We start from the raw sequence: 56,238 nt of genomic DNA, 5'->3' as shown, positions 1-56,238 counted from the left end.
CCTCGCCCAGCGTCAGCAGCTGTTCCCGATCGCCGACACGCACCGGAATCGGACGGTGCGCGTTGGGCCCGAAGGCGCGCGCGGTGATCACCAAATCAAAGCGCGCGGGCAGCGGATCGACATATTCAATCTTCACCTCTGGCGCCAGGTTGGCGTTGGACCAGCGGCCCCAGTTTTCCCAGCGTGAGATGCCGCTGAAGCGCTTCACGCTGGCGGGCGCGCCCGGCACCGCGAACAGAAAGCGGTCGGCGTCGTAGCGGATGTCATTGTCCTCGACGCGCAGCAGGTTTTCGTTACGCTGGTAGGTGGCCGCACTCAGGGTCTGCTGCGGGAACCGCGCCTGACCTTTCCACTGTGCCTTGTCGATGCGCGCAACGCTCGGCTGGCCGCCGAGCTGCCCCATCGCCACGCAGAAATCGGTGGAGAGCGCCAGCTCCGGCTGCCACAGCCGCGCCATACGGAAGCAGCGATCGACCCAGACGAACTTCTCGCTGGTGGTAAAGTCCGCCAGCTGGTAGCGCAGCGGCGCGGCATATTCCCCTTCCGGCAGCGGTTCGACGTGGTTCTCGGCGACGCGGAACAGGATCGGCAGCCGGAACGTCGCGCCGGAAAAGCTAAAGCTGTTTTTCGCCGTATCGACAACGAAGCGATCGAGCTTTTTCGGGAAGTTCCACAGCTGAATAATATCCGCCTTCCAGCGGCTGATATGGCTCTGAAAATCGGTGAACTGCCCGGCCAGCGTCGCGCCCGCAAGGCTGCTGCGGCCGAGGCCGATCGCCTTATCGCCGCCGAGGATATCGAGCACCGTCGCGCCGTTATCCAGCGTGCTGCGCGGCTGGTCGATCACCTCCGCCTGCGGCCGATCGCCGCGGATCACCATAAAAAGATCGCGGCGCGGCTGCTTGATCAAATAGTGATGGGCGGTGTTGTTCATCGCCAGATGATCCGACGTCACCACAATTACGGTGTTTTTAAAGTAAGGCGACGCCTTGATGCGGGCGATCAGCCGCGCCACGTGCTCCTGCGAGCAGGTCACCGCGCTGAACGACTGGTTGGGCTTGCCCTCGTAGCTGTAGCTTTTGCGCTGGCAGCTGCGCGACACGAAACCGTCGGGATGGTGCGTATCCACGGTCAGCGCAAACAGGGCGAAGCGTTTCTGCTGGCGCGACAGCGCCTCATACTTCTCAAACACCTCATCCATCACCGTGTCGTCGTAGTAGCCCCAGTTATTGCGGTAGGCGGGATCGGCGACGCGATCTTTCAGCTCCTGCGATCCCACCATGTTAGCGGCATCGAAACCGTGCGATTTCAGAAAGATATCTTTGCCCGCAAAGCGCAGGTCCGCGCCCTGAATAAACCAGTTCTCATAGCCGGAATTTTTCAGAATATCGCCGAGGCAGACGTTTTGCGGGTAGAAGCTGGAGAGCGCGGCGGAGGCGTTGCCGTCGAAGGGCGCGAACAGCGGAATGCCGCACTGCGAGGCGACCATGCCCGCGATGGTGTAGTCGGTGCCGGGCAGCTGCACGGTTTCGCTGAAATCCAGGCTCTGCGCCTTTTGCTGGCCCAGCTCTGGCGTCAGGCCAGGGAAAACCTGCTCGTTGAAGTAGGTGCGTTCTAAACTTTCGCCGTAGATATAGACCAGATTGAGCTGCGGGTTGTTGATGACCTTCTGCGGCACCTTGTAGTAGCTGTCGAAGTCGGAGTCCGCCAGCCGGGTGTGCGAGGCGACCAGACTGGCGACCTGGCGAAACGCGGGCGTGGTCTGTACCGATCCGGCGGCGCAGGCCACCGCCAGCAGGCTCCAGCCGAGATGGTGCGGCCGCTCGTGGCGGCGCAGCAGCCAGCTCAGCAGGCAGATCAGCAGAAAGAGCAGCAGCAGCAGCCCGATGGCGGGCACCACATATTTACTGACGCCCGCGCCGGTCAGGCTGTTGGTCAGGGTATAGAGCACCGCATCGTTGATGCCGTCGCCGGTGAAGTAGTTGCTGGCGAAGAGCGTGGCGTTGAGCAGGACGAACAGCACCAGCAGAAGCAGCACAAAGGAAAACCAGAGCTTATGGCGGCCAGCTTTCCACGAGTAAACGACAATGGCCGCCAGAAAGAGCGCCACTGAAACAGATTCGGACAACGTCAAATCCTCTCTTGAAGTGAATGAGCGCTTCCTGCGCAGCCCGCGATGAGCATAGACAAACTGGCGTCAATCTATAATGGCTGTCATAGCGCTGCAACCTGTGCCGTCCGAATTGTGCAGTGGATAATCTTTCAGAGAGAAAAGCAGGCGACGGCCGCGCAGGCCGTCGCTGATAGCGGAGAAAAATGGCGGGAAATCAAAGCCGACCGGTAAGGTACTGCGCTTCGCCGTCGGCGAAGCTCCAGTCGCCTTTGTCGTTGGTAATAAAGCTAATCATCAGATCCTGGCCCTGCACGCCGCTGCTTTCGCGCAGCTCGCGCGCCAGCTCCGCCATAAAGCGCTGTTTCTGTTCGGCGCTGCGCGGGCTGGTGTAGACCCGCACCATCACCAGGTTATCGCTGCGGCTAAAGCCGAGGCCGGTATCCTGGAAGATCATCTGGTATGCCTTGTTTTCGTGAACAATCTGGTAGCGGTCGCGCTCCGGCACCTGAAAGGCGGTCAGCACCGCGCGGTGCGCCGCGTCCAGCAGCGTGCGCAGTTCAGATTCGGAACGTCCCTGGATTACATCGAATTGCAGTAGCGGCATCTCTTTCTCCTGTTAAGGGCGTCAATTAGATAGGCTGTAGGCTGGCTGACAGGGTGCTGATGCGGGTAAGATGGCCCCCATACTGGCGCTGTCAGCGCGCTGCTGTGACCCTTATCCTGACCTGGTGAGCGGGAAAGAAAAAGCGCCCCTGCTGAATTGATTATTCAATATAGTGAACAATACGTGATGACAGAGATAAAAACAGGTGCGCTCTGGATCCATTTGCACTGGCTGCTGGTGCTGGCGGAGCAGGGCAGCTTTACCCGCGCGGCGGAGCGGCTCGAGGTGAGCAAGGCGGCGATGAGCCAAAAGATTAAAGAGCTGGAAAAGGCGGCGGGCACCCCGCTGGTGCAGCGCACCACGCGCAGCGTCCGGCTGACAGCGGCGGGCGAAAAGCTGGTAGAGGAGCTGCGCGACCCCTTCGCCCGTATTGAGCAGAGCTTCTTCGGCGTGCGCGACGCCGCCGGGCCGGTGCGCGGGCTGGTGAGGGTCACTGCGCCGGTGGCGTTCGCGCGCCAGCAGCTGGTGCCGATCGTTGGGGATTTCCTGCGCGCCTGGCCGCATATCCGGCTACAGCTCGACGTCACGGATCGCCTCGTTTCGCTCAGCAGCGAAGGGTTCGATCTGGCGATACGCCACAGCAGCGCGCTGCCGGACACCCACGTCGCGCTGCCGCTGTGCCAGACGCGCACGCTGCTGGTGGCCTCGCCGGACTATCTGGCGGCGCACGGCGCGCCGCAGACGCCGCACCAGCTGGCGCAGCACAACTGCTTATACTATCCGCGCGGCGTGGAAACCCCGCGCTGGACCTTTGTCGACGCGGCGCAGGAGCGGGTGCAGGTGAGCGTGCAGGGCAGTTTCGCCACCAACAACAGCGAGTCGATACGCGATGCGGCGCTACAGGGGCTGGGCATCGCCATGCTGCCGGACTTTAGCGCCCGCGAGGCGCTCGCCTGCGGCGCCCTGCGGCAGGTGCTGCCGCATTGGCAAGCCGTGGAGGCCTTTGCGGAGAGGCTCTGGATCGTCAGGCCATACGCCGCGCAGGTGCCGCGTGCGGTCACCACCTTTACCCACTGGCTACGCGCGCGCTTTGTCGACGCCTGACGGCAGCGCCAGCGTCGGGCGCGCCGGCGCCTGCATCATCTCGCCCAGCAGGCTGGCGCGGTTGTAGAGACCGATGCGCAGGTTAAAGTCGAGGTGCAGCCGCTCGTCGCCGCTCAGGCAAATGACCGGCGGCGGGGTTTGCGGCCGCTGACGGAACAGCACCGAACAGGCGAAGGCGTCGCTGTTGCCGGCGTGCAGCTGCTGATAAAGCCAGGCGTTGGCGTCCGCTTTGCGTAAGTGGAAATTGACGCGGCGATACTCTTTTACCGCCACCTGCTGCGCCAGCGACAGCACCGCCTGCGCCGGGTGATGAATTTTCTGCACGATAAGCGGATAGTCGTCGCGCTTCTTTAAATCGTTAATATAGTTCTGCACGCCGAGATTTTTAATCGGCGCCAGCTGCTTCAGCCATTCGCGAATAAAGGCGTTGCCCGGGGCGGCGGCGATAAACCAGCCTTCGATAACCGGCGACAGGAAATTAAGCGTGCTGTTCTCGCGGTAATAGCCAATAACGTCCATCGGCTTATCCTGCTGAACCTGGTGCACCCAGTCGAGTTTCTCAAATAACAGCGTGCCGCCGTCGATGCCGATGCCGCCGAAGCGGTGCAGCAGCTCCAGCCGGATAATTTCGCTTTTATGCGCAGGGGTCAGATCGGCGGAGATAAACGTCATCTCCGGCAGCCACTGCGCCAGCGTGCGCTGCGTCACCAGATGCAGCGTATGGTCGGGATTATCCTGGCGCAGCTGATTGATATTCAGGCGCAGTGACGGCGGCAGCTGGTCGTCGAGCCAGACCATCCAGATGGTCTTCGGGATCGCCTCAGGCGCTTTCTCGGCGGAGAGGATCACCAGATTCTCCTCCTGGCTGGCGTCATATTCCGGCGCGGAAAGGGCGCCGTGTTTTTTTTTCTGCCACAGCATTTGACTGCTGAAAGAGACGCGTTTCCAGCTGCGCCAGAGGGCGTGGGCAGGATGTTGACGGTATGGATTCATGAGGCACCTGTTATTGTGATTATTGCGGCGGAAGTTTCCCCTGTGAGGCGTAGCGCAGCGCGCGCATTTATCTCCTCACGACTCTGTATAAAATCGCTTCATCAGTTTAATAAAGCATTATTTATATGCGCGCTACGACTTTTGCTGAATTTCAGATAATCCGGAAAGCGGCGGGCTAAATTGTCAGTTATCGCCTTACCGTCTGCCTTATATTTAAAAGAGATGATTTGTCTCTTTATTTATCGCCGCGCCTGAAGATAATCCTGGTTTTTATCTCCCCACTCCAGAAATAACAGGGGATAGTTGACGATTTCACTGCGCCTGGGGATTGGGGCGCGTGTTTAGCCGCGCTGATGTATCCATCCGGGGAGGGTGGCATAACCGCCGTTGTCTACGCTTAAGGAAGGCTTACTGAGAAAAGGAGTCGCTATGTCTGAACCTACCCGTGGACTACTGGCGGTCGATAAACAGGGCAATCGCGTGCTGTTTCTCGATCCTGAGACCTTTGCCGTCGAGCGCGAGCTCAACGCTTTTCCGCAGCGTCCGCATGAGCTGCTGATGCTGCCCGCGTGGCAAAAAGCCTATGTGCCGATCTACGGCGACGGCGCGCACGGTGATAATCCCCATCCGGGCCACAAGGTGGCGGTGATCGATCTGGCGCAGCGCGAAATCAGCGGCTTTATCGATCTTTCGCCGCTGCGCGCGCCGCACAGCGGCCAGCTGGGGCGCGACGGCAAGGTCTATCTCTGCTGTGAAAGCAGCGCAGCGGTGGCGGTGATCGATCCGGCAACCGACCGCGTGGAAAAAACCATTCCCGTTCCTTCGCACAATGCTCACCGCCTGACGCTCTCGCCCAGCGGCCGCAAGCTGTTTACTGAAAATGAAGAGGACGCCAGCATTACCGTGGTGGATCTGTGCGAAGCGGAAGGGCGGGTGATCGATACGATCCTGCTGCCAGGGCCTGTCGCCGGCATCGCGGCGTCACCGAAGCATCCCTATCTGGTGGCCAGCGCGGCGGATGCGCCTTATCTCTACGTTATCGACCGCCAGAGCCACCGCGTGCGCCAGCGGCTGGCGCTGCCGGGGCACCAGCAACCCTGTCAGGTGGTGCGGTTCAGCGCCAACGGCGAGCGGCTGGTGACAATTGGCGATGGCGAGCCTGTCATCACGCTGTTCGACGATCTGCTTAATCCGCTGGGCGATATCCCGGTAGGAAACAAACCCATGGATGGCTGTTTTAGCCCCGATAACCAGCAGCTACTGATCGCCAACGAAGGCGACGGCACGTTAAGCGTGGTCGATCTGGCGCAGCGTCGCGTTATCGCCACGCCGCGCGTTGGCACCGGCTGCGAGGTGCTGAGCTTCTTCGAGCGGGTCAGATAAAAGGACGGTGATAGATCGCAGAACTCCAGTGGCGGCTGCTGGCGTGCTTTTCCGCCTGCCAGCCGCGCCTGCGCAGCTCGCGCGCGATCATTTTATTCATCAGGCCATGGCCGAGCAGCAGTACCGTCCCCTGCTCCGACAGCGTAATAAGCCGATCGGCGGCGCGCGCGGCGCGCTCGCGCGCCCGCAGCAGCGACTCGCTTTCGCCTGCATAGCCGCACAGCCACAGCATGCGCAGCAGCGCCAGCCAGAGCACGGCTGGCATTTCAAGGCGACGCGAGGCGATCAGCGGAACCGAGATTTCACTGAACAGCGCATCAACGTGGAGCGGCTGCAAACCGAGACGCATCAGCGAAGAGCGCGCGCGCGGCAGCGGGCTGCAGACGATCACCGACGCCTGACGTGCGATGGTCAGGCTGCGATCGGGCGGCATATCGCACACCGGCGCCCTGTCATACGCCTCGCACCAGTCAGCCAGCCCCTGGGCGCTGAGCCGACCGGCGGCGCGATGGTCGGGTTTGCCGTGTCGCATCAAGATAATGGTCATAGGGCTCCTGCTTCGTTCTGCTCTAAGCCTAATGCAAAGCGGCGTAATGTTAAAACCTCACTTAACCTGGCGAAACGGGAAGGGTGTCATCCTCTCGTCATCTTTCCAGGCGATAACCCTATCCGCTGTGCTGCAACAGGTTGCGGCCAGGTATTATTAAGGGAAAATGTTAAGTGTCAAATGGCACTGTTTAAGTTATGCCCTTCTTTTTTTTATTAACTAATTGTATTCTCAAGTTAAATTGGTATTCATCCCTTGCTTGTCTGTATGATTTTTAACAGTTATGGCTAAATTTACTTGATTTATCTACGCGCGTAGATAAACTGGCCCGCAGTGATTACTCGCGGCGGACGATGCGAGAAAGGCCCAGTAGCTTTAGTGCTTCGCCTGTTTTAAACGACCGGTGCTTAACATCGGCAGAGCAGGCAAAGTCAGAGATTCCAACACCAGGGAATCCTTAACTGAACGCAACAAGGGTTAGCCAACCAGTACATCGCCACCCGGGGAGTTCTGATTGCTATCAAAGAACCGTCCCACGGAAGGGCGTTCACGATCACTAACACAGGGAAATGGTATGACGGCACCACACTCCGTTGAGCGCGATCCCACGCGCTTGCACTCCGCCGCCGATGAGCGGCTGAACACCTCTTCCGGGCGCAAAGATTTCTGGCGCGCCACCTTATCCTGCTGGCTCGGCACGGCGATGGAGTATGCGGATTTCGCACTCTATGGCCTGGCGGCGGGCATTATCTTCGGCGATGTTTTTTTCCCTCAGGCGACGCCTGCGATGGCGCTGCTCTCCAGCTTCGCCACCTGGTCGGTCGGCTTTATCGCGCGCCCTGTCGGCGCGGTGCTGTTCGGCTGGATCGGCGATCGCAAAGGGCGAAAAACGGTCATGGTCATCACCATTATTCTGATGGGGGCCTCCACGACCTTGATCGGCCTGATCCCCAGCTACGCCACTATCGGCGTCTGGGCGCCCGCCTGTCTGGTGCTGCTGCGTTTTACTCAGGGGCTGGGCGCTGGCGCAGAGCTTTCCGGCGGCACGGTGATGCTGGGCGAATATGCGCCGGTCGAGCGGCGCGGGCTGGTCTCGTCGGTGATTGCTTTAGGCTCCAACAGCGGCACGCTGCTCGCCGCGCTGGTGTGGCTCGCGGTGGTGCAGATGGATCAGGAAAGCCTGCTGGCCTGGGGATGGCGTATTCCGTTCCTCAGCAGCGTGCTGATCGCGCTGGTGGCGCTCTGGATCCGTCGCCATCTGCGCGAAACCCCGGTGTTCGAGCGCAGAAAGCAGGAGCTGGAAGCGGAACGCGCCGCGGCACGCGACGCACAGCCGGTGGCGGACACGCGCGGATTCTGGACGCGCACGCGCGCTTTCTGGACGCTGGTCGGTCTGCGTATCGGCGAGAACGGTCCTTCCTATCTGGCGCAGGGCTTTATGGTCGGCTATGTGGCGAAGGTGCTGATGGTTGATAAATCCGTGCCGACCACGGCGGTCTTTATCGCCTCGGTGCTGGGCTTTGCGGTGATCCCGCTGGCGGGCTGGCTTTCGGATCGCTTCGGCCGCCGCATCACCTATCGCGGCTTTTGCCTGCTGCTGATGTGCTACGCCTGGCCCGCCTTTTATCTGCTCGACAGCCGCGAACCGGCCATCGTGATTTCGGTGATTGTGGTCGGCATGGCGCTGGCGTCGCTCGGCATCTATGGAGTACAGGCCGCGTGGGGCGTAGAGCTGTTCGGCGTCAAACATCGCTACACTAAAATGGCGGTAGCCAAAGAGCTGGGCTCAATTCTGTCGGGCGGCACCGCGCCGCTGCTGGCGGCGGCGATGCTCTCCTGGAGCGGTCACTGGTGGCCGATAGCGGTCTACTTCTCCGCCATGGCGGCCATCGGTTTCTTCACCACCTTTGTGGCGCCAGAGACGCGAGGGCGCGATCTCAATCTGCCGGAAGATGCCATCTAGTGCGGCGCCGCTTCCCGCGCACCAACGAGCAGGCCGTGATGATTCACGGCCTTTTGTGTTTACATCGGGAGCTAAAAGCTTGAAACAGCCGTCAGGCAAAGTGACACGCAGCGACGTGGCGAAAATGGCCGGCACCTCGGTTGCGGTGGTCAGCTACGTGATCAACAACGGGCCGCGTCCGGTGGCGGAAAGCACGCGTCAGCGCGTGCTGGAGGCGATCCGGCTGACCGGCTATCGCCCCAACGGCGTGGCGCGTGCGCTGGCGTCGGGCAGCACCAAAACCTATGGGCTGATCGTGCCAAATATCGGCAACACCTTTGTCGCCTCTATGGCGCACGTTTTGCTGCAGGCCTCGCTGGACCATGGTCACGTGATGCTGCTCGGCGACGCGGGCGACGACCGCCAGCGCGAGCTGGAGCTGATCCACAGCCTGCTGAATCGGCAGGTTGACGGCCTGTTTTACAACAGCGTCGATCGCCATCCCTATATCGACGTGATTCAGGCCAGCGGCACGCCGTTTGTCATGCTGGATCGCGTTGAGCCGCAGCCCGGCGTCAGCATGCTGCGCGTCGATGAGCGTCAGGCGGCGTTTCAGGTCACCTCTCATCTGCTCAGCCACGGCTATCGACAGGTGGGCATCATCAGCGGCCCGCTGGAGATGCTCAACGCACAGGATCGTATTCAGGGCTGGCGTGATGCGATGGCGGCGCACGGAACGCCGGTCGATGAGGGGCTGATTTTTCCCGCCAGCTATACGCGGCAGGGCGGCTACGAGGCGGCACAGCGCATGCTGGCCGGTCCCGGCGTGCCGCGCGCGCTGTTTGCCAGCAACGAAGGGCAGGCGATCGGGGCGATCCGCGCTTTTTCCGAGCGCAATATTCGCGTGCCGCAGGATGTGGCGCTGGTCTGTTTCAACGGCACCGATCAGTCCGCCTTCCATGTGCCGACCTTAACCACCGTGCGCCAGCCGCTGCGGGATATGGCGCGCTGCGCCATCGCCATGCTGCAAAACTGGGACGGCGAGGCGAAGCTGCACGAGTTTCCGCACTACCTTGAAATTGGCGAATCCTGCGGCTGTAGGACGCACATTAAAACCAATACGACGACAACATGAAAAGAGTGATTATTGACTGCGATCCGGGCAACGGCATCCCCGGCGCCAACACCGATGATGGCCTGGCGCTTGCGCTGGCCCTTGCTTCACCTGCGCTGTCGGTGGAGCTGATCACCACCGTCGCAGGCAATACGCCGAGCAAGATCGGCGCACAGGTAACAAAAGATCTGCTGATGCGCCTCGGCTCGGCCATTCCGGTGGTGCAGGGCGCCGCTCAGGCGCTGAAAGAGGATCATGCGCCCTGGCGCGCGGCGCTCGATAACCGCGTGGAGCAGCTCGATATGGTCAGGCTATGGCAGGGCGTGCGCGCGCCAGAGCCGATGGCGGCGGACGGCTACGACGCGGCCGACGCTATCGGCAGGCTGGTTTGCGACAGCCCCGGCGAAATTACCCTGGTGGCGATTGGGCCGCTGACCAACGTGGCCCTGGCGCTGCAGCGCTATCCGGCGATGGCGGAAGCGGTCGCGGAGATTGTGGTGATGGGCGGCGTATTCGCGCTGGACGACTACATCAAAGATACCAATTTCGGTCTCGATCCCGAGGCGGCGCATCAGGTGCTGCACAGCGGCGCGGCTATCACGCTGGTGCCGATGGACGTCACCACGCAGACGCTGCTGACCCATCAGGATCTGGCGCGCATCACCGCCAGCGATCATCCGCTGTCACACTTTGTGCGCGACACGCTGCGTCCGTGGATTGATTACTCTATCCGCACCCGCCGTCTTGCTGGCAGCTGGATCCACGACGCGCTGGTGGTCGCCTGGCTGCTGAATCAGCGCGTGGCGAACGGCACCGACTACCGTGTGGATATTGAACTGCGTCCGGGCGCGACGCGCGGCAAAAGCTGGCGCTATCGCGAGCCGCTGCGCGTCGACGTCGGCATCCCCGCCAACAGCGGCGCGCTGGTTCATGTGCTGCACCACGTCGATAACGCGCTGCTGCTGACGATCCTCGAACAGGCTCTGACGCAGTTTAAACGCTAGTCTGCCAGGCGACCGCAGGGCGATTCCTCCTGCGTGACATGCGCCGTCACCCTTAGTTACATCCTGACGTCAGGGATGCCAGCATTTGAACGCGCTCGCGTTTGGCAAAGTGCTATAAACAAAACGTTAACAATATCGTAACCGCTTCGGCGGTTGCGCCTCTCTCTTTCGGACCTTTATCTGAATAGCCCTGACAGGATACGTGTATGTTTAACTGGACCCCGACCCAGCGGAATGTGGCGTTTGCCAGCTTCGCCAGCTGGACGCTGGACGCGTTTGACTTTTTTATACTGGTGTTTGTCTTAAGCGACCTCGCGCAATACTTTCACGCCTCGGTCTCAGAGGTGTCGGTGGCGATTATGCTGACGCTGGCGGTGCGCCCCATCGGCGCGCTGCTGTTTGGACGACTGGCAGAGAAATATGGCCGTCGGCCGATTCTGATGCTCAATATTGCGCTGTTTTCGCTGTTTGAGCTGCTCTCCGCCTGGTCGCCGAGCTTCAGCGCCTTTCTCGGCTTTCGTATTATTTACGGCGTGGCGATGGGCGGCATCTGGGGCGTCGCCTCGTCGCTGGCGATGGAGACCATTCCTGACCGCTCGCGCGGGCTGATGTCCGGCATCTTCCAGGCGGGCTATCCGTGCGGCTATCTGCTGGCCTCGGTGATCTTTGGGCTCTTTTTCGACGCGGTGGGCTGGCGCGGCATGTTCCTGATCGGCGCGCTGCCGATTTTGCTGCTGCCGTTTATCTACTTCAAGGTGCCGGAGTCGCCGGTCTGGCTGGCGGCGCGCGAGCGCCAGGAGAGCAGCGCGCTGCTGCCGATCATCCGCCAGAACGGGAAAATGTGTCTCTATCTGGTATTGCTGATGGCCTGCTTCAACTTCTTCAGCCACGGCACCCAGGATCTCTATCCCACCTTCCTGAAGGTGCAGCATCAGTTCGATGCGCACACCGTCAGCCTGATCGCTATCAGCTACAACATCGCGGCAATGCTGGGCGGCGTCTTCTTCGGCGCGCTGTCGGAGCGTATCGGGCGTAAAAAGGCGATTATGCTGGCATCGCTGCTGGCGCTGCCGGTGCTGCCGCTCTGGGCCTTCTCCAGCGGCTCCTGGGCGATTGGGCTGGGCGCGTTTCTGATGCAGTTTATGGTGCAGGGCGCGTGGGGCGTGGTGCCGACTTATCTTACCGAGCTGGTGCCCGCCAACGCGCGCGCAGTGCTGCCGGGCTTCGTCTATCAGCTGGGTAACCTGATCGCCTCGGTCAACGCCACGCTGCAGTCGCGCATCGCCGAGGCGCATAACGGCAACTACGGTCTGGGGATGGCCATCGTCGCCGGTACGGTGGCGGTGCTAATCTGCCTGTTTGTCGCCTTTGGCCGCGAAACGCGCGGCATCGAAATATCAGGCGCGGTGTCGAAGCCAACGCGCTAGCGCGCTTCGCACACGTCTACCCACTGCGCCTGCGTCAGCTCGGCAAGGCGCTGTGGCGAAATACGCACGGCGCTATGGACGGCGCCTGCGGCGGGAAGCACTTCGTCGAAGTGGCGCAGCGACGCGTCGCAGTACACCTTCAGGGGATTCTCCAGCCCGAACGGGCAGACGCCGCCGACCGGATGGCCGGTCCAGTTCACCACCTCATCGACGCTCAGCATGCGCGCCTTGGCGCCCAGCGCCGCTTTCAGCTTGCGGTTATCGAGCCGCGCATCGCCACGCGTAACGATCAGCACCACCTCGTCTTTGACTTTCAGCGACAGGGTTTTGGCGATCTGACCCGGCGCAACGCCGTGTACGCGCGCCGCCATCTCCACGGTAGCGGTGCTTTGCGACATCTCGATAATCTCGATATCAGGGGCGTGTTCAGCAAAAAACTGCCGTACCGACTCCAGGCTCATCTCTTTCTCCATGCAGGTCGAAGGCGTAAAAACTGCCACAAGGCGGAAAAAGTGTAAACGAGAGAAAAGGAGAAAGTGTGTCGGGAGACGGTTTTATACGCTGAGCGTGCAGTTGCCGCAGCGTTCGACGTCGGGAATGCGGTAGCGCTGGCAGCAGCTGCGTCTGACCATCTCGCCGCCGCGCGACAGCATAGTGCGGTAGAGCGGGTTGTCGCTGCCATCCTGCAGGCAGCTGGTGAAGAAGAGCGTCTGCTCAAGCTGCAGAATCGTCGCCTCATCCAGCAGGGTTTTCAGCTCGCCGAGGAACCAGTGAAAAGAGAAGCCCATATTGTTCCAGATCAGCCTGGCGTTGATGCCGCCATGCTGGGCGATAGCGTTCACCGCCGGGATCAGATGCTGCTGGATCAGGCGCTCAATGCGCTGCGCCGCGGTAAGGTAGCGCGCCTCTTCATCTTCGTGCGTCGCGATCCAGAAGGCGCAAGGGTGGCCATGCTCGTGGAACTCAACGTGGATATGCTGCGGCGAGCAGTCGAGCGCGCGCGATTCCGCCAGCAGCGCCAGCATCAGCGGCGGCAGCAGCAGGCCAAAATACCACTGCGCCCAGAGCGACTGAACCGGCTTCGCCTCCTGAACGGCGTCGGGATGCTGACGATAGAGATAGTCGCTGTAGCGCTGCGCCAGCGCAGGAAAATGTTCCGGGCGCGCCCATTCCGCCAGCGTGAGAGCCTCTGCGGGCGCGGCTTCATCAAGGTGGATGCTCTCCAGCATCCAGGCGTGCTGCTCGCGCATCAGATCGCGCAGGGCGCGCGCCAGCGGGCGATCGCCATGCATAAAAACAGGCTGAGCGTACTGAAAGCGTTGAGGTTGCTGCCTGATGTTCGCCATGCTGAATACACGCCCTGGAAACAGAGAAGAAAGAATGATAATCGTTCTTAGTTCTATTCACAAGTCGGCGAGATAAGGGGCGCGGCCGGGCGCTTGCCGCGCCGCGCTGACGGGCGCAGAATTAGAGTGCTTCGCCGCTGACGGTCAGGTTTTTGGGCAGGTCTTCCCAAGCGAGGAGGGTATTGCGGCCCTGATTCTTGGCGACGTAGAGCGCGCGGTCAGCATTGGCGACTGCCTGATCGAACTCGTCGTCGAAGATTGGCGCAATGCCGGCGCTGACGGTCACGTGGGTAGAAACCTTTTCATTGAAGCGGTGAGGGATCTCCAGGTCGAGCACATACTGGCGAATACGCTCCGCCAGCTTCATGGCGATCGACGCGTTGACGTTGGTCATCAGCACCAGAAACTCTTCGCCGCCGTAGCGCACCACCACATCGCGCGAGCGCACGGCGTCGCGGATGGCCACTGAGACGCGCGCCAGCGCCTGGTCGCCCATGGCGTGGCCATAATTGTCGTTGTACGCTTTGAAGTGGTCGATATCGAGCAGCAGCACGAAGTGGCTGCCCGCGTGATTTTCCAGAATATTATCCAGCCGGTTTTTAAGTCCGCGGCGGTTATAGAGGCCGGTGAGCGGATCCAGCATGCTGAGATCGCTGAAGGTCTCTTTTTCTTCATAGAGCTGGTGCATCAGACGGCGGGTGAAGCGATCGACGCGGCGGCGCATCAGGTGCTGCAGAGAGAAGCCGATCAGCGGCAGCGAGATGGTCAGCAGCAGCATCGCCAGATGCTCGCCCCTGTCCAGCAGCAGCACCGTCACCACCGGCGGGGTGATATGCAGACAAAAGGCCGGCAGGTAATCGCTCAGGGCGATAGCGCTAATAAAAAAGACGCTCAGCAGGCTAATCATCAGGAAATTGTCGTCAAAAAAGAAGACCTGCTGATATTTGAGTTCAATATGCCAGGCCCAAAACACGCCAAGCAGCAACGCTACAGGATTTAACAGCGGTAATTTCAGTTTGGGCCTGATTAAACACCCAATTAATGTCGAGGCGCTAAATAGTGCGACGGTAATAACCGGCACGGGCAGCTCTGCATCGGGGCTGCCGGCAAAAGGCAGCAGGCAAAAAAGCGATACGGCGACATTTAAAAACAGAAAGAGCATCAGCGACAGCCGATATTTGCTCTGTTTCAATTCATCGTAAGATTGTAATTTCATTATTAATACTCGAAACGGCCCTGAAATATCAAAGCGCATTCCGGCAAAAATAAATTTATTTGCCGGACAATGAGCAAATTTGCTGTGTTATGAAAGGTGTTATCGGCAGGAATCTAGCATTTTCCAACTGGTCTGTCATCTTTCGGCCAGGGGCGAAAAAAACAGGCTGCAAGATGAGATTTATTATCATATGATAATGGGAATTCTTATCATTTGAGGTCGACGCCATGTTAATGGCCGTGTTCGCCGCCTGCGGCTTGTGGGGATTCAGCTGGGTGATGGGGAAGAAACTGGACAGCGCCTGGGGCGTGCTCTTGCCCTGCGCGGCGATGCCGTGCTTTGCGCTATGGGAGCCGAGCTTTAGCCAGTGGCGTCTCATGATGATTGTCGCGCTGCTGTTAACGGTGGTGATGCTGTTCCATCGCCGGTTGCGTCACTATCTGCTGCTGCCTTCATGCCTGGCGTTAGCGGGCGGATTAGCGGCCGTGGCGGTAAATTTTCATGGGGCCTAAAACAGAGAGAGTAAAACAGGGAGATAAAGCAGGGGAGGACAACTCTGGTGCGAAGAGAGGGACTTGAACCCTCACGTCCGTTAAGACACTAACACCTGAAGCTAGCGCGTCTACCAATTCCGCCACCTTCGCATTTGAGTCATCTTGCTTTTCATATCGCCGCATTGGTGCGAAGAGAGGGACTTGAACCCTCACGTCCGTTAAGACACTAACACCTGAAGCTAGCGCGTCTACCAATTCCGCCACCTTCGCGCAGTGCGATGCGAGATGAAAATCGTGGTTGTTGGTGCGAAGAGAGGGACTTGAACCCTCACGTCCGTTAAGACACTAACACCTGAAGCTAGCGCGTCTACCAATTCCGCCACCTTCGCGTACCAGCAATACATGACAGTATTGCAACCACGGAGGCGCATTCTAGAGATTTTACACCCGGCGTCAACAGATATTTCGCGACGGCGAAGCGACTGCTGTAAAAAGCAACGTTTTCACCGTCGCCGCTGCTTAGCGGGCTTTCGCGCCGCGGCCGTAAACGGCGCGGTAGACCTTGAAGCGCCCGTTTTGCGCCAGCACTTCATGGCTGCCGAAGGTTTCGTCCAGCACCTGCGGATAGGGCAGGAAGGCGTTAGCCACAATGCGCAGTTCGCCGCCGGTGTTGAGGTGCTTCACCGCGCCGCGGATTAGAGTCTGCGCCGCGTCCAGGCTGGTTTCGCGCCCTTCGTGGAACGGCGGATTCGAGAGGATCAGATCGAAGCGGCCGGTGACGTCGGAGAAGACGTTGCTCGGGAAGACCTCGCCCTCAAAGCCGTTGATCGCCAGCGTCGCCTTACTCGCCTCAATCGCCGCGGCGTGCACGTCGCACAGGGTCAGACGCACCTTCGGCGAGTGGTTGGCCAGCACCGCCGACAGCACGCCTGTGCCGCAGCCGATATCCAGCACTTTGCCTTTGGTGTGCGGCGCCAGGGTGGTGAGCAGCAGCGCGCTGCCGATATCGAGGTCGTCGCGGCTGAAGACGCCCGGCAGGGTGCAGATGGTCAGCGGATCGAGATCGTAGCTGTCGCGGAAGCTTTCGGCGTCGAACGTCGGCTTGCCTTCCAGGCGGCCGTGATAGAGTCCGCAGCGGCGCGCGCTGTCGATTTTGTCGAGCGTCGCCCACTCTTCGACCATGCCTTCGGCGCTGCGCACGCCGCTGCGGTTTTCGCCCACGACGAAAATGTCGCAGCCCAGCGGCAGCAGGGAGAGCAGGTTCATCAGCTGGAACAGGGCTTCCGGCTTGTTTTTCGGCCAGAAGTAGATCAGCGTGTCGCAGCCTTCAACGTCTTCCTGCGTTGCCACCAGGCCGTAACGCGCCCGTTCGCCCAGACGGCGACTCAGGTTTTGCCAGTGATGATACTGCTGGGTATGCGCGCGCGACGAGGCGGTCTCCAGCTGAGCGGGCAGGTCATCCTGCATATCGCCAGCGAATAAGACGTGGCGGGCGGTAAATTCATCACTGTGGCGCAGTATGACTTCGCTGGCCGGGGTAAAAGCAGACATGAAAGGCTCCTGTTAGATCAGAGCGGCGATTATAGTGGTTTGTTGGCGCATGTTCGATGGGTTTGCTAGCATAGCGTCGCATTCCGGCAGCACATCAAGGGTAAATCATGACGTCCAGGCGCGACTGGCTGTTACAGCAAATGGGAATAACGCAGTATCAACTGCGACGCCCGCGCGTGCTTCAGGGCGAAATCGCGGTACGGCTGACGCCAGGCACAAAGCTGATTATCGTCGCCGAGGTCGCGCCCGGCCTGCACGAGCCGCTGGTGCGCGATGTGCTGCACGTGCTTGGCCTGCAGCCCGCCCAGGTGATGGCGCTGACGCCCGATCAGCTGCAGATGCTGCCCGAATCGCTCGACTGCGCGGGCTGGCTGATCGGCCTCGACGGGCCGCACCCCTTTAGCGGCGTCGCGCTTCACTCAGCCTCTTTAAATGAACTCTCCAGCAGCGGCGCGGCGAAGCGCGCGCTCTGGCAACAGATGTGTAACCATGACAGCGATCTCTTTCCTCACCCCTGAGGATACCGCCCAGGCTTTCGCCATCGAGTGCCGCAGCCACGCTTTTCCGTGGCGCGAACAGACCTTTGCCAGCAACCAGGGCGAGCGTTTTCTTAACTATCGCCTCGACGTTGATGGCGTGATGGCCGCCTTCGCCATTACGCAGGTGGTGCTGGACGAAGCGTCGCTGTTTAATATCGCCGTCGATCCCGCTTTCCAGCGGCGCGGCTACGGGCGTCAGCTGCTGCAGCATCTTATCGCCGAGCTGGAGAAGCGCGACGTGATGACGCTGTGGCTGGAGGTGCGCGCCTCTAATCATCCCGCAATCGCCCTGTACGAGCAGCTCGACTTCCACCAGGTGAGCCGCCGCCCCAACTACTATCCCACCGCCAGCGGACGTGAAGACGCCATCATCATGGCGCTGACGCTGTAGGCTTTTAAGGAGCTGTAATGTTAAAAGACTGGGATTGCATCCTGTTCGATGCCGATGACACCCTGTTCCACTTTGACGCGTTTGCCGGGTTGCAGCGTCTTTTCGCCAGTTACGACGTTCAGTTCACCGCGCAGGACTACGCCGACTATCAGGCGATCAACAAGCCGCTGTGGGTCGATTACCAGAACGGCGCCATCTCTGCACTGCAGCTGCAGACGCGGCGTTTTACCGGCTGGGCGGAGAAGCTGAGCGTAGCGCCGGACGTGCTTAACAGCGGCTTTCTGAGCGCCATGTCGGAGATCTGCATGCCGCTGGAGGGCACGGTCAGCCTGATGCACGCGCTGCACAACAAGGTGCCGATGGGCATCATCACCAACGGCTTTACCGCGCTGCAGCAGGCGCGTCTGGAGCGCACCGGCTTCCGCGACTATTTCTCAGCGCTGGTGATCTCCGAGCAGGTCGGCGTGCCGAAGCCGGACGCGGCGATTTTCGACTATGCGCTGGAGAAGATGGGCAACCCGGATCGCAGCCGCGTGCTGATGGTGGGCGATACGCCGGAGTCCGATATTCTCGGCGGCATGAACGCCGGTTTAAAAACCTGCTGGATCGACCACGGCACGCGACCGCTGCCAGAGGCGATTCGCCCGACCTGGACGGTGACCTCGCTGGGCGAGCTAAAAGCGCTGCTGATCGCCTGAGTATCTATTCACCGTAGCCACTGATTCAAAGCTAAGAAGCCCGCAAAGCGGGCTTCTTTTCATTTAAAATCTATTCACGAAGCTATTCATTCGACGTGAATGGAGTTGCACTTTTGCTTGAATACGCTCTGGTTGGCCCCATATGAAATGGCGAAAACCGATAAAGAGGGCGTGCCTGTGGCTTAAGGCGTCTGCTCTTTCTTCTCGCCGTCGTCGTCGCCATCCTCTTTCACCGGCGTGCTGGCGGTTAACAGAAACGGCGACTGCTGCCAGCGGGTGCGGCGATCGCGCAGCAGCGTGCGCGACAGAATAATGCCGATGGCCAGCGCCAGCAGCATCATCAGGCGCAGAATATTGGTGGTGTTGTCGACCTGACGCGACTCGGTGACCAGCACATGGGTATCCAGCGTCACGCGCAGGAAGCCGAGCGGGCCGTCGCTATTGCCGAGCGGCTCTACCAGCTGATGGTTGAAGTAGCTGCCGGCGCGCTTGCCGTCGAGCGCCAGGCGATCGCGCACGTTAATGTTTTCGCCGCTGTGCGCCACCAGGCTGCCGTCGTCGGCGTAAACCGAGGCGTCGAGAATGCGGCTGTTGGTGGTCATCTGATTGAGGATGGCTTCGATCTGGCTGCGGTTATCGTCGCTGTTGTCCATCAGCGGCGACAGGCTAAAGGCGACCTGCTTCGTCAGGGTCTGCGCCAGCTCCTCGACCTGCTCGGATCGCGCCATCTGATGGCCGAGGCTAAACCAGGAGGCGCCCTGCATCAGCACGACCAACAGCGCCAGCGAGATCAGCACAATCACCGTGCGGTGTAAGCGAAATTTCAGTGCCCTTTTAGCCATCGATAACCTGTGTCACGTCACAACAGAAACCAGGAGATTATGTTGCCAGAAGCGGCGCAGACAAGGTAGCCTCTTGCGTGGTTTTGTTGTCCCCCCTACAGGAGCTCTGATGCCGAACCGTCTTACCTGGTGCGATCTGCCCGCCGAACTCTCCGAATGGCCGGGTTTACCCCTTTCCCTGAGCGGCGACGAAGTGATGCCGCTGGACTACCGTGCCGGTCGGACCGGCTGGCTGCTGTATGGCCGTGACCTGACTAAACAACAGCTTACCCATTATCAACATCAGTTGGGCGCGGCGATGGTGATCGTCAGCGCCTGGCGTGTTGACGATTATCAGGTGGTGCGCCTGGCCGGTTCGCTGACGCCGCGCGCCACGAAGCTGGCCCACGAGAACGGCCTCGACGTCGCGCCGCTCGGCAAGATCCCGCATCTGAAAACGCCGGGCCTGCTGGTAATGGACATGGACTCCACCGCGATTCAGATTGAGTGCATCGACGAGATCGCCAAACTGGCCGGCAGCGGCGAGCTGGTCGCAGAAGTGACCGAGCGCGCGATGCGCGGCGAGCTGGACTTCGCCGCCAGCCTGCGCCAGCGCGTGGCGACGCTGAAAGGCGCCGACGCCACTATTCTGAAGCAGGTGTGCGACGCGCTGCCGCTGATGCCGGGGCTGACCGAGCTGGTGCAGAAGCTGCAGGCGCTGGGCTGGCAGGTGGCGATCGCCTCCGGCGGCTTTACCTTTTTCGCCGAATACCTGCGCGATACCCTGCACCTGGCGCACATCGCCGCCAACGAACTGGAGATACGCGACGGCAGGCTGACCGGCGAAGTGCTGGGACAGATTGTCGACGCGCAATACAAAGCGGATACCCTGAAGAAGCTGGCGCAGCGTTTTGACATGGCGCCGGAGCAAACCGTCGCCATCGGCGACGGCGCCAACGACCTGCCGATGATTAAGGCGGCGGCGCTGGGTATCGCTTATCATGCTAAACCCAAAGTGAATGAGCAGACGCAGGTGACTATCCGTCACGCCGATCTGATGGGCGTATTTTGCATCCTCAGCGGCAGTTTGATTCACGAAGAGCGTTAGAGGTACTGATTTGGCCAAAGCGGCAAAACGCGCCTTTGTTTGTAACGAATGCGGCGCAGACTATCCGCGCTGGCAGGGGCAATGCAGCGCCTGCCACGCCTGGAACACCATCACCGAAGTGCGTATTGCGGCATCGCCGGCGGCGGCGCGCAATGAGCGCCTGAGCGGCTACGCCGGCAGCGCGGGCGTCAGCCGGGTGCAGAAGCTGTCGGAAATCAGCCTGGAGGCGCTGCCGCGCTTCTCGACCGGCTTCAAAGAGTTCGACCGCGTGCTGGGCGGCGGCGTGGTGCCGGGCAGCGCCATCCTGATCGGCGGTAATCCCGGCGCGGGGAAATCGACGCTGCTGCTGCAGGTGATGTGCCGCCTGGCGCAGGAGATGAAAACCCTCTACGTCACCGGCGAAGAGTCGCTGCAGCAGGTGGCGATGCGCGCGCACCGTCTCGGCCTGCCGAGCGAAAACCTCAACATGCTGTCGGAAACCAGCATCGAGCAGATCTGCCAGATCGCCGAGCAGGAAGAGCCGAAGCTGATGGTGATCGACTCCATCCAGGTGATGCACATGGCGGATATCCAGTCGTCGCCGGGCAGCGTGGCGCAGGTGCGCGAAACCGCCGCCTATCTGACGCGCTTCGCCAAAACGCGCGGCGTGGCGATCGTGATGGTCGGTCACGTCACCAAAGATGGCTCGCTGGCGGGGCCGAAAGTGCTGGAGCACTGCATTGACTGTTCGGTGCTGCTGGACGGCGACGCCGACTCGCGCTTCCGCACGCTGCGCAGCCATAAAAACCGCTTCGGCGCGGTGAACGAGCTGGGCGTGTTCGCCATGACTGAGCAGGGGATGCGCGAAGTCAGCAATCCCTCAGCGATCTTCCTGTCGCGCGGCGACGAGATCACCTCCGGCAGCTCCGTGATGGTGGTCTGGGAAGGCACCCGTCCGCTGCTGGTGGAGATCCAGGCGCTGGTGGATCACTCGATGATGGGCAATCCGCGCCGCGTCGCGGTGGGGCTGGAGCAGAACCGTCTGGCGATTCTGCTGGCGGTGCTGCATCGCCACGGTGGCCTGCAGATGGCCGATCAGGATGTCTTTGTCAACGTGGTCGGCGGCGTGAAGGTCACCGAGACCAGCGCCGATCTGGCGCTGCTGCTGGCGATGGTGTCGAGCCTGCGCGACCGCCCGCTGCCGCAGGACCTGGTGATCTTCGGCGAAGTCGGGCTGGCGGGCGAAATCCGTCCGGTGCCGAGCGGCCAGGAGCGTATCTCCGAAGCGGCCAAGCACGGCTTTAAGCGCGCCATCGTGCCGGCCGGCAACGCGCCGAAGAAAGCGATCGACGGCATGAAGGTTTACAGCGCGAAAAAACTGGCGGACGCGCTGGCGATACTGGATGAGCTTTAAAGGCTGAGCGGGTACACTCGCAGGCAACTTCAATCCATGCAGGAGGCAGCATGACGTCGTTCGACTATCTGAAAACCGCCATTCGCCAGCAGGGGCATACCCTGCAGCAGGTGGCCGACGCCAGCGGGATGACCAAGGGCTATCTGAGCCAGCTGCTCAACGCCAAAATCAAAAGCCCGAGCGCGCAAAAGCTGGAAGCGCTGCATCGCTTTTTGGGTCTGGAGTTTCCGCGCCGCGATAAAACCGTCGGCGTGGTGTTCGGCAAGTTCTATCCGCTGCACACCGGCCATATTTACCTTATCCAGCGCGCCTGCAGCCAGGTCGACGAGCTGCATATTATTATGGGGCACGACGATCCGCGCGATCGCGAGCTGTTCGAGAACAGCGCCATGTCGCAGCAGCCGACCGTCAGCGATCGGCTGCGCTGGCTGCTGCAAACCTTCAAGTATCAAAAAAATATCCGCATTCACTCGTTCAACGAAGAGGGCATCGAGCCCTATCCGCACGGCTGGGATGTCTGGAGCGAAGGGGTAAAAACCTTTCTTAGCGATCAGGGCATCGCGCCCGACTGCATCTACACCAGCGAAACCGCGGATGCGGAGATGTATCAGCAGCATCTGGGCGTGCGCACCGTGCTGGTCGATCCGGCGCGATCCTTTATGAATATCAGCGGCGCGCAGATCCGTCAGGATCCCTTTCGCTACTGGGAATATATTCCTACCGAGGTGAAGCCCTTTTTCGTGCGTACCGTCGCCGTGCTCGGCGGGGAATCCAGCGGCAAATCGACGCTGGTCAACAAGCTGGCCAACATTTTCAACACTACCAGCGCCTGGGAGTACGGCCGCGACTATGTCTTCTCGCATCTCGGCGGCGACGAGATGGCGCTGCAATATTCCGACTACGACAAGATCGCCCTTGGCCAGGCGCAGTACATCGACTTTGCGGTGAAGTACGCCAATAAAGTCGCCTTTATCGACACCGATTTCATCACCACCCAGGCGTTCTGCCTGAAGTATGAAGGGCGGGAGCATCCCTTCGTGCAGGCGCTGATCGACGAGTATCGCTTCGACCTGGTGATCCTGCTGGAGAATAACGTGCCCTGGGTGGCGGACGGCCTGCGCAGCCTGGGCAGCTCGGTGGACCGCCGCGAGTTCCAGTCAATGCTGGTGACCATGCTGCGGGAGAACAACGTCGATTTTGTGCACGTGCGCGAAGACGATTACGATACGCGTTTCCTGCGCTGTATTGAGCTGGTGAAAGGGATGATGGACGGCAAAAGCCCAAAACCTGCCTGAAAGCGGGGGCCTCGCCCCCGCACGCTTCAGTTCGCCGCCAGCGCACGCAGCGTATTAACCCCTTTTTGCCGCACCAGCAGCGCCAGCAGCAGCATGCCCGCCACCGCCAGCGCGCTCGCCAGCAGAAACGCCGTATGGTATCCGCCGCCATACTGGATCAGAAAGCCGGTAATGCCCGGCGACAGAATCCCCGCCAGATTCGCCAGCAGATGGACAAAGCCGCCCGCGGTGCCGATGCGGCCCGCTGGCACGATATCCTGCAGCAGCGACCAGCACGCCTGCGGCGTCATATAGGCGAACACGCTGGCCAGGGTGATCAGCGTTACCGCGCTCACCACATCCCGGCTCCACGCGGTTAACAGCACACACAGCGCCGCCACCGCCAGCCCGACAAAGATCACCAGCTTGCGCGACAGCAAAAAGTTCTGCGTGCGGCGGAACAGCATATCGGAGACGATGCCGCCGCCGAGGAAGCCCACCGTCGCGCCCAGCCAGGGCAAGATACCGATAATGCTCATGCTTTTGATATCCAGATGCTGGAAATCGGTGAGATAGCTCGGCAGCCAGGAGAGAAAGAAATACTGGATATAGTTAAAGCAGAAAAAGGCGCTCGCCACGCCCAGCACCGGCAGCGAAAAGACGTAGCGCCACAGGGAGTGGCGATCCTGCTGCGGCGCGGTCGCCGCCTGGGTTGCCGGGCGCTGGCGGCTGATAAGCTCGCGTTCGGCCGGGCCGACGCGCGGGTGATCTTCCGGCTTGTCGCGGAACAGCCATAGCCAGCAGGCGACCCAGACAAAGCCAAGCAGGGCGATCACGACAAAGGCGATGCGCCAGCCGTAGTGCAGACCCACCAGCCCGACCACCGGCGCCGCGATTGCCGCGCCGAGCGGCTGACCGGCGTTAGTAAAGCCGACAGCGCGTCCCGTCTCTTTTTTTGGAAACCAGTTGGCGATCGATTTATTGGTGGTGGTGCCCATCGGTCCTTCGCCGATGCCGAACAGCATGCGCACAATCAGCAGATGGGCGAAGCCCGTGACCAGCGCGGTGGCGCCGCAAAACAGCGACCAGACGCCCGCCGCCCAGGCGTAGACGCGGCGCGGGCCGAAGCGGTCCGCCGCCCAGCCGCCGAGAAAACAGAAGGCGCAGTAGCCGATAAAAAAGCAGCTAAACAGGATGCCCATCTCCGCGTCGTTGATATGGAGATCGCTTTTAATCAGCGGCGCCATCACCGAGAGCGCAGCGCGGTCGAGATAGTTCAGCATGCCAGCGAAGAAGAGCAGCAGCGCGATCACCACGCGATAGTTTTTACGCATAGCGGCGAACTCCTTTATCGGTAATCTGGCTCAGCGAGAGACGGTAGTGGCGCAGCACCTCTTCATCCGGCGCGTAGCCCAGGCCGGGACGCGAGGAGAGGGTAAAGGTGACATCGCGCGGCAGATCGGGGTAGAGGCGCGCTTCGAAATCGATCCAGGGCGTCTCCAGCTTGATATCATCAGGCAGCAGCGCGACCAGATGCGCGGTCGCCAGCAGGCCAGCGCCGTAATAGAAACAGTGGGGCACCACGCGCACGCGATACTGCTGCGCGGCGGAGAAGACGCGCAGCGCCGCGCTGATACCGCCCACTTTCGCCACGCTGGGCTGCGCCACATCCACCGCGCCGTTTTCCAGCAGGTGCATAAAGCCCCAGTCGCCGTCGACGTTTTCACCCGCCGCCAGCGGCACGCCGACGCGCTTGAGCCGTGCCAGCCCCTGATAGTCGTCGGGCGGCCAGATCGGCTCTTCCAGCCAGCCGAGCTGGAGCGAACGCAGCTCGTGCGCCTGCCGGGCGGCCTCTTCCCGCGTCCAGGGGCAGTTGACGTCGACCAGCAGTTCCGCCTGCGCTGGCAGCGCGGCGCGCGCGGCCTGAATGGCCTCGAAGGTGGTTTCGTGCAGTTTGAGGGTGGTAAAGCCCTCATCCCAGGCGCGTCTGACCTGCGCGGCGACGGCGTCGGGCTGGTTATCGTAGCTCACCAGGCTGGCGTAGCGCGCAATGCGCTGCCGTGTGGCGCCAAGCAGTTGCCAGAGCGGCTGATGCAGCCGCTGCCCGAGCGCGTCCCAGAGCGCGATATCCACGGCGGAGAGCGCGTAGCGCACCGGGCCGCTGCGGCCAAAGGCGTGCAGCGCTTTTTCCGCCTGCTGCATCAGGGCGGCGATGGCGTCTGGTGAATCCGGCAGCGGTTTGCCGATAAAGGCAGGCGCCACCAGCGTGCAAATCGCCTGTTCTGTGACGGGATTGGCCAGGTGACCGAAGGCTTCACCCCAGCCGCACAGGCCGTTGTCGCAGGTGACTTTAACCAGTAGCGTTTCCATGCGGCACAGCGACGAGGAGGCGGCATTAAAGGTGGTTTCCTGGTATGCGGGCGCGCGCCGCTGCGCGTCAAACGGAATGGCGATACGCGTGACGTCGATTGAAACTATTTTCATGCCATAGACCTCGTAAGATGACATCCGGCGCGAATTATTATCAGAGCCTGCCGGAACGGTAAGGTGGATCGGGTCAGATCATCAGCGAGTATAAAAAGCGGGCGTTAACGCAGCATCGGGCAGCAGCCCAGGGTTAAAGGTGCAATAGCGGGAAGAATTGGGCGAAGCCACAGGAAAAGGCGCAGGCAGTCACAAAAAGAGAAAAGGCGGCATCGCTGCCGCCTTTTGCATTACTTGCTGATACGCTTGTACTTAATACGCTTCGGCTCCAGCGCGTCCGCGCCGAGGGTGCGTTTCTTGTACTCTTCGTACTCGCTGAAGTTACCTTCGAAGAACTCCACCTTGCCCTCATCCTGATAGTCGAGGATATGGGTCGCGATGCGGTCGAGGAACCAGCGGTCGTGCGAGATCACCATGGCGCAGCCCGGGAACTCCAGCAGGGCGTTTTCCAGCGCGCGCAGGGTTTCGATATCCAGGTCGTTGGTCGGTTCGTCAAGCAGCAGCAGGTTGCCGCCAACCTGCAGCAGCTTCGCCAGATGCAGACGGCCGCGCTCACCACCCGACAGCTCACCAACGCGTTTACCCTGGTCGGTGCCTTTAAAGTTGAAGCGGCCGACGTAGGCGCGGCTCGGCATCTCGAAGGTGCCGATACGCATGGTGTCCAGTCCGCCAGAAACCTCTTCCCATACGGTTTTTGAGTTATCCATCGCGTCGCGGAACTGATCGACCGACGCCAGCTTGACGGTTTCGCCCAGCTCAATGCTGCCGGAATCGGGCTGCTCCTGACCGGTCATCATGCGGAACAGGGTCGATTTACCCGCGCCGTTCGGGCCGATAATGCCGACAATAGCGCCTTTCGGCACCGAGAAAGAGAGATCGTCGATCAGCACGCGGTCGCCGTAGGATTTGGTCAGGTTTTTCACCTCAACCACTTTGTCGCCCAAACGTGGACCCGGCGGAATAAAGAGTTCGCTGGTCTCGTTACGCTTCTGGTATTCGGTGCTGTTCAGCTCTTCAAAGCGGGCCAGACGCGCCTTGCCTTTCGACTGGCGGCCCTTCGTGCCCTGACGCACCCACTCCAGCTCTTTCTCAATCGATTTGCGGCGGGCGGCTTCAGCTGACGCTTCCTGCGCCAGACGCTGATCTTTCTGCTCCAGCCAGGAGGAGTAGTTGCCTTCCCACGGAATGCCTTCGCCGCGGTCCAGCTCAAGGATCCAGCCTGCAACGTTGTCGAGGAAGTAACGGTCGTGGGTAATCGCCACGACGGTGCCTTCGAACTCGTGCAGGAAGCGCTCCAGCCAGGCCACGGACTCGGCGTCCAGGTGGTTGGTCGGTTCGTCCAGCAGCAGCATGTCTGGTTTTTCCAGCAGCAGGCGGCACATCGCCACGCGGCGACGCTCACCGCCGGAGAGGTTGCCGATTTTGGCGTCCCAGTCCGGCAGGCGCATCGCATCGGCGGCGCGCTCCAGCTGCGTTTCCAGGTTATGGCCGTCGTGCGCCTGAATAACCTCTTCCAGACGACCCTGTTCGGCCGCCAGCTTGTCGAAGTCGGCGTCCGGCTCGGCGTAGAGCGCGTAAACCTCATCCAGACGCTTCAGCGCGCCGACCACTTCGGAGACCGCTTCTTCGATAGATTCGCGCACCGTCTGTTCCGGGTTAAGCTGCGGCTCCTGCGGCAGATAACCCACTTTGATGCCTGGCTGCGGACGCGCTTCCCCTTCGATATCTTTATCAATGCCCGCCATGATGCGCAGCAGCGTGGATTTACCCGCGCCGTTCAGGCCGAGCACGCCGATTTTCGCGCCCGGGAAAAAGCTGAGGGAGATGTTCTTTAGAATATGACGCTTCGGCGGAACCACTTTGCCGACGCGATGCATGCTATAGACGAATTGAGCCACGTTGTAATGAGCCTCTGATTCTGGTGGGTGAATTAGTGACGAAGTTTAGCCTTTTTGCCTGGCTAATCCCAGCCGCGCGCCGGGATAATTCCGGGCGTGCGGCGTTGTTACGCGTAAAGAGAAAAGGCGGGGTCAGACCGGCTCGGGCAGACGCAGCGGCAGCGGCTGCTGCGCCAGCCACTCCGCCAGCGCGCTGTCCGGCGCGCTGTCGCTGACCAGCAGGTCAAAGCGGTGCAGCTCGCCGATGCGTGCGGGCAGCACCTTGCCAAATTTGCTGCTGTCCGCCACCAGGATACGCTGGCGCGCACGCAGCATGGCGTGATGTTTCATCGCCAGCTCGTTGAGGTTGTAGCAGGTCGCGCCCTGCGCTATATCGATGCCGGCCGCCGAGATAAACGCCAGCGTCGGGCAGAGGTCGTCAAGCACCGAGTGCGCGCCGATCGGCGTGAACAGGGCGTTGTCGGCGTGAAACTCGCCGCCGCTCAGGATCACGTTGCAGGCCGGTTTCTCTTTGAGCGCCAGGAAGGTGTTCATGGCGCAGCAGACAGCGGTAAAGGGCAGATCCTCGGGCAGGGCGTCGACGATATAGGGAATAGTGGTGCCGCAGTCGAAAAACACCGTATCGTTCTCGCCGATCAGGCTGGCGGCAGCCTGCGCCAGGCGCTGCTTTTTCGCCGCGTTCTGACCGTGCTGATCCGAAACAAAATAGTGGCCGCCATGGCTTTTCGGATCGCTGACGATATAGCCGCCCAGCAGCACCACGGTCGAGGCCGGTTCGCTCAGATCGCGTCGAATGGTCATCTCCGAGACGCCTAAAAGCTGCGCGGCATCTTTCAGATGCAGCTTGTCGGTGCGTTTTAGCGCCAGGGTCAGTTTCTGAATGCGTTCGTCGCGCCGGGTTTCCATAGAGGTCTCTGTTGGGGTTGATAGCCGAAAGTGATGCGCCGTGGAAGAGAGGGCGTATCCGGTTAACCGCGATAATTGCCGCCATTTTAATGTGTTGCGCGCCCAGGCCGGCAGGGGATCAATCTTACCTGTAATCAGATCGCCCCGCAAACGCCGCCATGCGCGCCTTCTACACGGATTTTTAACAGAATCACATTGCCGCGCGCCAGCCAGCAACTCGCTTTTAGCCGACCTGTGCGTCGCCTTGCGTAAATTTTGTGAAGAACATGGCAAGAGCCGGCTCCCCTGGTTAGCATGAAGAATGCCTGGCACGCAGCCGGAGAGCAGCAACAGAGGAGATTTTCGTGGAGAAGTGGCGTAACTGGATGACAGGGATCTGTCTGGCCGCAATGGCCAGCAGCGCATGGGCAGACTCGCTGGATCAGCAGCGAGAACGTTATCAACAGATTAAACAGGCGTGGGACAGCAATCAGATGGCGACGGTGGAGCAGCTGCTGCCGACGCTACAGGATTATCCGTTATACCCTTACCTGCAGTACCGCCTGCTGGCGCAGGATCTCGATCAGGAAACGCCGCTCGCCGTCAACAACTTTATCCAGCAATATCCGACGCTGCCGCCGGCGCGCTCGCTGAAAACCCGCTTCGTCAACGTGCTGGCGCACCGCCAGGACTGGCAGGGCATTCTGAGCTTTAGCCCGGAAGCGCCCACGCCGGTACAGGCGCGCTGCAACTGGCTCTATGCCAAATGGGCGACGGGCGCGCAGCAGCAGGCGTTTGAGGGGGCGAAGGCGATCTGGCTGCGCGGCACCGCGCTGCCCAACGACTGCGACCGCCTCTTCTCCGTCTGGCAATCTTCCGGCCAGATGTCGCCGATTACCGTGCTGGAACGCATTCGCCTCGCGATGAAGGCGGGCAACGACAGCCTGGTGAGTTACCTGGCGAAAAGCCTGCCGGAAGATTACCAGACCATCGCCTCGGGCGTGCTCGCCTTGCAGAACGATCCGCAGACGGTGGTGAACTTCGCGCAGACGGTCGGGCCGACCGATTTTACCCGTCAGGCGACGATTTACGCCTTTACCCGCGTCGCGCGCGCCGATATGGAGAATGCGCGCAGCATGATTCCGCTGCTGGTACGCGGCCAGAAGATGGAAGCGGACGACGAGCAGGCGCTGAAGGAGATCGTGGTCTGGCGCATGATGGGCAGCGATCTAACCTCAGAGCAGGCGCGCTGGCGCGATGCCGTGGTGATGAACAGCCAGTCTACGGCGCTGATTGAACGCCGGGTGCGTCTGGCGCTGTCGCAGAACGATCGCCGGGGTCTGAATACCTGGATCGCGCGGCTGCCGCTCGAGGCGAAAGAGAAAGATGAATGGCAGTACTGGCAGGCCGATCTGCTCTATTCCCAGGGGCGCAAAGAGGAGGCGGACGAAATCCTGCATAAGCTGATGCAGGCGCGCGGCTTCTACCCGATGGTGGCGGCGCAGCGGCTGGGCGTGAAATATCCGCTGCAGATTGATGAAGCGCCGAAGCCCGACAGCGCGACGGTGCAGGGGCCGGAGCTGGCGCGCGTGCGCGAGCTGATGTACTGGGGGCTGGACAATCTGGCGCGCAGCGAGTGGGCCAATCTTATCGCCAGCAAAAACCACACGCAGCAGCAGATGCTGGCGCGCTACGCCAACGAACAGGACTGGTGGGATCTCAGCGTGCAGGCCACCATCACGGCGAAGATGTGGGACAGCCTGAAGGAGCGCTTCCCGCTGGCGTGGGAGAGCTTCTATAAAAGCAATACCCGCGACAAAGGCATCGCGCCGAGCTACGCCATGGCGATCTCACGCCAGGAGAGCGCCTGGAACCCGAAAGCGCGCTCACCGGTCGGCGCCAGCGGCCTGATGCAAGTGATGCCAGCAACGGCGGCGCACACCGTGAAGATGTATAACATTCCCGGCTATATGAACAGCAACCAGCTGCTCGATCCGCAGACCAATATTCAGATCGGCACCCAGTATCTGGAGTATGTCTATCAGCAGTTCGGGCAGAACCGCATTTTCGCCTCCGCGGCCTACAATGCGGGACCGGGGCGCGTGCGTAGCTGGCAAAACGTCAGCGCGGGCAATCTCGATGCGGTCGCCTTTATCGAGACCATTCCTTTCTCTGAAACGCGCGGCTACGTGAAAAACGTGCTGGCCTACGACGCCTACTATCGCCACTTTATGGGCGAACCGGATAAGGTGCTGTCGGACAGCGAGTGGAACCGCCGCTACTAGCGTGCTATGCTTCCGTACTCGTTAGTGAGTACGGAAGCCTGTTTGATGACGCAATCTCCCGCCCGGTCGGCGCAACATTCCCTTTCTGAAGATAACTGGCGGCGCTTTACCGCGCTGATGCAGCAGGCTTACGCCGATGATGTGGCGCTGCCTTTGCTGCAGCTGATGCTGACGCCGGACGAGCGCGAAGCGCTCGGCACGCGGCTGCGCATCGTCGAGGAGCTAATGAACGGCGCGATGAGCCAGCGCGAGCTTAAAAACGAGCTGGGCGTCGGCATCGCCACCATTACGCGCGGCTCGAACAGCCTGAAAGAGGCGCCGCCTGAACTGCGGCGCTGGCTGGAGGCGCAGCTGGGACGCGGCGACCTCAGCGCTGATAAAGCGGATGAGTAAACGGGCAGAGCGCCAGAATAAGCGCCTGATGATAGACGCTGGAGCGGGTCAGCAGACCCTGCGTAAAGGCGCCGATAGCGCCGCCTTTATGTTTGATATTCTCCACGCCGGTCAGCCGCGCCATCTCGTCGCCCAGCTCGCGCCCGGCGCTCAGGCCCGCCATCACCACCGGCGGCAGCGTAAAGCTGGCGGAGCGCGACTCGCCGCGCTGGTCGGCGTTTTCAATGACCATCCAGGCAAAGGCGCAATCCGCCTCTATACCGGCCTCAATCGCCACCCAAAAATCCGCTTCCGGCGCGGCCTGGCGCGCATTGGCGACGCGCTGGCGTGCGCCGGTTCGCGTTTCCGCATCGCTCAGGGGCTGCGCCGCGACGCCGCTATCGACCTCGACCCCGCGAATATGGCAGGATCCTTCGCCGAAAACGTCGTTGAACGCCTGAGAGATGGCGCGAATTTTTGCCGGATTGATGGTGGCTGCGATAACCTGGTACATAATCTATTGAACCCTTTAGGCAAATTTGTCGCAGTATAACGGAAACTCAGCATGCTACAGGTCTATCTTGTTCGTCACGGTGAAACGGTATGGAATGCGCAACGCCGCATTCAGGGACAATCCGACAGTCCGCTGACGGAGAAAGGAGAGCAACAGGCCCACCAGGTGGGCGAGCGCGTAAAACAGCTTGGCATTACGCATGTTATCGCCAGCGATCTGGGCCGCACGCAGCGCACCGCGGAGATCATCGCTGACGCCTGCGGCTGTACGGTGACGCTGGAGCCGCGCCTGCGCGAGCTGAATATGGGCGTGCTGGAGAAGCGTCCGCTGGACGGGCTAACCGAAGAGGAAGAGCGCTGGCGCAGCGCGCTGGTGGATGGCACCGTAGACGGCCGCATTCCGCAGGGCGAATCGATGGCGGAGATGGCGGCGCGCATGCATGAGGCGCTGAACGCCTGTCTGGCGCTGCCCGCTGGCAGTCGACCGCTGCTGGTGAGTCACGGGATGGCGCTCGGCGTGCTGATTAGCACCATTCTTGGCCTGCCGGCCCATGCGGAGCGCCGTCTGCGCCTGCGTAACTGCTCTATCTCGCGCGTCGATCACCAGCAGAGCGCCTGGCTGGCGGAAGGCTGGGTGGTAGAAACAGCAGGTGATATTTCGCATCTTGACGCGCCCGCGCTGGATGAGCTGCAGCGCTAAAAAAATGCCGTCGTAATGACGGCATCTTAACGATCAGCCCGCCTGCTGGCGGCGAATCGGGATGAGATATTCGCAGCGGATCTCTTGCGGCGGCTCGGGACGCTTCTTGCCGCCATGGGTGTAGAAGCGTTCGATATCCTGGCCCTGGCGGCGCGTCAGGCCGAGCGTCGGCATGCAGGTGCCGTAGAGCAGCAGAATAAATTCCTGCAGCTCGTCGCGCGGGCCGTTATAGGTGAACTGCACGTAGTCGCCCGCCTCCAGCAGTACGCTCTGGCCGGAGTGCAGATTCACCGCCTGATCGGACGGCACGGCGGTGGTGTAAAGAATCTCCTGCTCGTCATCCTTCTCCTGGCTGGCGCGCACCTGATGCAGGCCGTAAAGCACCGGCGGAACGGTGTCGGTTTCCAGCAGGAACTGCTTCCAGAAGTGAATGCGCATCTCGTCGCGGTAGCTGGAGATCTGCTCCAGGGTGCAGCTGTAGGTTTGCGTTTGCCCGACCAGCACGGTTTCTGGCAGGGTGACGAAGGTCGACTCCGGCATGCTGTTGTCGTCAAGGCGAATCGGCGGACGAATGCCGAATGAGTTCCATTCCGATGAGCGGCGATACCATGCGGGCGTCTGGTTAAACTGCTTTTTAAAGGCGCGGGTAAAGGTCTGCTGGGAATCGAAACGGTACTGCAGAGCGATGTCCAGAATCGGGCGACTGGTCAGGCGCAGCGCTACGGCCGCTTTAGACAGGCGGCGAGCGCGGATATAGGCGCCGATGGCATGACCCGTGACGTCTTTGAACATCCGTTGTAAATGCCATTTAGAATAACCCGCTTTCAGGGCAACATTGTCCAGTGAAAGGGGCTGATCCAGATGGCTCTCCAGCCAGACAAGCAAATCTCGAATGATACCGGCTTGGTCCATAAAACATCCTCATTCTCTCTGGGTGCGACTAACGCAGTCGCCGAATAATAGCACTAATTGCACATCAGGCGTGGGCAGTTTTGTTGGGAGATTGTGCCATGTCAATGTGGGATAAAACCGGTTCTGGTTTGGTCAACGCGGCCAATTGCCAGTACATTACATGCTCGTCTATTAGGTTTGCAATGGTAACGCTATGACAATATCCCGCTTTTTCGCTGCTTCATTCGCCACGCTGCTGCTGGCATCGCCGGTTATGGCCGAAGAGATCGGCTCGGTTGATACGGTATTCAAGATGTTTGGGCCCGATCATAAGATCGTGGTTGAGGCATTCGACGATCCGGATGTAAAAAATGTAACCTGTTATATCAGCCGGGCGAAAACCGGCGGCATTAAGGGCGGCCTGGGTCTGGCCGAAGATACCGCCGACGCGGCGATCTCCTGCCAGCAGGTCGGGCCGGTTGAGCTGAGCGACGCCATCGCTAACGGCAAGGCGCAGGGCGAAGTCGTCTTCAAGAAGCGGACCTCGCTGGTGTTTAAAAAGCTGCAGGTGGTGCGTTTTTTCGATCAGAAGCGCCATGCGCTGATCTACCTGAGTTACTCTGACAGGGTGGTTGAGGGATCGCCGAAGAATGCGCTGAGCGCGGTGCCGATTATGCCGTGGCGGGAATAAAAAAACGCCCTTCGGGGCGTTTTTTATCGACGGCGGCTAAAGCTCGCTCGCGGGTGAGGCGGGCCGAGCTGGCAGAGTCAGCCAGCCCGCGAGTCCGGCAGGTTTTTTATTCCTGCAGATCGCCGCAGAAGCGGTAGCCTTCGCCGTGAATAGTGGCGATGATCTCCGGGGTATCCGGCGTGGATTCAAAATGCTTGCGGATGCGACGAATGGTGACGTCGACGGTGCGGTCATGCGGCTTCAGCTCACGGCCGGTCATCTTCTTCAGCAGATCGGCGCGGGTCTGAATTTTGCCCGGGTTTTCACAGAAGTGCAGCATGGCGCGGAACTCGCTGCGCGGCAGTTTATACTGTTCGCCGTTCGGGCTGATCAGCGAGCGGCTGTTGATATCCAGCTCCCAGCCGTTGAACTTGTAGCTTTCCACCTGACGGCGCTCTTCGCTCGGCATCGCCAGATTCATGGTGCGCGACAGCAGATTGCGCGCGCGGATGGTCAGCTCACGCGGGTTGAAAGGTTTGGTGATGTAGTCATCCGCGCCGATCTCCAGACCAAGGATTTTGTCCACTTCATTATCACGACCGGTCAGAAACATCAGCGCCACGTTTGCCTGCTCGCGCAGCTCGCGCGCCAGCAGCAGGCCGTTTTTGCCTGGCAGGTTGATATCCATGATCACCAGGTTGACGTCGTTATCGGTCAATACCTGATGCATTTCAGCGCCGTCGGTTGCCTCATACACGACATAACCTTCCGCCTCAAAAATGCTTTTGAGGGTGTTACGCGTGACCAGTTCGTCTTCAACGATAAGAATGTGTGGGGTCTGCATGTTTCGCTACCTAAAATTTGCCAACAAATCGAAAACAGGGCGTACGCGGGTATTCAGGCTCGCTAAAAAGCGCGGTGTGTGGCGCTTAACCGTTGTACGAAATTATGTTCTTGATACACCATCTATCAACGTCAACAACAGTGTTAGCTCAGCCAGTCAGAATGAATATTGCCTGCCCCAGGAGAGAATCTTTTGGCGCATATCCTAACCGTATTAACAGCAACCTAACAGCACCAACAACAACCGATAAGCATAAAAACAACGCTTCGTTGACTTATATCAAATGCAATTGTAGCACGTTAACACTTATGTGAAAAACTTCTCTTGTAATGCAAGCTTAGCTCACAAAAAATATCAATTTCGCTACATATTCACATTATGTATACGCAAATGATAATTGCAGAGAAGCTTTCCATAATCTTCTGATAGAGAAGGTTTTTCAGGAATTAATTTTACTTATCGCCGATTCGGGACGCTTTATGAGATTACAGCGTTGTTTATTCAAATTTAACATCGTTAACAAATTATTTTCTTAAACGGCGACATTCCGGCTTTAACCGCAGCACGTGCTACTATACGGCGCGATTTCTAAACACAAATGGAATAATCATGCGGTTCCCCCTTATTCTGGTTTCGCCCGCCCGGGCGGAAAATATTGGCGCAGCGGCGCGGGCGATGAAAACGATGGGCTTTAACGAGCTGCGCATCGTCGCCAGCGACGCCTGGCAAGATCCCGCTGCGCGCCGGGTCGCGCACGGCGCGGGCGAGATCCTCGATAATCTGCGCACCTTTGACGCCCTGAGCGACGCGCTGGCCGATATCGACTTTTCCGTCGCCACCACGGCGCGCAGCCGCGCCAGATTCCGCTATTACGCCACGCCGCAGCAGGTTGAAGCGCAACTGCTGGAGAAGCGTCAGTGGGTAAACAGTATGGCGCTGGTCTTTGGGCGCGAGGATAGCGGGTTAACCAATGAAGAGCTGGATCAGGTCGATCTGCTGACCGGCATTCCGATGGCACAAGATTATCCCTCGCTCAACCTTGGTCAGGCGGTCATGGTGTACTGCTATCAGCTCTCCGCGCTTAATCGCGTGACGCCGCCGGTGGCCCCTCCGGCGGACGCCCAGCAGCTGGAGGCGCTGCGCCACCGTTTTGAACGGCTGCTGCAGACGCTTGAGGTAGGCGACGATCGCAAAATGGCCGACTGGATCGATCAGCGTATCGGCCTGCTGGAGCAGCGCGACAGCGCTATGCTGCATCGTCTCCTGCATGATGTAGAAAAAAAACTTATAGATAAATCTTCCTGAAAAAGCGCCATTCATAGCGGCTGATCGCAAAAAGCCTGCTGCAGGCAAACGATTCTGTAGGCGATCCCCGCCCCGGCAGGCAGCAGTGCGCAGCGGCGAAAAAGTGGCCGCCGGACAAATTCGTTGACTTGATCGGCGCTTTGCTTTACTTCTGGAAGGCAGACAGACTCTAAAAGACAGACAGAAAAAATCTCAATGCGTAACTCAACCAGCCTGAACATCACCATTATTACAACCACCATTACCACAGGTAACGGTGCGGGCTGACGCATACAGGAAAAACAGAAAAAAGCCCGCACCTGAACAGTGCGGGCTTTTTTTTCGGCAAAAATTCAGGAGAGCTTTAACATGCGAGTGCTGAAATTCGGTGGGACCTCGGTAGCGAACGCGGAACGTTTTCTTCGCGTCGCTGACATTCTGGAAAGCAATGCGCAGCAGGGACAGGTTGCCACCGTACTCTCTGCACCTGCGAAAATTACCAACCATCTGGTGGCGATGATTGAGAAAACCATCAGCGGTCAGGACGCGTTGCCCAATATCAGCGACGCCGAGCGTATTTTCGACGAACTGCTGCAGGGGCTGGCGCAGCAGCAGCCAGGCTTCGACTATGACGGGCAGAAAACCCGCGTCGACCTGGAGTTCGCTCAGCTGAAACAGGTGCTGCACGGCATCAGCCTGCTGGGGCAGTGTCCCGACAGCGTCAACGCCGCCATTATCTGCCGCGGCGAGAAGCTCTCCATCGCCATTATGGAGGCGCTGCTGCTGGCGCGCGGCCACGGCGTTACCGTCATCGACCCGGTAGAGAAGCTGCTGGCCGTCGGCCACTATCTTGAATCCACCGTGGATATCGCCGAATCGACGCGCCGTATTGCCGCCAGCCAGATCCCGCCGCAAAACATGATCCTGATGGCTGGCTTCACCGCTGGCAACGAGAAGGGGGAGCTGGTGGTGCTGGGGCGCAACGGCTCCGACTACTCCGCCGCAGTGCTGGCCGCCTGTCTGCGCGCCGACTGCTGTGAAATCTGGACCGACGTAGATGGCGTCTATACCTGCGATCCGCGCCAGGTGCCCGACGCCCGCCTGCTGAAGTCAATGTCTTACCAGGAGGCGATGGAGCTCTCCTATTTCGGCGCGAAAGTGCTGCATCCGCGTACCATCGCGCCTATCGCGCAGTTTCAGATCCCGTGCCTGATCAAAAACACCGCCAACCCGCAGGCGCCTGGCACCCTGATCGGCGGCGAAGGAGAGCAGGACGAGAATCCGGTCAAGGGCATCACCAATCTGAACAATATGGCGATGTTCAACGTTTCCGGGCCGGGCATGAAGGGCATGGTCGGCATGGCGGCGCGCGTCTTCGCCGCCATGTCCCGCACCGGCATTTCGGTGGTGCTGATTACCCAGTCCTCTTCTGAATACAGCATCAGCTTCTGCGTGCCGCAGAACGAGCAGGCGCGGGCGCGCCGCGTGCTGGAAGAGGAGTTTTACCTGGAGCTGAAAGATGGCCTGCTCGATCCGCTAGGGGTAATGGAACAGCTGGCGGTGATCTCCGTGGTCGGCGACGGCATGCGTACCCTGCGCGGCATCTCCGCTAAATTCTTCTCCGCCCTGGCGCGCGCTAACATCAATATCGTTGCCATCGCGCAGGGCTCGTCAGAGCGCTCCATCTCGGTGGTGGTGAGCAACGACGACGCCACCACGGGCGTGCGCGTGGTGCACCAGATGCTGTTCGCCACCGATCAGGTGATTGAAGTCTTCGTGGTCGGCGTCGGCGGCGTCGGCGGCGCGCTGCTGGATCAGCTCTATCGCCAGCAGGCGTGGCTGAAACAGAAGCATATCGATCTACGCGTCTGCGGCATCGCCAATTCGCGCGCGCTGCTGACCAACGTGCACGGCATCGACCTGAGCGACTGGAAAGGCGCGCTGAGCGAAGCGAAAGAGTCGTTTAATCCTGACCGCCTCACTCGGCTGGTGAAAGAGTATCATCTGCTTAACCCGGTCATCGTCGACTGCACCTCCAGCCAGGCGGTGGCCGATCTCTACGCCGACTTCCTCGGCGACGGTTTCCACGTGGTCACGCCGAACAAAAAGGCCAACACCTCTTCCTGGAACTACTACCAGCAGATGCGCGCCGCCGCCGCGAAATCGCGTCGCAAATTCCTCTACGACACCAACGTCGGCGCGGGACTGCCGGTAATTGAAAACCTGCAAAATCTGTTAAATGCTGGCGACGAGTTGATTAAGTTTTCCGGTATCCTCTCGGGTTCGCTCTCCTTTATTTTCGGCAAGCTGGACGAGGGCGTGTCGCTCTCGGAAGCGACGAAGCTGGCGCGCGACATGGGCTTTACCGAGCCCGATCCGCGCGACGACCTCTCCGGCATGGACGTGGCGCGCAAGCTGCTGATCCTGGCGCGCGAAGCGGGCCATAAGCTGGAGCTGAGCGATATCGAGATTGAGCCGCTGCTGCCTGCCAGCCTGAACGAGATCGCCGACGTCGAGGTATTTATGCAGCGTCTGCCGGAGCTGAACAGCGCCTTCGCCGCGCGCGTCGCCGCAGCGCGTGACCAGGGAAAAGTGTTACGCTTCGTCGGCGCGATTGAAGAGGGCGGCGTCTGCAAAGTGAAGATTGACGCGGTCGACAGCAACGATCCGCTCTATAAAGTGAAAAACGGCGAGAACGCCCTGGCGTTTTACAGCCGTTATTATCAGCCGATCCCGCTGGTGCTGCGCGGATACGGCGCGGGAAATGATGTGACGGCGGCGGGCGTCTTCGCCGATCTGCTGCGCACCCTGTCGTGGAAGTTGGGAGTTTGATGATGGTAAAAATTTACGCACCGGCCTCGATTGGCAACGTCAGCGTCGGCTTCGATGTGCTGGGCGCGGCAGTGTCGCCGGTGGACGGCGCGCTGCTGGGCGACTGCGTCACGGTAGAGGCGGCGCCGCGCTTTTCGTTGCAAAACAGCGGGCGCTTTGTCAGCAAGCTGCCGGACGATCCCAAAGAGAATATTGTCTATCAGTGCTGGCAGCGCTTTTGCGAAGCGATTGGCGAAGAAGTACCGGTGGCGATGACGCTGGAGAAAAATATGCCGATCGGCTCCGGCCTCGGCTCCAGCGCCTGCTCGGTGGTGGCTGGCTTAATGGCGATGAACGAGTTTTGCGGCAAGCCGCTCAGCGACACCCAGCTGCTGACGCTGATGGGCGAGCTGGAAGGGCGCATTTCCGGCAGCGTGCACTATGACAACGTCGCGCCGTGCTTCCTCGGCGGCATCCAGCTGATGCTGGAGGAGAACGGCATCATCAGCCAGGCGGTGCCGGGCTTCGACGACTGGCTGTGGGTAATGGCTTACCCCGGCATTAAAGTCTCTACCGCCGAAGCGCGCGCCATCCTGCCCGCGCAGTATCGCAAAGAGGATGTGATCAAACACGGCCGCCTGCTGGCAGGCTTTATTCACGCCTGTCATAGCGGCCAACCGCTGCTGGCCGCTAAACTGATGCAAGATGTGATCGCCGAACCTTACCGCACCAAACTGCTGCCGGGCTTTGCCGAGGCGCGCCAGGCCGCCGTCGACATTGGCGCGCTGGCGTGCGGCATTTCAGGTTCTGGCCCGACGCTTTTCGCCGTTTGCAATCAGATGGAAACGGCGCAGCGGATGGCGGACTGGCTGCGCCAGCACTATCTGCAGAATGATGAAGGCTTCGTCCATATTTGCCGTCTTGATACGGCTGGCGCACGTAAACTGGGATAACGCATGAAACTCTACAACCTTAAGGATCATAACGAGCAGGTGAGCTTTTCGCAGGCGGTAAAACAGGGCCTGGGATCGCAACAGGGGCTGTTCTTCCCGCTTGAACTGCCGGAATTCGAGCTGACCGACATCGACGCGATGCTGGAGATGGATTTCGTCAGCCGCAGCAGCAAAATTCTCTCTGCCTATATCGGCGATGAAATCGCGCCGCACCAGCTGGCTGAACGCGTTAAAACCGCCTTTGCGTTTCCTGCGCCGGTGGCGAAAGTCAGCGACGATATCGCCTGTCTGGAGCTGTTTCACGGCCCGACGCTGGCGTTTAAAGATTTCGGCGGCCGCTTTATGGCGCAGATGCTCTCTTACGTCTCAGGCGCGGACGAGCAGATCACTATCCTGACCGCGACCTCTGGCGATACCGGCGCGGCCGTGGCGCACGCTTTTTACGGCATGGAAAACGTCCGCGTGGTGATTCTCTATCCGCAGGGCAAAATCAGCCCGCTGCAGGAGAAGCTGTTCTGCACGCTGGGCGGCAATATCGAAACCATCGCCATTGACGGCGACTTCGACGCCTGTCAGGCGCTGGTGAAGCAGGCGTTCGACGACGAAGCGCTGAAAAAGGCGATTGGCCTGAACTCCGCGAACTCTATCAATATCAGCCGCCTGCTGGCGCAGATCTGCTACTACTTCGAAGCGGTGGCGCAGCTGCCGCAGGAGAAGCGCAACCAGCTGGTGGTCTCGGTGCCGAGCGGAAACTTCGGCGATTTGACGGCCGGCCTGCTGGCAAAATCACTTGGCCTGCCGATCAAGCGCTTTATCGCCGCCACGAACGCTAACGACACCGTGCCGCGCTTCCTGCAGGGCGGCAGCTGGACGCCAAACGCCACGGTCGCCACGCTGTCGAACGCCATGGACGTCAGCCAGCCGAATAACTGGCCGCGCGTAGAGGAGCTGTTCCGCCGCAAAACCTGGCGCCTGACCGATCTCGCCTACGGCGCAGTGAGCGATGAGACCACCGAGGCGACCATGCGCGAGCTGGCTGAGATCGGCTATATCTCCGAGCCGCATGCGGCTATCGCTTACCGTCTGCTGCGCGATCAGCTGCAGGAAGGGGAGTTCGGCCTGTTCCTCGGCACGGCGCACCCGGCGAAATTCAAAGAGAGCGTCGAGGCGATTCTCGGCCAGGCGCTGCCGCTGCCGCAGGCGCTGGCGGATCGCGCTGGTTTGCCCCTGCTGTCGCACGCTATGCAGGCTGACTTCGCGCCGCTGCGCGCGTTTTTGCTCAAGGCCTGACTTCGCGCCAGTGTGCGTTGAACCATTTAACTGGCGTCCATGAGGGCGCCTTTTTTATTACTTCTGCTCGTGACGTTTAAATACCAGCTCGCTTTCGCTGCTGCTCGCCTTATCAAAGAAGTAGCCATCCACATCAAACTGCTTCAGCGCCTCGGGATCGCTCAGGCGATGCTGAATGATGTAGCGGCTCATCAGGCCGCGCGCTTTTTTAGCGTAAAAGCTGATCACTTTGAACGCGCCATTCTTTTCGTCGAGGAACACTGGTTTCACCAGACGACCTTGCAGCTGCTTCGGCTTAACCGCCCGGAAATACTCGTCCGACGCCAGGTTAATCAGCACCTCGTCGCCCTGTTCCTGCAGCGCGGCGTTGAGATGCTGCGTCAGCAGATCGCCCCAGAAGCTGTAGAGATCTTTGCCTGCCGGGCTGGCGAGCTTAATGCCCATCTCGAGACGATAGGGCTGCATCAGGTCGAGGGGACGCAGCACGCCGTACAGGCCGGAGAGCATGCGCAGATGCTGCTGGGCGAAGTCGAAATCCGCTTCGCTAAAGCTCTCCGCCTGCAGACCGGTGTAGACGTCGCCTTTAAACGCCAGAATCGCCTGGCGCGCATTCTCCGGCGTAAAGTCGGGCTGCCAGCTGTTGAAGCGTTCAGCATTGAGAAGCGCCAGCTTGTCGCTGATGCCCATAAGCGAAGCGATCTGCGCCGGTGAGAGATCGCGCGCCACCTCAATCAGCTGTTGTGATTTTTCTAACAGCGCAGGCTGGGTATAACGCTGGGTCGCCAGCGGGCTGCTAAAATCGAGCGTTTTGGCAGGTGAGATCACCATTAACATAGTCGCTTCCTCGGTTATCCTTTGTCGCTACAGGGAAATGTCACTTGTCAGGCCGCCGAGTGTAACAAAAAAGCCGCAGCGACAGGCAAATCGCAGCCATCTGTTCACGCTATCGTAAACGGCATCTGGCGACCTTGCGCCTCGGTTGCCGCATGATATTATCGCAACAGCCTTTTTCACCCTGACATTACATAAGAGACAACAGACATGACGGACAAACTGACCTCCTTGCGTCAACTCACCACCGTTGTCGCCGACACCGGCGATATCGCAGCCATGAAGCTTTATCAGCCGCAAGACGCCACCACCAACCCCTCTCTGATCCTGAACGCCGCGCAGATCCCTGAATACCGCAAGCTGATCGACGAAGCGATTAGCTGGGCGCGCGAGCAGAACGGCAGCAAAGATGAGCTGATCTCGCTGGTGTCGGACAAACTGGCCGTCAACATTGGTCTGGAAATCCTCAAGCTGATCCCGGGCCGCATCTCGACCGAAGTCGACGCGCGTCTCTCCTACGACACCGAAGGCAGCATCGCCAAAGCGCGCAGCCTGATCAAACTCTACAACGACGCGGGCATCAGCAACGACCGTATCCTGATCAAGCTGGCGTCGACCTGGCAGGGCATCCGCGCGGCGGAGCAGCTGGAAAAAGAGGGTATCAACTGTAACCTGACGCTGCTCTTCTCCTTCGCCCAGGCGCGCGCCTGCGCTGAAGCGGGCGTGTTCCTGATTTCGCCGTTCGTGGGCCGTATCCTTGACTGGTACAAAAACAACACCGACAAGAAAGAGTACGCGCCGCACGAAGATCCGGGCGTGGTGTCAGTTTCTGAAATTTACAGCTACTACAAGCAGCACGGTTATGAAACCGTGGTGATGGGCGCGAGCTTCCGTAACGTCGGCGAGATCCTGGAACTGGCGGGCTGCGATCGCCTGACCATCTCTCCCGCGCTGCTGAAAGAGCTGGCGGAGAGCGAAGGCACGGTTGAGCGTAAGCTGAGCTACAGCGGCGATGTGAAAGCGCGTCCGGCGAAGATGACCGAATCTGAGTTCCTGTGGCAGCACAACCAGGATCCGATGGCGGTGGCGAAACTGGCGGAAGGCATCCGCAACTTCGCCGTTGACCAGGGCAAGCTTGAGAAAATGATCGCTGACCTGCTGTAATCCGTTGCCGTGGCGGCCTGGCCGCCACGGTTTTCTCTTTGCCTCACTTTCTATTATCCTCTCTGCTATTCCTCCTTTGTCTTACCGCTTTGCGGTCAACCCGGGTAACAACATCATGGATACTTTACGCATTGGCCTGATCTCCGTTTCCGATCGCGCCGCGAACGGCATTTATCAGGATCAGGGCATTCCGGCGCTGGAAGCCTGGCTAAGCAGCGCGCTGGCCACCCCTTTTACTACCGAAACCCGGCTGGTGCCGGATGAGCAGCCGCTAATCGAACAGGCGATTTGCGAGCTGGTGGACGAGCGTTTTTGCCACCTGGTGCTGACCACCGGCGGCACCGGTCCGGCGCGCCGCGACGTGACGCCCGACGCCACGCTGGCGGTGGCCGATCGCGAGATGCCCGGCTTCGGCGAACAGATGCGTCAGATTAGCCTGCAGTTTGTACCTACTGCCATTCTGTCGCGCCAGGTCGGCGTGATCCGCAAACAGTCGCTGGTGCTGAACCTGCCGGGACAGCCGAAGTCGATTAAAGAGACGCTGGAAGGGGTGAAAGAGGCCGACGGTAAGGTGAAAGTGCCGGGGATCTTCGCTTCTGTACCTTATTGTTTACAGCTTCTGGAGGGGCCTTACGTTGAAACGCATCACGACGTGGTAGCAGCTTTTCGCCCAAAAAGCGCCATAAAGCAGATAAATAACTAAAAATTCATCATTTCAGGCATAGCCTCTGGCGGCGCTGGTGTAGTGAAAGATGGACGGTATAGTAAGCGTAAATTTACAAATCCACTTCTACCTCTGGAACCTGTACGCTTATGGATGCACATGCTGCCCATCGCCTGAAAAGGCAGGATTTCAAAACGCTGTCGCTGGCCGCGCTCGGCGGCGCGCTGGAGTTCTACGACTTTATCATTTTCGTCTTTTTCGCCGCGGTTATCGGCGAGCTCTTCTTCCCGCCTGATATCCCTGACTGGCTGCGCCAGCTGCAAACTTTTGCGATTTTCGCCGCAGGCTATCTGGCGCGTCCGCTCGGCGGCCTGATCATGGCGCATTTCGGCGACAAGGTGGGCCGCAAGAAAATGTTCAGCCTCAGCATCCTGCTGATGGCGCTGCCGACGCTGGCGATGGGCGTGCTGCCCACCTACGATACGGCGGGCATCGCCGCGCCGCTGCTGATGCTGCTGCTGCGCCTGCTGCAGGGCGCGGCGATTGGCGGCGAAGTGCCGGGCGCCTGGGTGTTTGTGGCGGAGCATGTGCCGGAGAAGCGCATCGGCTTCGCCTGCGGCACCCTGACCGCCGGGCTCACGGCGGGGATCCTGCTGGGCTCGCTGGTCGCGACCGCCATCAACAGCAGCATGACGCCGCAGACGGTCGCCAGCATCGGCTGGCGTATTCCCTTCTTTCTTGGCGGGCTGTTTGGTCTGCTGGCGATGTATCTGCGTCGCTGGCTGCACGAGACGCCGGTTTTCCAGCAGATGCAGCAGCGTAAAATGCTGGCCGATACGCTGCCGTTAAAAACCGTGCTCACTCAGCATAAAGGCGGCGTGCTGCTCTCTATGCTGCTCACCTGGCTGCTTTCCGCCTGTATCGTGGTGGTGATTTTAATGGCGCCTGCGCTAATGCAGAAACAGCATGCCATTAGTGCCGCGCTGAGTTTGCAGGCCAACTGTCTGGCGACGGTAATGCTGCTGGCGGGCTGCGTGATTGCCGGATGGCTGGTGGACTGGATGGGCGCGGCAAAAACCCTGATGGGCGGCTCGCTGCTGCTGGCGGTTTGCAGCTGGCATTTTTTCGCCAGCCAGACGTCAGATGGCAGCGGCCTCTTCTTTAACTACGGGCTGGCGGGGCTGAGCGTCGGCGTGGTGGGCGTGGTGCCTTATCTGATGGTGCGCGCTTTTCCGGCGTCGGTGCGCTTTACCGGCATCTCTTTCTCCTACAACGTGGCTTACGCCATCTTCGGCGGCCTGACGCCCATCTTCGTCACGCTGATTTTACGCCTGACGCCGCTGGCGCCGGCCTGGTATGTGCTGGCGCTGGCGCTGCTGGGAATGCTGATCGGCGTGTGGCTTTACAATGTCGAACGGCAGGGCGCGCTGGCGAGTGACACGCGCCTGTAGCCAGGCGCGTCAGGAGAGATTAGTCGACGGTGGCTGCTTTCGGCGCAGCCGCGGCGCGCTTCATTAGCGGCGCGGCAAGCAGGTAAACAAGGCAGGCGACGATAATCGAGTTGAAAACCGGCACGCCGCGCTCAACCAGCAGTCCGGTGGCGCTGCCTGCCGCGCTGGCGATCAGCGCAGGCCAGCCGATAAGCTGTGAGGTCGCCGGTAGCCTGTTGCTGTCGCGGCTTTGCGCCAGCGTCTGGCGATCGCTCTTCAGCAGATAGTAATCCACAATCATCACGCCCAGCACCGGCGGGAAGATCACGCCCAATAGCTCCAGGAAATCGACGAAGCGGTCGAGAATGCCCAGCACCGAGCAGAGCGTGCCGAGAAAACCCAGCAGCAGGGTGATGACGCTGTAGCGCGGCTTAAAGCCGGTCAGCCCTTCCGTGGCGTTGGCGATGCCCAGAGCGGAAGAGTAGAGGTTAAGGTCGTTGATGCGCAGGGTCGAAAAGACCACCGCGAACAGCCCCAGCGTGCTGGTTGTCTGGGTAATGATGGCGATGATGTCAGAAGTCTGCAGCTCTTTCGCAATCAGAATAGCCAGCCCGTTAACGCCGTACTCGCCTGCCAGAATGGTCAGCAGCGTGATGGCGAAAACATCTTTGCCGCTGCGTGAAAAGCGCGTCAGGTCCGGCGTCATCAGGCTGGCGAGAATGGCGCCGCCGATCACCATGGTAATGGCGGCGCTTACGGTAATGGCCTCTGTGGCCGCGGCTGGCGGAATCGTGCCGCTTGTCTGCACGTGAAACGCGTGCCAGAAGATCCAGCCGACCAGCGCGATAAACAGCGGAACTGCTACGCGGGCGGTAAAGCGCAGCGCCTTAAAACCAAAGGCGACCAGCAACGTCAGCACCGCGCCCGATAAGGAGGCGGACTGCGCAAAGCTCAGCTTGCCGTCCAGGGCGTAGCTGAGCGACCGGGCGAAAACGGCATTCTGAATGCCAAACCAGCCCAGCAGGCTGACGGCGACCAGCAGACCGATCAAAACCGAACCGTGGCGGCCGAAGCCGCACCAGCGCGCCAGTAGACTGCCTGACAGACCTTCGCGCATCCCGGCGTAGCCGAGAGCAAAAGTCAGAAAGCCAAACAGCAGGCTCGCCAGGGTAATGGCGGTAAAGGCTTCGCCGAGCGTCATACTGTTACCGAGCACGGCGCCGAGCATAAACTGATCGAGCGCGGTCAGCATGCCCATATGCACGATAGCGACGCTAAGCAGCGAGAGCCTTTCGCCCGCAGGCACCCGGCTCAACGGGTAGTCATCAAATTTACTCACAACAGGTTTCCTTGCCGGTTTAAATAAAAGAGACGCCTTTGCTGAGCAGCTTCTCTGGCAGATAGTTCTCCAGCGACTCAGCGCGGCAGTACTGCTCAAACTGCTGCAGCGAATGCACGCCCGCTTTTTGATAGAGGGTGGCGATGCGATTGCCGATGGTTTTGACGCTAAGGTTGTAGATCCGGGCGATCTCTTTGGCGCTGAATCGCCTGAGCAGCAGAAAAATCACATCCAGTTCGGCGGGTGTAAACAGAGGGTGTTCAAGCTGCGTGTTCAGCACCGAGCTTTTTTGCGGATGAATAAACGTCAGTGCGGTAATACTTTCTACCGGACGCGCGTTCCAGATACAGCCCAAAAAAACGTTACGGCTATCAAAGACCGGGTATTTTTCGCTGATAAAAGGGGTGAGATAGTTTTTCCCGTACCAGTAATGGGTTTCTATAACGGCGACGCACGCTTTTAACGTTCTGGCCTTTTCGTCGTGCTCGCAAAACTCATCGGCGCAGTCGCTCCAGGGCGTGGGAAACTCATTATCTTTTTTTCCCTCTAAAGAATAGTTTTTAGGCGTAGCGGTATATAAGCGCGCCGCGCTATTCATATAGAGATGTTGTGATGCCGCATCTTTAAAACCCCATGGCGTAGGCAATAGATCCATGGTGGTCGCAAAAGCGGCAAGAAAATCGTCGATACTGCGATATGGGCTGCCCATAGCGCCTCGCTGATTAGGTGCGGATTATAATCTTTTTGCCAGATAATAACGGGCAAAGCGCTGCGCATAGCCATCCTGTTCACCATAGACGCGATAACCCAGCTTCTCGTAGAAGCCGCGCGCCTGAAAGCTTAAGGTATCCACCACCGCCATATGGCAGCCGCGGCGGCGTGCTTCCTCTTCGGCTTTTTGCATCAGCTCGCGTCCGGTGCCGTGCTTGCGATGCGCCTCGTCGATCCAGAGATAGTGAATATCCAGCGTGCCGAACCAGGTGTGCGCCAGCAGCCCGTCCTGAATATGTTGGTCATCGTCATATAATATAACGTTGAGCGGCTTCATATTCACGTCGGCGAAGCGGCTATTATGCTGCCAGAGCTGTTGAATAATATATTCTTCAGTCTGACGGTCCTCAATATGGCCGATCTTTATTTCCATATAATAATGTCCATATGATACAAACGAGAAAAGAGCAGGGGGGATGTAAAATGCTCGGAATTTCCATTATTACCATGAGGTTCGGTTGGACGCAAGAGATAATATTCCCCCTGTGATTTAAGCCGCTTAATATTATCATAGGGCCAGTTATTTGATGGCTATGGCAACGTGACTATTCGTCGACATCAGGGAAAAGAGAAAAATAAGTTAGTTTTGTAATAATAACGATAATATATTTTTTCGGCTCCTTCGCTGGGCCGAGCGCTCCACACCGCACTCAGTCAACATGCTGTTCAACAGGCCGCGCTTTGCGCGGCTTTTTCTTTGCGCAGCCAAAGGCGCGACGCGCGGGCGGCGCAGAAAAGCTGGCAGCGAAAAAAAATTTTCGTTTAACCCTTGATGCGCTTCGAAGCGGCCCCATCTAGTTGTCATCGAGCGTTGTGAGCCCGGGAAAAAAAGCGAGTAATGGCGGTTGAAAGCCAACAAAGCGCCCGCATTAAGGGTTCACAACCCAAATTGACAAAGAATTTAAGTGGGAGACGTTTAGATGGGTAAGATCATTGGTATTGACCTGGGTACAACCAACTCTTGTGTTGCGATCATGGACGGCGGTAAAGCGCGCGTGCTGGAGAATGCCGAAGGCGATCGCACCACGCCCTCAATTATTGCTTATACGCAGGATGGCGAAACTCTGGTAGGCCAGCCGGCTAAACGTCAGGCGGTGACCAACCCGCAGAATACGCTGTTCGCTATTAAGCGTCTGATCGGCCGTCGCTTCCAGGACGAAGAAGTTCAGCGTGATATTAAAATCATGCCGTACAAAATCACCTCTTCCGACAATGGCGACGCCTGGCTCGAAGTAAAAGGTCAGAAAATGGCGCCGCCGCAGATCTCTGCGGAAGTGCTGAAAAAAATGAAAAAGACCGCTGAAGACTACCTCGGCGAGCCGGTGACTGAAGCCGTTATCACCGTACCGGCCTACTTTAACGATGCGCAGCGTCAGGCGACCAAAGACGCCGGCCGCATCGCAGGTCTGGAAGTAAAACGCATCATCAATGAACCGACCGCAGCCGCGCTGGCTTACGGTCTGGATAAAGGCCAGGGCAACCGCACCATCGCAGTTTACGACCTGGGCGGCGGTACCTTCGATATCTCCATTATCGAAATCGACGAAGTTGACGGCGAAAAAACCTTTGAAGTGCTGGCCACCAACGGTGACACCCACCTGGGCGGCGAAGACTTCGACAGCCGTCTGATTAACTATCTGGTTGCCGAATTCAAGAAAGATCAGGGCATCGATCTGCACAACGATCCGCTGGCGATGCAGCGCCTGAAAGAAGCAGCAGAGAAAGCGAAAATCGAGCTCTCTTCTGCGCAGCAGACCGATGTTAACCTGCCGTACATCACGGCGGACGCAACTGGTCCGAAACACCTGAACATCAAAGTGACCCGCGCGAAGCTCGAGTCGCTGGTAGAAGATCTGGTCAGCCGCTCTATCGAGCCGCTGAAAGTTGCGCTGCAGGATGCGGGGCTCTCTGTCTCTGATATCAACGACGTGATCCTGGTCGGCGGTCAGACGCGTATGCCGATGGTGCAGTCCAAAGTGGCTGAGTTCTTCGGTAAAGAGCCGCGTAAAGACGTTAACCCGGACGAAGCGGTCGCCGTGGGCGCTGCGGTGCAGGGTGGCGTGCTGGCGGGCGACGTCAAAGACGTGCTGCTGCTGGACGTGACCCCGCTGTCTCTGGGTATCGAAACCATGGGCGGCGTGATGACTTCGCTGATCAGCAAGAACACCACGATTCCGACCAAGCACAGCCAGGTCTTCTCAACGGCTGAAGACAACCAGTCTGCCGTGACTATTCACGTGCTGCAGGGCGAGCGTAAGCGTTCAAGCGATAACAAATCGCTGGGTCAGTTCAACCTGGACGGCATTCAGCCGGCACCGCGCGGCATGCCGCAGATCGAAGTTACTTTCGACATCGATGCGGACGGTATCCTGCACGTTTCGGCGAAAGACAAGAACAGCGGTAAAGAGCAGAAGATCACCATCAAAGCCTCTTCCGGTCTGAACGAGGACGAAATCGAAAAAATGGTTCGCGATGCAGAAGCGAACGCTGAATCGGATCGTAAGTTCGAAGAGCTGGTGCAGACGCGTAACCAGGGCGACCAGATTGCGCACAGCACCCGTAAGCAGCTGGAAGAAGCGGGCGATAAGCTCTCCGCCGACGACAAAGCGCCAATCGAGTCCGCGCTGAGCGAGCTGGAAACCGCGCTGAAAGGCGAAGACAAAGAGGCGATCGACGCTAAAATGCAGGCGCTGATGCAGGTTTCCAGCAAGCTGATGGAGGCGGCGCAGCAGCAACAGGCAGGCGGCGCGGATGCAGCCGACGCTTCGGCGAAGAAAGAGGACGACGTGGTCGACGCTGAATTCGAAGAAGTGAAAGACAACAAAAAATAATTGCCCCTGACCGGGCGCGACGGTTGGCCTGACAGCCGTTGAAACCAGCACGGGCGTAGGAGATCTCTCCACGCCCGTGCGAGCATGTTAAGGGCTAAAAATGGCGAAGAGTGACTACTACGAGATTTTAGGCGTCTCCAAATCCGCAGACGAACGTGAAATTAAAAAGGCGTATAAACGCCTGGCGATGAAGTTGCACCCCGACCGCAATCCGGGTGACAAAGAAGCGGAAGCCAAATTCAAAGAGGTCAAGGAAGCCTACGAAATCCTGACTGACGCGCAGAAGCGCGCGGCATACGATCAGTACGGTCATGCGGCCTTTGAACAGGGCGGTATGGGCGGCGGCGGATTCGGCGGTGGCTTTGGCGGCGGCGGCGCGGATTTCAGCGATATCTTTGGCGACGTCTTCGGCGATATTTTTGGCGGCGGTCGTCGTCAACGCGCAGCGCGCGGCGCCGATTTACGCTACAACATGGAGCTGACGCTGGAAGAAGCGGTGCGCGGCGTGACCAAAGAGATCCGCATCCCGACGCTGCAGGAGTGCGACGTCTGCCACGGCAGCGGCGCGAAGGCGGGCTCTCAGCCGCAAACCTGTCCGACCTGCCACGGTGCAGGCCAGGTGCAGATGCGTCAGGGCTTCTTTACCGTGCAGCAAGCCTGTCCGACCTGTCACGGCCGAGGCTCGGTGATTAAAGATCCGTGCAACGCCTGCCATGGCCATGGACGCGTCGAGAAATCGAAAACCCTGTCGGTGAAAATCCCCGCAGGCGTCGATACCGGCGATCGCATTCGTCTCAGCGGCGAAGGCGAAGCGGGCGAGCAGGGCGCGCCAGCTGGCGATCTCTACGTTCAGGTGTCGGTGAAGAAACACCCGATCTTCGAGCGCGAAGACAACAACCTTTACTGCGAAGTGCCGATCAATTTTGCCATGGCGGCGCTGGGCGGCGAGATTGAGGTGCCGACGCTTGACGGACGCGTGAAGCTGAAAGTCCCGGCTGAAACCCAGACCGGCAAGCTGTTCCGCATGCGCGGCAAAGGGGTGAAATCGGTGCGCGGCGGCGCGGTCGGCGATCTGCTGTGCCGCGTGGTGGTGGAAACGCCGGTCAATCTGAACGAGAAGCAGAAAAAGCTGCTGCGCGATCTGGAAGAGAGCTTCGGCGGTCCAACCGGCGAGAACAACAGCCCGCGTTCGAAAAGCTTCTTCGACGGCGTGAAGAAGTTTTTTGACGACTTAACGCGTTAATCAGTCATGCAGTCAGCATCAAGCCAGCGCTCTGTCGCTGGCTTTTTTTATGCCTTTTCGCTGCATAGTGCTTAAAGTTCCGTAAATGCAGCTTTTAATAACCGATTAAAGGTTTGTTAACCGTTATGATAGCCGCTGCTCTGGAATAGCACAGGTAATGAGTCGGGAGATAACGTGAATATTAAACTTAAAAAATGGCTACAGAATGATGCCACAAGCGGCATCGTGCTTATCCTGGCGGCTGCGCTGGCGATGTTCCTGGCGAACTACGCCGGCACCCAGCAGGCTTATCAGAACCTGCTGGCCATACCGGTCGAGTTCCGCTTTGGATCGCTCGATATCAGCAAGAACCTCCTGCTGTGGATCAATGACGCGCTAATGGCGCTCTTCTTCCTGATGGTCGGCTTAGAGGTGAAGCGAGAGATGGTGATGGGGGCGCTGGCGAAGCGCGAGCAGGCCATTTTCCCGCTGATTGCGGCGCTGGGCGGCATGCTGATGCCGGGGCTGCTGTTTCTGGCGTTTAACGGCGCGGATGCGGCTACGCGCAGCGGCTGGGCGATTCCCACCGCCACCGATATCGCCTTCGCGCTGGGCATCCTCGCGCTGCTCGGCAGCCGCGTACCGCCGGCGTTGAAAATCTTCCTGATGGCGCTGGCGATTATCGACGATCTCGGCGCGATTGTGATTATCGCGCTTTTCTACACCAGCGACCTGTCGATGGCCGCGCTGGGCGTTGCCGCGCTGGCGATTGTGGTACTGGCGGCGATGAATTTACTGAACGTGCGCAATACCGGCCTCTATCTGCTGGTGGGCATGGTGCTGTGGACCGCGGTGCTGAAATCGGGCGTGCATGCGACGCTGGCGGGCGTAGTAGTAGGCTTCCTGATCCCGCTGAAAAAGCAGGAGGGCCATTCGCCGGCCATTCATCTTGAGCATGCGCTTCATCCCTGGGTGCGCTGGCTGATCCTGCCGCTGTTCGCCTTCGCTAATGCAGGCGTGTCGCTGGATGGCGTGCACGCTGGGGATATCTTCTCACTGCTGCCGCTGGGGATTGTCGCAGGACTGCTGATCGGCAAGCCCGTGGGCATCACGCTTTTCTGCTGGCTGGCGGTAAAGTTCAGGCTGGCGACGCTGCCGCACAATACTCGCCTGGCGGATATCGCTGCGGTCGGCGTGCTGTGCGGCATCGGCTTTACCATGTCGATTTTCATCGCTTCGCTGGCCTACGGCGAGAGCAATCCGCAGCTTATCACGCTGGCGAAGCTGGGCATTTTGCTGGGCTCGATTCTCTCTGCAGTGGCGGGCTACGTGATTCTGGGACGGCGTCTGGCGCAGCGGACGGCTTAGCGGTCGCGCTTTCATCCTATGCCGCTTCGGGCAGCGTCTGGATTAGGCGCTTGCCTGGAGCAGGCGCTTGCTCAAGGCGAAAAAAAACCGGCTAAGCGCCGGTTCTTTTTACAAAGCGATGAACAAAGGCTTACGCCATTTTGTTGATCTGAGCAGTCAGGTTAGCTTTATGACGTGCAGCTTTGTTTTTGTGGATCAGACCTTTAGCAGCCTGACGGTCCACGATCGGTTGCATTTCGTTAAATGCGTTCTGCGCAGCAGCTTTGTCGCCAGCTGCGATCGCCGCGTATACTTTCTTAACGAAAGTACGCATCATAGAACGACGGCTCGCGTTATGCTTGCGACGTTTTTCAGATGTTACGGCGCGTTTCTTAGCTGATTTGATATTAGCCAAGGTCCAACTCCCAAATGTGTTCTATATGGACAAATCAAAGGCCGAGGACTATGCCTTTTGAGCCTTCTTTTGTCAATGGATTTGTGCAAATAAGCGTCGTTTTACAAACCACGCCCGGTTACGTAATTGATGGCGCAAGATTCTACCAGCTTCCCCTCGTTGAATACAGCCTTTCCCAACAAAATTCTCGGATAAACGGGCAGCGCGCGCCGGGCCCTGAGAAATGGCGCCTTCTGCGCAGGAAAGGTGTGGCTACGGGTTAACCTTAGCCGGTTTCAAGGGTATAATCCGCCGATTTCCACCGGTTTGAGTCAGCCATGAAGTTTATCCGCGGTATTCATAATCTAAACGAGCAGCATCGCGGCTGCGTCCTGACCATTGGTAACTTCGACGGCGTGCATCGCGGCCACCAGGCGCTGATGGCGCGCCTGTGCGAAGAGGGACGAAAACGCCAGCTTCCGGTGATGGTGATGCTGTTCGAGCCGCAGCCGCTTGAGCTGTTTGCCGGAGACAAAGCGCCGGCGCGCCTGACGCGTCTGCGGGAGAAGCTGAAATTCCTGGCGGAAGCGGGCGTCGATCGCGTGCTCTGCGTGCGCTTTGACCGCCGCTTCGCCGCGCAGTCGGCGCAGTGTTTCATCACCGATCTGCTGGTGGATAAGCTGGGCGTTAAGTACCTGGCGGTGGGGGATGATTTCCGCTTTGGCGCTGGTCGTCAGGGCGATTTCCTGTTATTACAGAAGGCGGGTGCCGAGTACGGCTTTGACGTCGTCAGCACCGAAACCTTCTGCGACGGCGGCAAGCGTATCAGCAGCACCGCCGTGCGTCAGGCGCTGGCAAATGATGACTTAGCGCTGGCGCAAACGCTGTTGGGCCATCCTTTCAGTATCTCTGGCCGCGTCGTGCACGGCGATGCACTGGGGCGCACCATCGGTTTTCCCACCGCGAACCTCCCTTTACGCCGCATCGTTTCGCCGGTGAAAGGCGTGTATGCGGTGGAGGTGCTTGGCCTGGGCGCGCCCGTTCCCGGCGTCGCCAATATCGGCACCCGACCAACGGTAAAAGGATTACGCCAGCAGCTTGAAGTTCACCTGCTTGACATCAATATCAATCTGTATGGAAAGCACATTGATGTGGTGCTGAAGCATAAGATACGTAACGAGCAGCGCTTTGCCTCACTGGAGGCGTTGAAAGAACAAATTGCGAAAGATGTGGTAACCGCCCGGCGCTTCTTTGGGCTTTAACCCCGCAAAATACGGAAACGAGAATCTGATGAGTGACTATAAATCTACCCTGAATTTGCCCGAAACGGGGTTCCCGATGCGTGGCGACCTTGCCAAACGCGAGCCGGGAATGCTGCAGCGCTGGTATGATGACAACCTGTACGGCATCATCCGCGAAGCCAAAAAAGGGAAAAAAACCTTTATCCTGCATGACGGCCCTCCCTATGCCAACGGCAGCATCCATATTGGTCACTCAGTTAACAAGATTCTGAAAGACATTATCGTTAAGTCGAAAGGCATGGCGGGCTTCGATTCGCCTTATGTGCCAGGCTGGGACTGTCACGGTCTGCCGATCGAGCATAAGGTTGAGCAGATGATCGGCAAGCCGGGCGAGAAAGTCACGCCGGCTGAATTCCGCGAAGCGTGCCGCAAATATGCCGCCGAGCAGGTGGAAGGGCAGAAGGCGGACTTTATCCGTCTCGGCGTGCTGGGTGACTGGGATCGTCCCTACCTGACGATGAACTTCCAGACCGAAGCTAATATCATCCGCGCGCTGGGCAAAATCATCGGCAACGGTCATCTGCATAAAGGCGCCAAGCCGGTGCACTGGTGTCTGGACTGCCGCTCGGCGCTGGCGGAAGCGGAAGTCGAATACTATGACAAAACGTCGCCCTCTATCGACGTCATGTTCAATGCGGTAGACCGCGACGCGGTGCGTGCGCAGTTCGGCGACGCGCCGGTCAACGGCCCGATCTCGCTGGTGATCTGGACCACGACGCCCTGGACCATGCCGGCCAACCGCGCTATCTCGCTGCACCCTGAGTTCGACTATCAGCTGGTGCAGATCGATGGTCGCGCTCTGATCCTCGCGAAAGAGCTGGTCGAGAGCGTGCTGAAGCGCGCTGGCGTCGCCGAGTGGATCGTGCTGGGCGAATGCAAAGGCGCGGCGCTGGAGCGTCTGACCTTCCAGCATCCTTTCCTGGTGAACATTCAGTCGCCGGTGGTGTTGGGCGAGCACGTTACGCTCGAAGCCGGTACCGGTGCCGTACACACCGCGCCGGGCCACGGTCCGGACGACTATGTTATCGGGCAGAAATATGGCATCGAAGTGGCGAACCCGGTTGGCCCGGACGGCACCTATCTGCCGGGCACCTATCCGACCCTCGACGGCCTGAACGTCTTCAAAGCCAACGACGTGATCGTCGAGCTGCTGAAAGAGAAGGGCGCGCTGCTGCATGTGGAAAAACTGCTGCACAGCTACCCGCACTGCTGGCGTCACAAAACGCCGATCATCTTCCGCGCCACGCCGCAGTGGTTCATCAGCATGGATCAGAAAGGGCTGCGCGCGCAGTCGCTGAAAGAGATCAAAGGCGTGCAGTGGATCCCGGACTGGGGCCAGGCGCGTATCGAAGCGATGGTGGCCAATCGCCCGGACTGGTGCATCTCTCGTCAGCGCACCTGGGGCGTGCCGATGGCGCTGTTCGTGCATAAAGAGACCGAGCAGCTGCATCCCGATACGCTGGCGCTGATGGAGAAAGTCGCGCAGCGCGTCGAGCAGGACGGCATTCAGGCGTGGTGGGATCTCGATCCGCGCGATCTGATGGGCGACGACGCCGACAGCTATGTGAAAGTGCCGGACACGCTGGACGTCTGGTTCGACTCCGGCTCCACCAGCTATGCGGTGGTCGACGCGCGTCCGGAGTTCGGCGGCCACTCTGCCGATATGTATCTGGAAGGCTCCGACCAGCATCGCGGCTGGTTTATGTCTTCGCTGATGATCTCGACCGCGATGAAGGGCAAAGCGCCTTATCGTCAGGTGTTGACCCACGGCTTTACCGTGGATGGTCAGGGCCGCAAGATGTCCAAGTCGATCGGCAACACCGTTTCGCCGCAGGACGTGATGAACAAACTGGGCGCGGATATTCTGCGTCTGTGGGTCGCCTCTACCGACTACTCTGGCGAGATGGCGGTCTCTGACGAGATCCTGAAACGCTCTGCCGACGCCTATCGTCGCATCCGCAACACCGCGCGCTTCCTGCTGGCGAACCTCAACGGCTTCAAC

The 56,238-nt window shown here is 59.6% G+C and carries 51 protein-coding genes, 3 tRNA genes and 1 other annotated feature (2 of these 55 cut by a window edge); of the genes, 30 read left to right on the top strand and 24 right to left on the bottom strand.

All coding sequences use genetic code 11. The features are described 5' to 3' along the window. Together opgB and Q9R34_RS04855 are read right to left on the bottom strand one after the other, a co-directional pair. Positions 1-2,128, bottom strand: partial view of a phosphatidylglycerol--membrane-oligosaccharide glycerophosphotransferase gene (gene opgB / locus Q9R34_RS04860; RefSeq protein WP_434124390.1) — the 5' portion only. The gene continues 164 nt to the left of window position 1, outside the view; the window shows 2,128 of its 2,292 coding nt (coding positions 1-2,128); the start codon lies at positions 2,126-2,128; the stop codon falls past the left edge of the window. Positions 2,129-2,327: 199 nt separating this feature from the next. Further along, positions 2,328-2,717 (bottom strand): tautomerase family protein, encoded by a 390-nt coding sequence (locus Q9R34_RS04855; protein WP_485892592.1) that lies wholly within the window; start codon positions 2,715-2,717, stop codon positions 2,328-2,330. A gap of 186 nt (positions 2,718-2,903) precedes the next feature. Here Q9R34_RS04855 and Q9R34_RS04850 point away from each other — a divergent pair, with 186 nt between their 5' ends. Then, positions 2,904-3,821, top strand: coding sequence for a LysR family transcriptional regulator (locus Q9R34_RS04850; protein ID WP_434124422.1), 918 nt, complete (start codon positions 2,904-2,906; stop codon positions 3,819-3,821). On the opposite strand, the gene Q9R34_RS04845 is transcribed toward Q9R34_RS04850, so the two are convergent. Beyond that, on the bottom strand, positions 3,795-4,814 hold the full coding sequence (locus Q9R34_RS04845; RefSeq protein WP_485892591.1) for a glycosyltransferase family 32 protein: 1,020 nt from the start codon (positions 4,812-4,814) through the stop codon (positions 3,795-3,797). The genes Q9R34_RS04850 and Q9R34_RS04845 overlap by 27 nt on opposite strands. A 429-nt stretch (positions 4,815-5,243) precedes the next feature. On the opposite strand from Q9R34_RS04845, the gene Q9R34_RS04840 reads away from it, so the two are divergent. Beyond that, positions 5,244-6,197, top strand: a complete 954-nt coding sequence (locus tag Q9R34_RS04840; RefSeq protein ID WP_485892589.1) for a WD40 repeat domain-containing protein — start codon at positions 5,244-5,246, stop codon at positions 6,195-6,197. Here the strand turns inward: Q9R34_RS04840 and Q9R34_RS04835 are convergent. Then, positions 6,190-6,744 (bottom strand): histidine phosphatase family protein, encoded by a 555-nt coding sequence (locus Q9R34_RS04835; protein ID WP_434124396.1) that lies wholly within the window; start codon positions 6,742-6,744, stop codon positions 6,190-6,192. The genes Q9R34_RS04840 and Q9R34_RS04835 overlap by 8 nt on opposite strands. A gap of 574 nt (positions 6,745-7,318) precedes the next feature. On the opposite strand from Q9R34_RS04835, the gene Q9R34_RS04830 reads away from it, so the two are divergent. From Q9R34_RS04830 to Q9R34_RS04815, 4 genes are all read left to right on the top strand, one after another. Then, on the top strand, positions 7,319-8,707 hold the full coding sequence (locus Q9R34_RS04830; protein ID WP_485892588.1) for an MFS transporter: 1,389 nt from the start codon (positions 7,319-7,321) through the stop codon (positions 8,705-8,707). 124 nt (positions 8,708-8,831) lie between these two features. Next, positions 8,832-9,821, top strand: coding sequence for a LacI family DNA-binding transcriptional regulator (locus Q9R34_RS04825; protein WP_434124424.1), 990 nt, complete (start codon positions 8,832-8,834; stop codon positions 9,819-9,821). Continuing rightward, entirely contained in the window at positions 9,818-10,804 is a 987-nt protein-coding gene (locus Q9R34_RS04820; RefSeq protein ID WP_485892587.1) for a nucleoside hydrolase, read from the top strand. The genes Q9R34_RS04825 and Q9R34_RS04820 overlap by 4 nt, the downstream gene beginning before the upstream one ends. Positions 10,805-11,010: 206 nt before the next feature. Then, entirely contained in the window at positions 11,011-12,231 is a 1,221-nt protein-coding gene (locus tag Q9R34_RS04815) for an MFS transporter (RefSeq protein WP_485892585.1), read from the top strand. Here Q9R34_RS04815 and Q9R34_RS04810 read toward each other — a convergent pair. The 3 genes from Q9R34_RS04810 to Q9R34_RS04800 all read right to left on the bottom strand — a co-directional run bounded on the left by Q9R34_RS04810 (position 12,228) and on the right by Q9R34_RS04800 (position 14,793). Next, positions 12,228-12,692 carry a YbaK/EbsC family protein gene (locus Q9R34_RS04810; RefSeq protein WP_485892584.1) on the bottom strand — a complete coding sequence of 155 codons (465 nt, stop codon included), beginning with the start codon at positions 12,690-12,692 and terminating at the stop codon, positions 12,228-12,230. The genes Q9R34_RS04815 and Q9R34_RS04810 overlap by 4 nt on opposite strands. 93 nt (positions 12,693-12,785) lie before the next feature. Further along, entirely contained in the window at positions 12,786-13,577 is a 792-nt protein-coding gene (gene fhuF / locus Q9R34_RS04805; RefSeq protein ID WP_485892583.1) for a siderophore-iron reductase FhuF, read from the bottom strand. Between the two features lie 121 nt (positions 13,578-13,698). Then, positions 13,699-14,793 (bottom strand): GGDEF domain-containing protein, encoded by a 1,095-nt coding sequence (locus Q9R34_RS04800; RefSeq protein ID WP_485892582.1) that lies wholly within the window; start codon positions 14,791-14,793, stop codon positions 13,699-13,701. A 227-nt stretch (positions 14,794-15,020) separates the two neighbouring features. Here Q9R34_RS04800 and Q9R34_RS04795 point away from each other — a divergent pair, with 227 nt between their 5' ends. Next, a complete protein-coding gene (locus tag Q9R34_RS04795; RefSeq protein WP_485892581.1) occupies positions 15,021-15,305 on the top strand; it encodes a DUF1435 domain-containing protein in 285 nt (94 codons plus the stop codon). A 45-nt stretch (positions 15,306-15,350) separates the two neighbouring features. Here the strand turns inward: Q9R34_RS04795 and Q9R34_RS04790 are convergent. The 4 genes from Q9R34_RS04790 to rsmC all read right to left on the bottom strand — a co-directional run bounded on the left by Q9R34_RS04790 (position 15,351) and on the right by rsmC (position 16,838). Then, positions 15,351-15,437 (bottom strand) — tRNA-Leu (locus Q9R34_RS04790). A gap of 33 nt (positions 15,438-15,470) precedes the next feature. After that, positions 15,471-15,557: transfer RNA gene (locus tag Q9R34_RS04785), tRNA-Leu, on the bottom strand. A 32-nt stretch (positions 15,558-15,589) separates the two neighbouring features. Beyond that, positions 15,590-15,676: transfer RNA gene (locus Q9R34_RS04780), tRNA-Leu, on the bottom strand. Between the two features lie 130 nt (positions 15,677-15,806). Continuing rightward, positions 15,807-16,838, bottom strand: coding sequence for a 16S rRNA (guanine(1207)-N(2))-methyltransferase RsmC (gene rsmC / locus Q9R34_RS04775; protein WP_485892580.1), 1,032 nt, complete (start codon positions 16,836-16,838; stop codon positions 15,807-15,809). 107 nt (positions 16,839-16,945) lie between these two features. Here rsmC and Q9R34_RS04770 point away from each other — a divergent pair, with 107 nt between their 5' ends. Genes Q9R34_RS04770 through yjjG form a run of 3 tightly spaced genes read left to right on the top strand, consistent with a single transcriptional unit; the run spans position 16,946 to position 18,466 of the window. Then, complete coding sequence (locus Q9R34_RS04770; protein ID WP_434126385.1) at positions 16,946-17,356, top strand: DNA polymerase III subunit psi; 411 nt, start codon at positions 16,946-16,948, stop codon at positions 17,354-17,356. Next, entirely contained in the window at positions 17,328-17,768 is a 441-nt protein-coding gene (gene rimI / locus Q9R34_RS04765) for a ribosomal protein S18-alanine N-acetyltransferase (protein WP_033749390.1), read from the top strand. The genes Q9R34_RS04770 and rimI overlap by 29 nt, the downstream gene beginning before the upstream one ends. A 17-nt stretch (positions 17,769-17,785) precedes the next feature. Next, a complete protein-coding gene (gene yjjG, locus Q9R34_RS04760) occupies positions 17,786-18,466 on the top strand; it encodes a pyrimidine 5'-nucleotidase (RefSeq protein WP_485892579.1) in 681 nt (226 codons plus the stop codon). Between the two features lie 182 nt (positions 18,467-18,648). Here the strand turns inward: yjjG and Q9R34_RS04755 are convergent, their stop codons facing one another. Next, positions 18,649-19,308, bottom strand: a complete 660-nt coding sequence (locus Q9R34_RS04755; RefSeq protein WP_434126381.1) for a YtjB family periplasmic protein — start codon at positions 19,306-19,308, stop codon at positions 18,649-18,651. Positions 19,309-19,417: 109 nt separating this feature from the next. Here Q9R34_RS04755 and serB point away from each other — a divergent pair, with 109 nt between their 5' ends. Genes serB through nadR form a run of 3 tightly spaced genes read left to right on the top strand, consistent with a single transcriptional unit; the run spans position 19,418 to position 23,083 of the window. Then, positions 19,418-20,395, top strand: a complete 978-nt coding sequence (serB, locus tag Q9R34_RS04750) for a phosphoserine phosphatase (protein WP_485892578.1) — start codon at positions 19,418-19,420, stop codon at positions 20,393-20,395. Positions 20,396-20,405: 10 nt separating this feature from the next. Then, positions 20,406-21,788 carry a DNA repair protein RadA gene (gene radA, locus Q9R34_RS04745; RefSeq protein WP_434126378.1) on the top strand — a complete coding sequence of 461 codons (1,383 nt, stop codon included), beginning with the start codon at positions 20,406-20,408 and terminating at the stop codon, positions 21,786-21,788. Positions 21,789-21,838: 50 nt separating this feature from the next. After that, a complete protein-coding gene (gene nadR, locus Q9R34_RS04740) occupies positions 21,839-23,083 on the top strand; it encodes a multifunctional transcriptional regulator/nicotinamide-nucleotide adenylyltransferase/ribosylnicotinamide kinase NadR (RefSeq protein WP_485892577.1) in 1,245 nt (414 codons plus the stop codon). 26 nt (positions 23,084-23,109) lie between these two features. Here nadR and Q9R34_RS04735 read toward each other — a convergent pair whose 3' ends face one another. The 4 genes from Q9R34_RS04735 to deoR form a co-directional block, all read right to left on the bottom strand. Further along, positions 23,110-24,396, bottom strand: coding sequence for an MFS transporter (locus Q9R34_RS04735; protein ID WP_434126374.1), 1,287 nt, complete (start codon positions 24,394-24,396; stop codon positions 23,110-23,112). Beyond that, a complete protein-coding gene (locus Q9R34_RS04730) occupies positions 24,389-25,546 on the bottom strand; it encodes a mandelate racemase/muconate lactonizing enzyme family protein (protein ID WP_485892576.1) in 1,158 nt (385 codons plus the stop codon). The genes Q9R34_RS04735 and Q9R34_RS04730 overlap by 8 nt, the downstream gene beginning before the upstream one ends. A gap of 230 nt (positions 25,547-25,776) precedes the next feature. Further along, positions 25,777-27,444 (bottom strand): energy-dependent translational throttle protein EttA, encoded by a 1,668-nt coding sequence (gene ettA, locus Q9R34_RS04725; protein WP_434126371.1) that lies wholly within the window; start codon positions 27,442-27,444, stop codon positions 25,777-25,779. Positions 27,445-27,576: 132 nt separating this feature from the next. Continuing rightward, positions 27,577-28,350 (bottom strand): DNA-binding transcriptional repressor DeoR, encoded by a 774-nt coding sequence (deoR, locus tag Q9R34_RS04720; RefSeq protein ID WP_434126369.1) that lies wholly within the window; start codon positions 28,348-28,350, stop codon positions 27,577-27,579. 344 nt (positions 28,351-28,694) lie between these two features. On the opposite strand from deoR, the gene sltY reads away from it, so the two are divergent. Next, the gene (sltY, locus tag Q9R34_RS04715) at positions 28,695-30,614 is read left to right on the top strand and encodes a murein transglycosylase (protein WP_485892575.1); all 1,920 of its coding nucleotides are present in this window, start codon (positions 28,695-28,697) and stop codon (positions 30,612-30,614) included. A gap of 45 nt (positions 30,615-30,659) precedes the next feature. Next, positions 30,660-31,007: a trp operon repressor gene (trpR, locus tag Q9R34_RS04710; protein WP_033793430.1), complete on the top strand. Its 348-nt coding sequence runs from the start codon at positions 30,660-30,662 to the stop codon at positions 31,005-31,007. Here trpR and yjjX read toward each other — a convergent pair. Next, on the bottom strand, positions 30,982-31,500 hold the full coding sequence (yjjX, locus tag Q9R34_RS04705; RefSeq protein WP_485892573.1) for an inosine/xanthosine triphosphatase: 519 nt from the start codon (positions 31,498-31,500) through the stop codon (positions 30,982-30,984). The genes trpR and yjjX overlap by 26 nt on opposite strands. 51 nt (positions 31,501-31,551) lie before the next feature. Here yjjX and gpmB point away from each other — a divergent pair, with 51 nt between their 5' ends. Next, positions 31,552-32,199 (top strand): 2,3-diphosphoglycerate-dependent phosphoglycerate mutase GpmB, encoded by a 648-nt coding sequence (gpmB, locus tag Q9R34_RS04700; RefSeq protein ID WP_434126364.1) that lies wholly within the window; start codon positions 31,552-31,554, stop codon positions 32,197-32,199. Between the two features lie 33 nt (positions 32,200-32,232). Here gpmB and robA read toward each other — a convergent pair whose 3' ends face one another. Further along, positions 32,233-33,111, bottom strand: coding sequence for an MDR efflux pump AcrAB transcriptional activator RobA (gene robA, locus Q9R34_RS04695; RefSeq protein ID WP_434126362.1), 879 nt, complete (start codon positions 33,109-33,111; stop codon positions 32,233-32,235). A 193-nt stretch (positions 33,112-33,304) separates the two neighbouring features. Between robA and creA the strand changes: the two genes are divergently transcribed. Next, positions 33,305-33,781, top strand: a complete 477-nt coding sequence (gene creA, locus Q9R34_RS04690) for a protein CreA (RefSeq protein ID WP_434126360.1) — start codon at positions 33,305-33,307, stop codon at positions 33,779-33,781. A 106-nt stretch (positions 33,782-33,887) separates the two neighbouring features. Here creA and arcA read toward each other — a convergent pair whose 3' ends face one another. Then, positions 33,888-34,604: a two-component system response regulator ArcA gene (gene arcA, locus Q9R34_RS04685; protein WP_033749412.1), complete on the bottom strand. Its 717-nt coding sequence runs from the start codon at positions 34,602-34,604 to the stop codon at positions 33,888-33,890. 609 nt (positions 34,605-35,213) lie between these two features. Here arcA and Q9R34_RS04680 point away from each other — a divergent pair. From Q9R34_RS04680 to thrC, 5 genes are all read left to right on the top strand, one after another. Continuing rightward, the gene (locus Q9R34_RS04680; RefSeq protein ID WP_434126358.1) at positions 35,214-35,909 is read left to right on the top strand and encodes a tRNA/rRNA methyltransferase; all 696 of its coding nucleotides are present in this window, start codon (positions 35,214-35,216) and stop codon (positions 35,907-35,909) included. 195 nt (positions 35,910-36,104) lie between these two features. Further along, positions 36,105-36,176 carry a thr operon leader peptide gene (thrL, locus tag Q9R34_RS04675; protein WP_071997498.1) on the top strand — a complete coding sequence of 24 codons (72 nt, stop codon included), beginning with the start codon at positions 36,105-36,107 and terminating at the stop codon, positions 36,174-36,176. Continuing rightward, positions 36,115-36,232: a sequence feature (Thr leader region), on the top strand. (Overlaps the previous gene by 62 nt.) 25 nt (positions 36,233-36,257) lie before the next feature. Continuing rightward, positions 36,258-38,720 carry a bifunctional aspartate kinase/homoserine dehydrogenase I gene (thrA, locus tag Q9R34_RS04670; protein WP_485892572.1) on the top strand — a complete coding sequence of 821 codons (2,463 nt, stop codon included), beginning with the start codon at positions 36,258-36,260 and terminating at the stop codon, positions 38,718-38,720. Positions 38,721-38,722: 2 nt separating this feature from the next. Further along, on the top strand, positions 38,723-39,652 hold the full coding sequence (thrB, locus tag Q9R34_RS04665) for a homoserine kinase (RefSeq protein WP_096073867.1): 930 nt from the start codon (positions 38,723-38,725) through the stop codon (positions 39,650-39,652). Positions 39,653-39,655: 3 nt separating this feature from the next. Continuing rightward, positions 39,656-40,942 (top strand): threonine synthase, encoded by a 1,287-nt coding sequence (gene thrC / locus Q9R34_RS04660; RefSeq protein ID WP_434126355.1) that lies wholly within the window; start codon positions 39,656-39,658, stop codon positions 40,940-40,942. A gap of 57 nt (positions 40,943-40,999) precedes the next feature. On the opposite strand, the gene yaaA is transcribed toward thrC, so the two are convergent. After that, a complete protein-coding gene (gene yaaA, locus Q9R34_RS04655; protein ID WP_485892570.1) occupies positions 41,000-41,776 on the bottom strand; it encodes a peroxide stress protein YaaA in 777 nt (258 codons plus the stop codon). Positions 41,777-41,983: 207 nt separating this feature from the next. Here yaaA and tal point away from each other — a divergent pair, with 207 nt between their 5' ends. The 3 genes from tal (at position 41,984) to Q9R34_RS04640 (ending at position 45,052) form a co-directional block, all read left to right on the top strand. Continuing rightward, positions 41,984-42,937, top strand: coding sequence for a transaldolase (gene tal / locus Q9R34_RS04650; RefSeq protein WP_033749420.1), 954 nt, complete (start codon positions 41,984-41,986; stop codon positions 42,935-42,937). A gap of 115 nt (positions 42,938-43,052) precedes the next feature. Beyond that, on the top strand, positions 43,053-43,640 hold the full coding sequence (gene mog / locus Q9R34_RS04645) for a molybdopterin adenylyltransferase (protein WP_434126351.1): 588 nt from the start codon (positions 43,053-43,055) through the stop codon (positions 43,638-43,640). A 110-nt stretch (positions 43,641-43,750) separates the two neighbouring features. Next, the gene (locus Q9R34_RS04640) at positions 43,751-45,052 is read left to right on the top strand and encodes an MFS transporter (RefSeq protein ID WP_485892569.1); all 1,302 of its coding nucleotides are present in this window, start codon (positions 43,751-43,753) and stop codon (positions 45,050-45,052) included. 19 nt (positions 45,053-45,071) lie between these two features. Here the strand turns inward: Q9R34_RS04640 and Q9R34_RS04635 are convergent, their stop codons facing one another. The 3 genes from Q9R34_RS04635 to Q9R34_RS04625 are packed head-to-tail and all read right to left on the bottom strand — an operon-like array spanning position 45,072 to position 47,514. Continuing rightward, positions 45,072-46,370, bottom strand: a complete 1,299-nt coding sequence (locus Q9R34_RS04635) for a cytosine permease (protein WP_485892568.1) — start codon at positions 46,368-46,370, stop codon at positions 45,072-45,074. Between the two features lie 19 nt (positions 46,371-46,389). Further along, positions 46,390-47,079, bottom strand: a complete 690-nt coding sequence (locus Q9R34_RS04630) for a helix-turn-helix transcriptional regulator (protein ID WP_033749426.1) — start codon at positions 47,077-47,079, stop codon at positions 46,390-46,392. Between the two features lie 24 nt (positions 47,080-47,103). Then, positions 47,104-47,514 (bottom strand): GNAT family N-acetyltransferase, encoded by a 411-nt coding sequence (locus tag Q9R34_RS04625; RefSeq protein ID WP_485892567.1) that lies wholly within the window; start codon positions 47,512-47,514, stop codon positions 47,104-47,106. Positions 47,515-48,061: 547 nt separating this feature from the next. Here Q9R34_RS04625 and dnaK point away from each other — a divergent pair. The 3 genes from dnaK (at position 48,062) to nhaA (ending at position 52,562) form a co-directional block, all read left to right on the top strand. Then, positions 48,062-49,972, top strand: a complete 1,911-nt coding sequence (gene dnaK / locus Q9R34_RS04620) for a molecular chaperone DnaK (RefSeq protein WP_434126342.1) — start codon at positions 48,062-48,064, stop codon at positions 49,970-49,972. A 100-nt stretch (positions 49,973-50,072) separates the two neighbouring features. Beyond that, positions 50,073-51,215 (top strand): molecular chaperone DnaJ, encoded by a 1,143-nt coding sequence (dnaJ, locus tag Q9R34_RS04615; protein WP_434126341.1) that lies wholly within the window; start codon positions 50,073-50,075, stop codon positions 51,213-51,215. A gap of 174 nt (positions 51,216-51,389) precedes the next feature. Further along, positions 51,390-52,562 (top strand): Na+/H+ antiporter NhaA, encoded by a 1,173-nt coding sequence (gene nhaA, locus Q9R34_RS04610; protein WP_485892565.1) that lies wholly within the window; start codon positions 51,390-51,392, stop codon positions 52,560-52,562. Between the two features lie 130 nt (positions 52,563-52,692). Here nhaA and rpsT read toward each other — a convergent pair whose 3' ends face one another. Further along, the gene (gene rpsT, locus Q9R34_RS04605) at positions 52,693-52,956 is read right to left on the bottom strand and encodes a 30S ribosomal protein S20 (RefSeq protein WP_033749434.1); all 264 of its coding nucleotides are present in this window, start codon (positions 52,954-52,956) and stop codon (positions 52,693-52,695) included. Positions 52,957-53,273: 317 nt separating this feature from the next. On the opposite strand from rpsT, the gene ribF reads away from it, so the two are divergent. Further along, complete coding sequence (ribF, locus tag Q9R34_RS04600) at positions 53,274-54,197, top strand: bifunctional riboflavin kinase/FAD synthetase (protein ID WP_216492605.1); 924 nt, start codon at positions 53,274-53,276, stop codon at positions 54,195-54,197. A 28-nt stretch (positions 54,198-54,225) separates the two neighbouring features. Continuing rightward, positions 54,226-56,238: the 5' portion of an isoleucine--tRNA ligase gene (gene ileS / locus Q9R34_RS04595; protein WP_485892563.1), read on the top strand. It continues 807 nt past the right edge of the window; 2,013 of the gene's 2,820 nt are visible here — the first part of the coding sequence; it begins with the start codon at positions 54,226-54,228; its stop codon lies off the right edge, out of view.

The organism is Enterobacter sp. BRE11, from assembly GCF_031844285.1.
Lineage (GTDB): Bacteria > Pseudomonadota > Gammaproteobacteria > Enterobacterales > Enterobacteriaceae > Pantoea.
Note: the sequence above shows the minus strand (reverse complement) of the source record. Positions and strands in the feature narration are given on the sequence as shown.

What these genes read in the sequence shown, in the direction of transcription:
- yjjG (WP_485892579.1), top strand. Translation starts at nt 17,786, where the DNA reads ATGTTAAAAGACTGGGATTGCATCCTGTTCGATGCCGATGACACCCTG.
- rimI (WP_033749390.1), top strand. Translation starts at nt 17,328, where the DNA reads ATGACAGCGATCTCTTTCCTCACCCCTGAGGATACCGCCCAGGCTTTC.
- Q9R34_RS04735 (WP_434126374.1), bottom strand. Translation starts at nt 24,396, where the DNA reads ATGCGTAAAAACTATCGCGTGGTGATCGCGCTGCTGCTCTTCTTCGCT.
- robA (WP_434126362.1), bottom strand. Translation starts at nt 33,111, where the DNA reads ATGGACCAAGCCGGTATCATTCGAGATTTGCTTGTCTGGCTGGAGAGC.
- thrB (WP_096073867.1), top strand. Translation starts at nt 38,723, where the DNA reads ATGGTAAAAATTTACGCACCGGCCTCGATTGGCAACGTCAGCGTCGGC.
- thrC (WP_434126355.1), top strand. Translation starts at nt 39,656, where the DNA reads ATGAAACTCTACAACCTTAAGGATCATAACGAGCAGGTGAGCTTTTCG.
- Q9R34_RS04755 (WP_434126381.1), bottom strand. Translation starts at nt 19,308, where the DNA reads ATGGCTAAAAGGGCACTGAAATTTCGCTTACACCGCACGGTGATTGTG.
- Q9R34_RS04770 (WP_434126385.1), top strand. Translation starts at nt 16,946, where the DNA reads ATGACGTCCAGGCGCGACTGGCTGTTACAGCAAATGGGAATAACGCAG.
- yaaA (WP_485892570.1), bottom strand. Translation starts at nt 41,776, where the DNA reads ATGTTAATGGTGATCTCACCTGCCAAAACGCTCGATTTTAGCAGCCCG.
- dnaJ (WP_434126341.1), top strand. Translation starts at nt 50,073, where the DNA reads ATGGCGAAGAGTGACTACTACGAGATTTTAGGCGTCTCCAAATCCGCA.
- Q9R34_RS04795 (WP_485892581.1), top strand. Translation starts at nt 15,021, where the DNA reads ATGTTAATGGCCGTGTTCGCCGCCTGCGGCTTGTGGGGATTCAGCTGG.
- fhuF (WP_485892583.1), bottom strand. Translation starts at nt 13,577, where the DNA reads ATGGCGAACATCAGGCAGCAACCTCAACGCTTTCAGTACGCTCAGCCT.
- tal (WP_033749420.1), top strand. Translation starts at nt 41,984, where the DNA reads ATGACGGACAAACTGACCTCCTTGCGTCAACTCACCACCGTTGTCGCC.
- dnaK (WP_434126342.1), top strand. Translation starts at nt 48,062, where the DNA reads ATGGGTAAGATCATTGGTATTGACCTGGGTACAACCAACTCTTGTGTT.
- creA (WP_434126360.1), top strand. Translation starts at nt 33,305, where the DNA reads ATGACAATATCCCGCTTTTTCGCTGCTTCATTCGCCACGCTGCTGCTG.
- ribF (WP_216492605.1), top strand. Translation starts at nt 53,274, where the DNA reads ATGAAGTTTATCCGCGGTATTCATAATCTAAACGAGCAGCATCGCGGC.
- serB (WP_485892578.1), top strand. Translation starts at nt 19,418, where the DNA reads ATGCCGAACCGTCTTACCTGGTGCGATCTGCCCGCCGAACTCTCCGAA.
- Q9R34_RS04730 (WP_485892576.1), bottom strand. Translation starts at nt 25,546, where the DNA reads ATGAAAATAGTTTCAATCGACGTCACGCGTATCGCCATTCCGTTTGAC.
- Q9R34_RS04820 (WP_485892587.1), top strand. Translation starts at nt 9,818, where the DNA reads ATGAAAAGAGTGATTATTGACTGCGATCCGGGCAACGGCATCCCCGGC.
- Q9R34_RS04680 (WP_434126358.1), top strand. Translation starts at nt 35,214, where the DNA reads ATGCGGTTCCCCCTTATTCTGGTTTCGCCCGCCCGGGCGGAAAATATT.
- Q9R34_RS04840 (WP_485892589.1), top strand. Translation starts at nt 5,244, where the DNA reads ATGTCTGAACCTACCCGTGGACTACTGGCGGTCGATAAACAGGGCAAT.
- arcA (WP_033749412.1), bottom strand. Translation starts at nt 34,604, where the DNA reads ATGCAGACCCCACACATTCTTATCGTTGAAGACGAACTGGTCACGCGT.
- Q9R34_RS04625 (WP_485892567.1), bottom strand. Translation starts at nt 47,514, where the DNA reads ATGGAAATAAAGATCGGCCATATTGAGGACCGTCAGACTGAAGAATAT.
- Q9R34_RS04815 (WP_485892585.1), top strand. Translation starts at nt 11,011, where the DNA reads ATGTTTAACTGGACCCCGACCCAGCGGAATGTGGCGTTTGCCAGCTTC.
- Q9R34_RS04630 (WP_033749426.1), bottom strand. Translation starts at nt 47,079, where the DNA reads ATGGGCAGCCCATATCGCAGTATCGACGATTTTCTTGCCGCTTTTGCG.
- Q9R34_RS04835 (WP_434124396.1), bottom strand. Translation starts at nt 6,744, where the DNA reads ATGACCATTATCTTGATGCGACACGGCAAACCCGACCATCGCGCCGCC.
- Q9R34_RS04845 (WP_485892591.1), bottom strand. Translation starts at nt 4,814, where the DNA reads ATGAATCCATACCGTCAACATCCTGCCCACGCCCTCTGGCGCAGCTGG.
- rsmC (WP_485892580.1), bottom strand. Translation starts at nt 16,838, where the DNA reads ATGTCTGCTTTTACCCCGGCCAGCGAAGTCATACTGCGCCACAGTGAT.
- Q9R34_RS04810 (WP_485892584.1), bottom strand. Translation starts at nt 12,692, where the DNA reads ATGAGCCTGGAGTCGGTACGGCAGTTTTTTGCTGAACACGCCCCTGAT.
- mog (WP_434126351.1), top strand. Translation starts at nt 43,053, where the DNA reads ATGGATACTTTACGCATTGGCCTGATCTCCGTTTCCGATCGCGCCGCG.
- gpmB (WP_434126364.1), top strand. Translation starts at nt 31,552, where the DNA reads ATGCTACAGGTCTATCTTGTTCGTCACGGTGAAACGGTATGGAATGCG.
- Q9R34_RS04830 (WP_485892588.1), top strand. Translation starts at nt 7,319, where the DNA reads ATGACGGCACCACACTCCGTTGAGCGCGATCCCACGCGCTTGCACTCC.
- deoR (WP_434126369.1), bottom strand. Translation starts at nt 28,350, where the DNA reads ATGGAAACCCGGCGCGACGAACGCATTCAGAAACTGACCCTGGCGCTA.
- Q9R34_RS04800 (WP_485892582.1), bottom strand. Translation starts at nt 14,793, where the DNA reads ATGAAATTACAATCTTACGATGAATTGAAACAGAGCAAATATCGGCTG.
- Q9R34_RS04825 (WP_434124424.1), top strand. Translation starts at nt 8,832, where the DNA reads ATGGCCGGCACCTCGGTTGCGGTGGTCAGCTACGTGATCAACAACGGG.
- Q9R34_RS04855 (WP_485892592.1), bottom strand. Translation starts at nt 2,717, where the DNA reads ATGCCGCTACTGCAATTCGATGTAATCCAGGGACGTTCCGAATCTGAA.
- thrA (WP_485892572.1), top strand. Translation starts at nt 36,258, where the DNA reads ATGCGAGTGCTGAAATTCGGTGGGACCTCGGTAGCGAACGCGGAACGT.
- nadR (WP_485892577.1), top strand. Translation starts at nt 21,839, where the DNA reads ATGACGTCGTTCGACTATCTGAAAACCGCCATTCGCCAGCAGGGGCAT.
- Q9R34_RS04850 (WP_434124422.1), top strand. Translation starts at nt 2,904, where the DNA reads ATGACAGAGATAAAAACAGGTGCGCTCTGGATCCATTTGCACTGGCTG.
- yjjX (WP_485892573.1), bottom strand. Translation starts at nt 31,500, where the DNA reads ATGTACCAGGTTATCGCAGCCACCATCAATCCGGCAAAAATTCGCGCC.
- Q9R34_RS04640 (WP_485892569.1), top strand. Translation starts at nt 43,751, where the DNA reads ATGGATGCACATGCTGCCCATCGCCTGAAAAGGCAGGATTTCAAAACG.
- trpR (WP_033793430.1), top strand. Translation starts at nt 30,660, where the DNA reads ATGACGCAATCTCCCGCCCGGTCGGCGCAACATTCCCTTTCTGAAGAT.